The organism is Pseudomonas sp. PB103 (assembly GCF_009764635.1).
Lineage (GTDB): Bacteria > Pseudomonadota > Gammaproteobacteria > Pseudomonadales > Pseudomonadaceae > Aquipseudomonas.
The window spans coordinates 1-44,417 of the sequence record NZ_RWIL01000155.1 but is presented as its reverse complement, the minus strand read 5'-3'; the positions used below and the strand labels follow the sequence as shown (position 1 = coordinate 44,417).

At 60.4% G+C, this 44,417-nt stretch carries 45 protein-coding genes and 1 pseudogene; 24 read left to right on the top strand and 22 right to left on the bottom strand.

The annotated features are described in order from the left end of the window. Positions 1-877: 877 nt before the first annotated feature. The 4 genes from infA to trxB form a co-directional block, all read right to left on the bottom strand. Positions 878-1,096: a translation initiation factor IF-1 gene (infA, locus tag EJA70_RS27565; protein ID WP_002553999.1), complete on the bottom strand. Its 219-nt coding sequence runs from the start codon at positions 1,094-1,096 to the stop codon at positions 878-880. A 112-nt stretch (positions 1,097-1,208) separates the two neighbouring features. Beyond that, positions 1,209-1,916 (bottom strand): arginyltransferase, encoded by a 708-nt coding sequence (locus EJA70_RS27560; RefSeq protein WP_008087004.1) that lies wholly within the window; start codon positions 1,914-1,916, stop codon positions 1,209-1,211. 57 nt (positions 1,917-1,973) lie between these two features. Then, positions 1,974-2,654: a leucyl/phenylalanyl-tRNA--protein transferase gene (gene aat / locus EJA70_RS27555; protein WP_045123303.1), complete on the bottom strand. Its 681-nt coding sequence runs from the start codon at positions 2,652-2,654 to the stop codon at positions 1,974-1,976. A gap of 63 nt (positions 2,655-2,717) precedes the next feature. Beyond that, entirely contained in the window at positions 2,718-3,677 is a 960-nt protein-coding gene (gene trxB, locus EJA70_RS27550; RefSeq protein WP_158835228.1) for a thioredoxin-disulfide reductase, read from the bottom strand. A 297-nt stretch (positions 3,678-3,974) separates the two neighbouring features. Between trxB and EJA70_RS27545 the strand changes: the two genes are divergently transcribed. The 6 genes from EJA70_RS27545 (at position 3,975) to cysG (ending at position 11,653) form a co-directional block, all read left to right on the top strand. Beyond that, entirely contained in the window at positions 3,975-6,383 is a 2,409-nt protein-coding gene (locus EJA70_RS27545) for a DNA translocase FtsK (RefSeq protein ID WP_158835225.1), read from the top strand. Between the two features lie 66 nt (positions 6,384-6,449). After that, entirely contained in the window at positions 6,450-7,070 is a 621-nt protein-coding gene (lolA, locus tag EJA70_RS27540; protein WP_008087013.1) for an outer membrane lipoprotein chaperone LolA, read from the top strand. 195 nt (positions 7,071-7,265) lie between these two features. After that, the gene (locus EJA70_RS27535; RefSeq protein WP_158835222.1) at positions 7,266-8,588 is read left to right on the top strand and encodes a replication-associated recombination protein A; all 1,323 of its coding nucleotides are present in this window, start codon (positions 7,266-7,268) and stop codon (positions 8,586-8,588) included. Further along, a complete protein-coding gene (gene crcB / locus EJA70_RS27530; protein WP_008086563.1) occupies positions 8,588-8,962 on the top strand; it encodes a fluoride efflux transporter CrcB in 375 nt (124 codons plus the stop codon). The genes EJA70_RS27535 and crcB overlap by 1 nt, the downstream gene beginning before the upstream one ends. 15 nt (positions 8,963-8,977) lie before the next feature. After that, complete coding sequence (serS, locus tag EJA70_RS27525; protein WP_008086564.1) at positions 8,978-10,258, top strand: serine--tRNA ligase; 1,281 nt, start codon at positions 8,978-8,980, stop codon at positions 10,256-10,258. Beyond that, positions 10,259-11,653, top strand: coding sequence for a siroheme synthase CysG (gene cysG, locus EJA70_RS27520; protein WP_158835219.1), 1,395 nt, complete (start codon positions 10,259-10,261; stop codon positions 11,651-11,653). A gap of 132 nt (positions 11,654-11,785) precedes the next feature. On the opposite strand, the gene EJA70_RS27515 is transcribed toward cysG, so the two are convergent. The 8 genes from EJA70_RS27515 to EJA70_RS27480 form a co-directional block, all read right to left on the bottom strand. Beyond that, positions 11,786-12,787 (bottom strand): glutathione S-transferase family protein, encoded by a 1,002-nt coding sequence (locus tag EJA70_RS27515; protein WP_158835216.1) that lies wholly within the window; start codon positions 12,785-12,787, stop codon positions 11,786-11,788. A 91-nt stretch (positions 12,788-12,878) separates the two neighbouring features. After that, positions 12,879-13,880 (bottom strand): glycosyl transferase family protein, encoded by a 1,002-nt coding sequence (locus tag EJA70_RS27510; protein ID WP_158835213.1) that lies wholly within the window; start codon positions 13,878-13,880, stop codon positions 12,879-12,881. Further along, the gene (locus EJA70_RS27505; protein ID WP_158835210.1) at positions 13,877-14,212 is read right to left on the bottom strand and encodes a TusE/DsrC/DsvC family sulfur relay protein; all 336 of its coding nucleotides are present in this window, start codon (positions 14,210-14,212) and stop codon (positions 13,877-13,879) included. The genes EJA70_RS27510 and EJA70_RS27505 overlap by 4 nt, the downstream gene beginning before the upstream one ends. Beyond that, a complete protein-coding gene (tusB, locus tag EJA70_RS27500) occupies positions 14,209-14,502 on the bottom strand; it encodes a sulfurtransferase complex subunit TusB (protein WP_158835208.1) in 294 nt (97 codons plus the stop codon). The genes EJA70_RS27505 and tusB overlap by 4 nt, the downstream gene beginning before the upstream one ends. After that, entirely contained in the window at positions 14,502-14,858 is a 357-nt protein-coding gene (gene tusC, locus EJA70_RS27495; protein WP_158835205.1) for a sulfurtransferase complex subunit TusC, read from the bottom strand. The genes tusB and tusC overlap by 1 nt, the downstream gene beginning before the upstream one ends. Before the next feature lies 1 nt (position 14,859). Next, entirely contained in the window at positions 14,860-15,252 is a 393-nt protein-coding gene (tusD, locus tag EJA70_RS27490; RefSeq protein ID WP_008086579.1) for a sulfurtransferase complex subunit TusD, read from the bottom strand. A 348-nt stretch (positions 15,253-15,600) separates the two neighbouring features. Next, a complete protein-coding gene (locus EJA70_RS27485; RefSeq protein WP_158835202.1) occupies positions 15,601-16,305 on the bottom strand; it encodes a YoaK family protein in 705 nt (234 codons plus the stop codon). A 25-nt stretch (positions 16,306-16,330) separates the two neighbouring features. Beyond that, the gene (locus tag EJA70_RS27480; protein ID WP_158835199.1) at positions 16,331-16,660 is read right to left on the bottom strand and encodes a DUF6388 family protein; all 330 of its coding nucleotides are present in this window, start codon (positions 16,658-16,660) and stop codon (positions 16,331-16,333) included. 134 nt (positions 16,661-16,794) lie between these two features. On the opposite strand from EJA70_RS27480, the gene EJA70_RS27475 reads away from it, so the two are divergent. After that, the gene (locus EJA70_RS27475) at positions 16,795-17,145 is read left to right on the top strand and encodes a hypothetical protein (RefSeq protein ID WP_008086861.1); all 351 of its coding nucleotides are present in this window, start codon (positions 16,795-16,797) and stop codon (positions 17,143-17,145) included. 110 nt (positions 17,146-17,255) lie between these two features. Here EJA70_RS27475 and EJA70_RS27470 read toward each other — a convergent pair whose 3' ends face one another. After that, positions 17,256-17,681, bottom strand: coding sequence for an N-acetyltransferase (locus EJA70_RS27470; RefSeq protein WP_158835196.1), 426 nt, complete (start codon positions 17,679-17,681; stop codon positions 17,256-17,258). A 149-nt stretch (positions 17,682-17,830) separates the two neighbouring features. On the opposite strand from EJA70_RS27470, the gene EJA70_RS27465 reads away from it, so the two are divergent. The 4 genes and pseudogenes from EJA70_RS27465 to EJA70_RS27450 all read left to right on the top strand — a co-directional run bounded on the left by EJA70_RS27465 (position 17,831) and on the right by EJA70_RS27450 (position 20,913). Next, positions 17,831-18,268 carry a hemerythrin domain-containing protein gene (locus EJA70_RS27465; protein WP_008086859.1) on the top strand — a complete coding sequence of 146 codons (438 nt, stop codon included), beginning with the start codon at positions 17,831-17,833 and terminating at the stop codon, positions 18,266-18,268. A 223-nt stretch (positions 18,269-18,491) separates the two neighbouring features. Beyond that, positions 18,492-19,127 carry a lytic polysaccharide monooxygenase auxiliary activity family 9 protein gene (locus EJA70_RS27460; RefSeq protein ID WP_008086858.1) on the top strand — a complete coding sequence of 212 codons (636 nt, stop codon included), beginning with the start codon at positions 18,492-18,494 and terminating at the stop codon, positions 19,125-19,127. Between the two features lie 40 nt (positions 19,128-19,167). Further along, positions 19,168-20,169: pseudogene (locus tag EJA70_RS27455) on the top strand (chitinase); the annotation flags it as partial. Positions 20,170-20,322: 153 nt separating this feature from the next. Continuing rightward, entirely contained in the window at positions 20,323-20,913 is a 591-nt protein-coding gene (locus EJA70_RS27450; protein ID WP_008086856.1) for an NUDIX domain-containing protein, read from the top strand. A 62-nt stretch (positions 20,914-20,975) separates the two neighbouring features. On the opposite strand, the gene EJA70_RS27445 is transcribed toward EJA70_RS27450, so the two are convergent. Next, complete coding sequence (locus tag EJA70_RS27445; RefSeq protein WP_158835190.1) at positions 20,976-21,488, bottom strand: methylated-DNA--[protein]-cysteine S-methyltransferase; 513 nt, start codon at positions 21,486-21,488, stop codon at positions 20,976-20,978. Positions 21,489-21,639: 151 nt separating this feature from the next. Between EJA70_RS27445 and ggt the strand changes: the two genes are divergently transcribed. The 3 genes from ggt (at position 21,640) to EJA70_RS27430 (ending at position 25,138) form a co-directional block, all read left to right on the top strand. Beyond that, on the top strand, positions 21,640-23,367 hold the full coding sequence (gene ggt, locus EJA70_RS27440) for a gamma-glutamyltransferase (protein ID WP_008086853.1): 1,728 nt from the start codon (positions 21,640-21,642) through the stop codon (positions 23,365-23,367). Between the two features lie 66 nt (positions 23,368-23,433). After that, on the top strand, positions 23,434-23,967 hold the full coding sequence (locus EJA70_RS27435; RefSeq protein WP_158835187.1) for a cysteine hydrolase family protein: 534 nt from the start codon (positions 23,434-23,436) through the stop codon (positions 23,965-23,967). 160 nt (positions 23,968-24,127) lie between these two features. Beyond that, positions 24,128-25,138 (top strand): lysozyme inhibitor LprI family protein, encoded by a 1,011-nt coding sequence (locus tag EJA70_RS27430; RefSeq protein ID WP_158835184.1) that lies wholly within the window; start codon positions 24,128-24,130, stop codon positions 25,136-25,138. Positions 25,139-25,223: 85 nt separating this feature from the next. Here EJA70_RS27430 and EJA70_RS27425 read toward each other — a convergent pair whose 3' ends face one another. Beyond that, complete coding sequence (locus EJA70_RS27425) at positions 25,224-25,868, bottom strand: TetR/AcrR family transcriptional regulator (RefSeq protein WP_158835181.1); 645 nt, start codon at positions 25,866-25,868, stop codon at positions 25,224-25,226. 140 nt (positions 25,869-26,008) lie between these two features. Here EJA70_RS27425 and EJA70_RS27420 point away from each other — a divergent pair, with 140 nt between their 5' ends. Then, positions 26,009-26,467 (top strand): N-acetyltransferase, encoded by a 459-nt coding sequence (locus EJA70_RS27420; RefSeq protein ID WP_158835178.1) that lies wholly within the window; start codon positions 26,009-26,011, stop codon positions 26,465-26,467. On the opposite strand, the gene EJA70_RS27415 is transcribed toward EJA70_RS27420, so the two are convergent. Further along, positions 26,458-26,766 (bottom strand): hypothetical protein, encoded by a 309-nt coding sequence (locus EJA70_RS27415; RefSeq protein WP_158835175.1) that lies wholly within the window; start codon positions 26,764-26,766, stop codon positions 26,458-26,460. The two genes, EJA70_RS27420 and EJA70_RS27415, sit on opposite strands and share 10 nt — an antisense overlap. A 159-nt stretch (positions 26,767-26,925) precedes the next feature. Here EJA70_RS27415 and EJA70_RS27410 point away from each other — a divergent pair, with 159 nt between their 5' ends. Beyond that, entirely contained in the window at positions 26,926-28,371 is a 1,446-nt protein-coding gene (locus EJA70_RS27410) for a SulP family inorganic anion transporter (RefSeq protein ID WP_158835172.1), read from the top strand. A 12-nt stretch (positions 28,372-28,383) separates the two neighbouring features. On the opposite strand, the gene EJA70_RS27405 is transcribed toward EJA70_RS27410, so the two are convergent. After that, positions 28,384-30,567 carry a GAF domain-containing protein gene (locus tag EJA70_RS27405; protein WP_158835169.1) on the bottom strand — a complete coding sequence of 728 codons (2,184 nt, stop codon included), beginning with the start codon at positions 30,565-30,567 and terminating at the stop codon, positions 28,384-28,386. A gap of 976 nt (positions 30,568-31,543) precedes the next feature. Continuing rightward, complete coding sequence (locus EJA70_RS27400; RefSeq protein ID WP_158835166.1) at positions 31,544-32,062, bottom strand: carboxymuconolactone decarboxylase family protein; 519 nt, start codon at positions 32,060-32,062, stop codon at positions 31,544-31,546. Between the two features lie 132 nt (positions 32,063-32,194). Between EJA70_RS27400 and EJA70_RS27395 the strand changes: the two genes are divergently transcribed. Continuing rightward, the gene (locus tag EJA70_RS27395) at positions 32,195-33,010 is read left to right on the top strand and encodes an AraC family transcriptional regulator (RefSeq protein WP_158835163.1); all 816 of its coding nucleotides are present in this window, start codon (positions 32,195-32,197) and stop codon (positions 33,008-33,010) included. A gap of 3 nt (positions 33,011-33,013) precedes the next feature. Here the strand turns inward: EJA70_RS27395 and EJA70_RS27390 are convergent, their stop codons facing one another. Further along, a complete protein-coding gene (locus EJA70_RS27390) occupies positions 33,014-33,907 on the bottom strand; it encodes a DMT family transporter (RefSeq protein WP_158835160.1) in 894 nt (297 codons plus the stop codon). Between the two features lie 91 nt (positions 33,908-33,998). Here EJA70_RS27390 and EJA70_RS27385 point away from each other — a divergent pair, with 91 nt between their 5' ends. Next, the gene (locus tag EJA70_RS27385; protein ID WP_158835157.1) at positions 33,999-35,330 is read left to right on the top strand and encodes a PLP-dependent aminotransferase family protein; all 1,332 of its coding nucleotides are present in this window, start codon (positions 33,999-34,001) and stop codon (positions 35,328-35,330) included. An 87-nt stretch (positions 35,331-35,417) separates the two neighbouring features. Further along, positions 35,418-35,801, top strand: a complete 384-nt coding sequence (locus EJA70_RS27380) for a cytochrome c family protein (protein ID WP_008086835.1) — start codon at positions 35,418-35,420, stop codon at positions 35,799-35,801. A 109-nt stretch (positions 35,802-35,910) separates the two neighbouring features. Here the strand turns inward: EJA70_RS27380 and EJA70_RS27375 are convergent, their stop codons facing one another. After that, entirely contained in the window at positions 35,911-36,807 is an 897-nt protein-coding gene (locus tag EJA70_RS27375) for a LysR substrate-binding domain-containing protein (RefSeq protein ID WP_158835154.1), read from the bottom strand. A gap of 159 nt (positions 36,808-36,966) precedes the next feature. Here EJA70_RS27375 and EJA70_RS27370 point away from each other — a divergent pair, with 159 nt between their 5' ends. Then, on the top strand, positions 36,967-38,268 hold the full coding sequence (locus EJA70_RS27370; RefSeq protein WP_158835151.1) for an FAD-binding oxidoreductase: 1,302 nt from the start codon (positions 36,967-36,969) through the stop codon (positions 38,266-38,268). A 51-nt stretch (positions 38,269-38,319) separates the two neighbouring features. Next, positions 38,320-39,408, top strand: a complete 1,089-nt coding sequence (locus EJA70_RS27365; protein WP_158835148.1) for a polyamine ABC transporter substrate-binding protein — start codon at positions 38,320-38,322, stop codon at positions 39,406-39,408. A gap of 99 nt (positions 39,409-39,507) precedes the next feature. On the opposite strand, the gene EJA70_RS27360 is transcribed toward EJA70_RS27365, so the two are convergent. Further along, complete coding sequence (locus tag EJA70_RS27360; RefSeq protein ID WP_008078106.1) at positions 39,508-41,184, bottom strand: diguanylate cyclase; 1,677 nt, start codon at positions 41,182-41,184, stop codon at positions 39,508-39,510. 172 nt (positions 41,185-41,356) lie between these two features. Here EJA70_RS27360 and EJA70_RS27355 point away from each other — a divergent pair, with 172 nt between their 5' ends. After that, positions 41,357-41,692 carry a hypothetical protein gene (locus EJA70_RS27355; protein WP_008078105.1) on the top strand — a complete coding sequence of 112 codons (336 nt, stop codon included), beginning with the start codon at positions 41,357-41,359 and terminating at the stop codon, positions 41,690-41,692. A gap of 145 nt (positions 41,693-41,837) precedes the next feature. On the opposite strand, the gene EJA70_RS27350 is transcribed toward EJA70_RS27355, so the two are convergent. Then, complete coding sequence (locus tag EJA70_RS27350) at positions 41,838-42,404, bottom strand: chorismate mutase (RefSeq protein WP_158835145.1); 567 nt, start codon at positions 42,402-42,404, stop codon at positions 41,838-41,840. A gap of 194 nt (positions 42,405-42,598) precedes the next feature. Here EJA70_RS27350 and EJA70_RS27345 point away from each other — a divergent pair, with 194 nt between their 5' ends. Both EJA70_RS27345 and EJA70_RS27340 read left to right on the top strand, forming a co-directional pair. Next, positions 42,599-42,925 carry a low molecular weight protein tyrosine phosphatase family protein gene (locus EJA70_RS27345; RefSeq protein WP_158835142.1) on the top strand — a complete coding sequence of 109 codons (327 nt, stop codon included), beginning with the start codon at positions 42,599-42,601 and terminating at the stop codon, positions 42,923-42,925. A gap of 73 nt (positions 42,926-42,998) precedes the next feature. Then, positions 42,999-44,357, top strand: coding sequence for an MATE family efflux transporter (locus EJA70_RS27340; RefSeq protein WP_158835139.1), 1,359 nt, complete (start codon positions 42,999-43,001; stop codon positions 44,355-44,357). The last annotated feature ends 60 nt before the right edge of the window (positions 44,358-44,417 follow it).

The window sequence follows — 44,417 nt, the reverse complement described above, 5'->3', positions numbered from 1 at the left end:
GATCGATCCGGGCGCAGCGCCTACGGTTTGCTTCGCTGCACCTCCTCTCGCTGTGTTTGGCTGCGCCAAACGGTCGCTGCGCTCCCACCCCCGGATCAATCCCTCCACTCAGCCTTCCGACGTCGCCTTACAGATCAAAAGCGCAGCCGAGCTAACGCTCATCCTGTTGAGTGGTGAAAGGCAAAAGCGGTGCGCGTTTAGCTGTTGATTCGTAGGAGCAAAGCTTGCTCGCGAAGGCGGCCTGACAGCCGACCCACTTCTCCCAGCCATACCATCCCCCGCAGGCTGCGATCTTTTTAAGAGCAAGATCAAAAGATCGCAGCCTGCGGCAGCTCCTACAGAAGATTGCATCGAAAGATTGGTAGGTTGCCAGCCTGCTATCGCCAGCGAGTGCAGCCCCCACAAAAAGCACAGCCGATAAATCATGTAGGAGCTGCCGAAGGCTGCGATCTTTTGATCTGCTCTGGCTCTGGCTCTGGCTCTGGCTCTGGCTCTGGCTCTGGCTCTGGCTTTGGCTTTGGCTTTGGCTTTTGATTTTTTGCCCCATCGGCAGGCCGAGCGGAGGTGTTCATCCGGGGGTAGGCGCGCAGCGCCGTGCGGCGTAGCCGCATACATCGAGAGGAGGTGCAGCGAAGCAAGCCGTAGGCGATGCCCCCGGATGGACACCGTAGCGAGGGAACACTGAGCCTCAGCGAGGTGCCGTACGCCAGGGGCAAAGCCTTTTGGTTCCTTTTTGGCGTTTGAAAAAGGGACTCGCTGTAAGAGCGAAACCGCCAGTAGCAACCCCCGCAGCAACGGATATACACACCAGACCAAAACCCAAATTCCAGACAAACAAAAACGCCCGGCATAAACCGGGCGTTCTGTATTGACTTGATTAACGAGCGCGGTAAGTGATGCGCCCTTTGCTCAAGTCATAGGGCGTCAGCTCGACGCGCACTTTGTCACCGGTAAGAATACGAATGTAGTTCTTGCGCATCTTGCCGGAAATATGCGCGGTTACGACGTGCCCATTTTCCAACTCCACACGAAACATGGTGTTGGGCAGGGTGTCGACGACAGTGCCTTCCATTTCGAAGCTGTCTTCTTTCGACATGCAGTAAAGCCCTCGGTATCCAATGAATGGCCCGGTGCAACTGCGCCAGGCAAAAGCGGCGTGCATTGTGCCCGAAAAATGGGGTTTACGCCAAGGGGTTTAGGGCTCGGGTTTAGTTGAGGACGACCCAGCGCTGATTAATCAGCAATTCGATAGGGCGATATTGGGTCTTGTAGTTCATCTTTTTGCAATTCTTGATCCAGTAACCGAGGTACACCGCCTCAAGCCCCAGGCGCTGGCTTTCGCCGATCTGCCAGAGGATGGCAAAACGGCCAAGACTGCGGCGCTCTTCATCCGGTTCGTAAAAGGTGTACACCGCTGACAGGCCGTTAGGCAGCAAATCGGTCACCGCCACGGCCAGCAACCGTCCGTCGAGTCGGAACTCGTAGAAGCGCGAGAAGGGCAGATCACGTACCAGAAACGTCGAGAATTGATCACGGCTCGGCGGGTACATGTCGCCGTCGGCGTGGCGTTGTTCGATGTAGCGCTGGTAGAGATCGAAATATTCTTCGCTGAATTGCGGCTTGGCCGGGCGCACCTGCAAATCGGCGTTGCGCTTGAAAATGCGCTTCTGCTGACGATTGGGGGTGAACTGCGCCACTGGAATGCGCGCAGGCACGCACGCATTGCAGTTCTGGCAATGAGGTCGATACAGATGGTCGCCGCTGCGACGAAAACCCATTTCCGACAGGTCTGCGTAGACATGCACATCCATGGGCTGACTCGGATCGAGAAACAGGGTCGTGGCCTGCTCCTCCGGCAGATAGCTGCAAGAGTGAGGCTGAGTGGCATAGAACTTCAAACGCGCCAACTCGGTCATGATCAACCCTCGGGATAAGCTGGTGAATTAAGTGTAAGCCACGCGCGCAAAAGTCGCTCAGCAAACCCAAGTGGCACGATTGGGTTGATCCAGGTGTCGGGCCAGATAATCGGCGAATTGTTGGCGAGGGATTGCCCGGGCGCCGAGGCTGTGCAGATGATCGGTCGGCATCTGGCAGTCGATCAGTACGAACCCCGAGTCTTTCAGATGCCGCACCAGGGTGGCAAAGCCGAATTTCGAGGCGTTGTCGGCGCGGCTGAACATCGACTCGCCGAAAAACAGTTGGCCCATCGCCAGGCCATACAGGCCGCCGACCAGTTCGCCTTGATCCCAGACTTCCACTGAATGGGCGAAGCCACGACGATGCAGTTCGACGTAGGCGTCTTGCATGGCCTCGGTGATCCAGGTGCCGTCGGCGTAGTCGCGGGGCGCGGCGCAGGCGCGGATCACCGCGTCGAAGTCCTGATCGAAGGTCACTTGATAGCGCTGCTGGCGCAGCAGTTTGCCGAGGCTGCGTGAAACATGCAGTTCGTCGGGAAACAGCACGGTGCGTGGATCCGGCGACCACCAGAGAATTGGCTGGCCCTCGGAAAACCACGGAAAGCAGCCATGGCGATACGCCTGGACCAAACGATCGGCAGACAAATCGCCGCCAGCGGCAAGCAATCCGTTGGGCTCGCGCATGGCCTTTTCCAAAGGAGGAAAAGTCAGGGAATTACGTTGTAACCAAGTCAGCATGGCATCCAGGCTTGCAGAAGGGGAGGGCAGAGCTGGCCATTTGGCCCGCGATAAAGTGTGCCGTCAAATGACCGGAATGTCGTCCAGATACTTCTCGGCATCGAGTGCGGCCATGCAGCCGGCGCCGGCGGAGGTGACCGCTTGACGGTAAACATGGTCGGCAACGTCGCCGGCAGCAAACACCCCGGGGATCTCGGTGGACGTGGCGTCACCGTCGCTGCCACCCTTGACCCGCAAATAACCGTCATGCATCGACAACTGGCCCTGAAACAGGTCGGTATTGGGCTTGTGGCCGATCGCGATGAACACCCCGGCCAACGGTAGTTCGCGGGTTTCGCCGGTATGACTGTGACGCAGACGGGCGGCCGTGACGCCGCTGGCATCGCCCAACACCTCGTCGAGATTCTGGTTCCAATGCAAGCGCACATTGCCGTTGGCGGCTTTCTCGAAGAGCTTGTCCTGGAGGATTTTCTCCGAGCGCAGTTTGTCGCGACGGTGGATCAAGTGCACTTCCTTGGCGATGTTGGACAGGTACAGTGCTTCCTCGACGGCGGTGTTGCCACCGCCGACGACCGCGACCACCTGATTGCGGTAAAAGAAGCCATCACAGGTGGCGCAGGCGGAAACACCTTTGCCGGCAAAGGCTTCTTCCGAGGGCAGGCCCAGATACTGCGCCGAGGCGCCGGTGGCGATGATCAGAGCGTCGCAGGTGTAAGTGCCGTTGTCGCCGATGAGTTCGAACGGGCGCTGTTGCAACTTGGCGGTGTGGATGTGGTCGTAAACGATCTCTGTGGCAAAGCGTTCGGCGTGTTTCTGCATGCGTTCCATCAGCACCGGCCCGGTCAGGCCTTCGACGTCACCGGGCCAGTTGTCGACTTCGACGGTGGTGGTGAGTTGACCGCCGGCCTGCAGGCCGGTAATCACCACGGGTTTGAGGTTGGCACGGGCGGCATACACGGCTGCGCTGTAACCGGCCGGGCCGGAGCCAAGAATGATCAAGCGTGAATGCTTCGCTACGTTCATCAAATACACCTCATAAGCCTTTGTCACAAAAGGTAATGCATGCTCAAATTGGCCCACAGGTTTTGTGTGCTTGACTATGCTTTAGCCTCGGGTTTGAAGCATGGCATCGCACGTACAAACCCGTACAATGCCGGGCTGTTACAGAATGTTCGCGCTGTGCCGTGTTTTTAAAAGCCTCGGCGCAGTGTTAAAAGTAGTCTCAGTTGCGCTCGTTCACTTTGTTACCTGCCTGGATTGGGCAGTTTTTTATCGTCATTCAATAGATGGACGCGCCTCGGGCGCAGGAAAAGTAGCGTTTTGAAGAAATCCACCGCAGCACCTAAAACAGTCGTTCCGCTCTGGCGCCAACAGTTGCACTACCGGCTCAAGGAAGGTGCATTGATCGCCATTGGCGCCTTGTGCCTGTTCCTGATGATGGCTTTGTTGACCTACGGCAAGGACGATCCGGGCTGGAGCCACAACAGCAAGATCGACGATGTGCAGAATTTCGGCGGCCCGGCGGGCTCCTACAGCGCCGATATCCTGTTCATGGTGCTCGGTTACTTCGCCTATATCTTCCCGTTGCTGCTGGCGATCAAGGCGTATCAGATCTTCCGCCAGCGCCACGAGCCGTGGCAGTGGAGCGGCTGGCTGTTCTCCTGGCGCCTGATCGGTCTGGTGTTTCTGGTGCTGTCGGGCGCTGCGCTGGCGCATATCCATTTTCATGCCGCGACGGGCTTGCCGGCCGGTGCCGGTGGCGCTTTGGGCGAAAGTCTCGGCGACCTGGCGAAGAATGCGCTGAATATCCAGGGCAGCACGCTGCTGTTCATCGCGCTGTTCCTGTTCGGCCTGACCGTGTTCACCGACCTGTCGTGGTTCAAGGTGATGGACATCACCGGCAAGATCACCCTCGACCTGTTCGAGCTGTTCCAGGGCGCGCTCAATCGCTGGTGGTCGGCGCGTACCGAACGCAAACAATTGGTCGCGCAACTGCGTGAAGTCGATGTCCGTGTGCATGACGTGGTCGCGCCGACGGTCACCGACAAGCGCGAGCAGGCCAAGGTCAAGGAACGCCTGATCGAGCGTGAACAAGCCCTGAGCAAGCACATGTCCGACCGCGAGAAACAGGTGCCGCCGGTTATCGCCCCAGCCCCGGTCAAGGCGTCGGAGCCGAGCAAGCGTGTGCAGAAAGAGAAACAGGCGCCGTTGTTCGTCGACAGCGCCGTCGAAGGCACCTTGCCGCCGATCTCGATCCTCGACCCTGCGGAAAAGAAACAACTCAATTATTCGCCGGAATCCCTGGCAGCGGTCGGCCACTTGCTGGAGATCAAGCTCAAGGAGTTCGGTGTCGAGGTCACGGTGGACTCGATCCATCCGGGCCCGGTGATTACCCGTTACGAAATTCAGCCTGCCGCCGGCGTCAAAGTCAGCCGCATTGCCAACCTGGCGAAAGACCTCGCGCGTTCGCTGGCGGTGACCAGCGTGCGGGTGGTCGAGGTGATTCCGGGCAAGACCACGGTCGGTATCGAGATTCCCAACGAAGACCGGCAGATCGTGCGCTTCTCCGAAGTGCTGTCGACGCCTGAGTACGACAACTTCAAATCGCCGGTCACCCTGGCGCTCGGTCATGACATCGGCGGCAAACCGGTCATCACCGACCTGGCGAAGATGCCGCACTTGCTGGTGGCCGGTACCACCGGTTCCGGCAAGTCGGTGGGCGTGAACGCGATGATCCTGTCGATCCTGTTCAAGTCCGGCCCGGAAGACGCCAAACTGATCATGATCGACCCGAAGATGTTGGAACTGTCGATCTACGAAGGCATTCCGCACCTGCTGTGCCCGGTCGTCACCGACATGAAAGACGCCGCCAACGCCCTGCGCTGGAGCGTTGCCGAGATGGAGCGCCGCTACAAGCTGATGGCGAAAATGGGCGTGCGTAACCTGTCCGGCTTCAACGCCAAGGTCAAGGAAGCGCAGGACGCCGGCGAGCCGTTGAGCGATCCGCTGTACAAGCGCGAAAGCATTCACGACGAAGCGCCGCTGTTGCAGAAGCTGCCGACCATCGTGGTAGTCGTCGACGAATTCGCCGACATGATGATGATCGTCGGCAAGAAGGTTGAAGAGCTGATCGCCCGTATTGCGCAGAAGGCGCGTGCGGCGGGTATTCACTTGATCCTCGCCACTCAGCGACCCTCGGTGGACGTGATCACCGGTCTGATCAAAGCGAACATCCCGACGCGTATGGCGTTCCAGGTGTCGAGCAAGATCGACTCGCGGACCATCATCGATCAGGGCGGCGCCGAACAACTGCTTGGCCACGGTGACATGCTCTACATGCCGCCGGGCACCAGTCTGCCGATCCGGGTTCACGGCGCGTTCGTTTCCGACGAAGAGGTTCACCGTGTGGTTGAAGCGTGGAAACTGCGCGGCGCCCCCGAATACAACGACGACATCCTCAATGGTGTCGAAGAAGCCGGCAGCGGCTTTGAAGGCAGCAGCGGTGGCGGCGATGGCGATGATCCGGAAACGGATGCGCTGTACGACGAGGCCGTACAGTTCGTGTTGGAAAGCCGTCGTGCCTCGATTTCTGCCGTTCAGCGCAAGCTGAAAATCGGCTACAACCGCGCCGCACGGATGATCGAAGCCATGGAAATGGCCGGGGTCGTCACGTCGATGAACACCAACGGGTCACGTGAAGTGCTGGCCCCGGGCCCGGTACGCGACTGATCCAAAAGCAAGAGGCGGGACAATGATGTGCCGCCGCTCTCCCAACGAGTATTCAAGAGGACTCCCATGCGTCTTATCCGCATGCTGCTGCCAGTACTGGCTTTGACCACACTCACGGCCCACGCCGATGACAAGGACGTGGCTCGTTTGACCCAATTGCTGGAAACTTCCAAGACCCTGAGCGCGAACTTCTCGCAGCTGACCCTCGACGGCAGCGGTACGCAGTTGCAGGAAACCACCGGCGACATGACCCTGCAGCGTCCGGGCCTGTTCTACTGGCACACCAACGCGCCGGCCGAGCAGACCATGGTGTCTGATGGCAAGAAGGTCACCCTGTGGGACCCGGATCTGGAACAGGCGACCATCAAGAAGCTCGACGAGCGTCTAACCCAGACCCCAGCGTTGCTGCTGTCCGGTGATGTGTCGAAGATCAGCCAGAGCTTTGATATTTCCGCGAAAGAGGCGGGCGGTGTGATCGACTTCACCCTCAAGCCGAAAACCAAGGACACCCTGTTCGACAACCTGCGTCTGTCGTTCCGCAATGGTCTGCTCAATGACATGCAACTGATCGACAGCGTCGGCCAGCGCACCAACATCCTGTTCACCGGGGTCAAGGCTAACGAGCCGGTGCCAGCCTCGAAATTCAAGTTCGACATCCCCAAGGGTGCGGACGTGATCCAGGAATAAACCCAGGCCCCTTGTGTCAGGGCCTTTGTGGTGAGGGCCTGCTATTGAGGGGCTATTGTGGCGAGGGGATTTATCCCCGTTCGGCTGCGCAGCAGTCGTCGCTTTTGGGGCAGCTTCGCAGCCCAACGGGGATAAATCCCCTCGCCACACGGTTTCACACAGTATTCGAAAAATTCGAGGTTTCAACGCTACGTGATGGATCTGTTTCGCAGTGCACCGATTGCCCAGCCACTGGCCGCGCGTTTGCGTGCGACCAATCTGGATGAGTACGTCGGCCAGGAGCACGTGCTCGCTCGCGGCAAGCCTCTGCGTGAGGCGCTGGAGCAGGGTGCCCTGCATTCGATGATTTTCTGGGGCCCGCCGGGCGTGGGTAAAACCACCCTGGCGCGGTTGCTCGCGGAAGTCTCGGACGCGCACTTCGAAACGGTCTCGGCGGTGCTCGCCGGGGTCAAGGAGATCCGTCAGGCGGTTGAAATCGCCAAGCAACAGGCCGGCCAGTACGGCAAGCGCACGATTCTGTTCGTCGATGAAGTGCACCGTTTCAACAAGTCGCAGCAGGACGCGTTCCTGCCGTACGTGGAAGACGGCACGCTGATCTTCATCGGCGCCACCACCGAAAACCCCTCATTCGAACTCAACAACGCCTTGTTGTCGCGCGCCCGTGTCTACGTGCTGAAAAGCCTCGACGAAGCGGCGCTACGCAAACTGGTGCACCGCGCGCTCACCGAAGAGCGCGGCCTGGGCAAGCGCAATCTGACCCTCAGCGATGAGGGCTTTCAGATGCTGCTCTCGGCCGCCGATGGCGATGGCCGACGGTTGCTCAATCTGCTGGAAAACGCTTCCGATCTGGCCGACGACAACAGCGAGATGGGCATCGATCTGTTGCAGAGCCTGCTCGGCGACACACGTCGGCGTTTCGACAAGGGCGGCGAAGCGTTCTACGACCAGATCTCGGCACTGCACAAATCAGTGCGTGGCTCCAACCCCGACGGCGCGTTGTACTGGTTCGCGCGGATGATCGACGGCGGTTGCGATCCGCTGTACCTCGCCCGGCGCGTGGTGCGCATGGCCAGCGAAGACATCGGTAACGCCGACCCGCGCGCGCTGAGCCTGTGCCTCGCGGCGTGGGAAGTACAAGAGCGCCTCGGCAGCCCGGAAGGCGAGTTGGCCGTGGCGCAAGCCATTACCTATCTGGCCTGCGCGCCGAAAAGCAACGCGGTGTACATGGGCTTCAAAACCGCCCTGCGTGCCGCCGCCGAGCACGGTTCGCTGGAAGTGCCGCTGCACTTGCGCAACGCTCCAACCAAACTGATGAAACAATTGGGTTATGGCGACGAATACCGCTACGCCCATGATGAACCGGACGCTTACGCCGCTGGCGAAGACTATTTTCCGGAAGAACTCGAGCCGATCCCGTTCTACCAACCGGTGCCGCGCGGCCTGGAGTTGAAGATCGGCGAGAAGCTCAACCACCTCGCTCAACTCGACCGTTTAAGCCCTCGGCAGCGGAGAAAATAGTGCTTCCATTGATCATCGCGGTGTCTGCCGGCGGCGTTGCTGGCACTTTGTTGCGCTTCGCTACTGGCAATTGGATCACTGCCAATTGGCCGCGGCACTTCTATACCGCGACGCTGGCCGTTAATATCGTGGGCTGCCTGCTGATTGGCGTGTTGTACGGCCTGTTTTTGATACGCCCGGAAGTGCCGATCGAGGTGCGTGCCGGGTTGATGGTCGGCTTCCTCGGGGGGCTGACGACTTTTTCATCCTTTTCACTGGATACGGTGCGCCTGCTGGAAAGCGGGCAAGTGCCGCTGGCCCTGGGCTATGCGGCACTCAGCGTATTCGGCGGGCTGCTCGCGACGTGGGCCGGCCTGTCTTTGACCAAACTTTGATAACGAGAAACCGACATGCTCGATTCCAAACTGTTACGTAGCAACCTCCAGGACGTAGCGGACCGCCTGGCTTCCCGTGGCTTTGCCCTGGATACCGCGCGCATCGAAGCGCTGGAAGAACAGCGCAAGACCGTCCAGACCCGCACCGAAGCACTGCAGGCTGAGCGTAATGCGCGTTCCAAATCCATCGGTCAGGCCAAACAGCGCGGCGAAGACATCGCGCCGTTGATGGCGGACGTCGAGCGCATGGCGGGCGAATTGAGTGCCGGTAAAGTCGAGCTGGACGCGATCCAGACCGAGCTGGACTCGATCGTGCTGGGCATTCCTAACCTGCCGCATGAATCCGTGCCGGTCGGCAAAGACGAAGACGACAACGTTGAAGTGCGCCGCTGGGGCACCCCGGCTGCGTTCGATTTCGAAGTGAAGGACCACGTCGCGCTGGGTGAGAAGTTCGGCTGGCTGGACTTTGAAACCGCCGCCAAGCTGTCCGGCGCACGTTTTGCTCTGTTGCGTGGCCCGATCGCGCGTCTGCACCGCGCACTGGCGCAGTTCATGATCAACCTGCACGTCAACGAGCACGGCTACGAAGAGGCTTACACGCCTTATCTGGTCCAGGCGCCGGCACTGCAAGGCACCGGTCAACTGCCGAAGTTCGAAGAAGACCTGTTCAAGATCGCCCGCGAAGGCGAAGCCGATCTGTACCTGATCCCGACTGCCGAAGTGTCGCTGACCAACATCGTTGCCGGCGAAATCGTCGACTCGAAACTGCTGCCGATCAAGTTCGTCGCCCACACCCCGTGCTTCCGCAGTGAAGCCGGTGCGTCGGGTCGCGACACGCGCGGCATGATCCGTCAGCACCAGTTCGACAAAGTTGAAATGGTCCAGATCGTTGAGCCGTCGACTTCGATGGAAGCGCTGGAAGGTCTGACCGCCAACGCTGAAAAAGTCCTGCAACTGCTGGGTCTGCCTTACCGCACCCTGGCGCTGTGCACTGGCGACATGGGTTTCAGCGCGGTCAAGACTTACGACCTCGAAGTGTGGATCCCGAGCCAGGACAAGTACCGCGAGATTTCGTCGTGCTCGAACTGCGGCGACTTCCAGGCCCGTCGTATGCAAGCGCGTTTCCGCAACCCGGAAACCGGCAAACCTGAGCTGGTGCACACCTTGAACGGTTCCGGTCTGGCTGTAGGTCGTACCCTGGTTGCGGTGCTGGAAAACTACCAGCAGGCCGACGGTTCGATCCGTGTGCCGGACGTGCTGAAGCCGTACATGGGTGGCCTTGAGGTCATCGGCTAAATGAAATATCTGCCGCTGTTTCACAACCTGCGCGGCAGTCGTGTGTTGGTCGTCGGTGGGGGGGAAATTGCCTTGCGCAAATCCCGCCTGCTGGCCGATGCCGGTGCGCTGCTGCGGGTGGTCGCACCTGAAATCGAAACGCAACTGCGTGAACTGGTCGTCGCCTCTGGCGGCGAATGCCTGTTGCGCGGTTACGTCGAAGCGGATCTGGACGGTTGCGGGCTGATCATCGCCGCCACCGACGACGAAACGCTGAACGCACAAGTTTCCACCGATGCTCACAAGCGTTGTGTGCCGGTCAACGTAGTCGATGCGCCTGCCTTGTGCAGCGTGATCTTCCCGGCGATCGTCGACCGTTCGCCACTGATCATTGCGGTGTCCAGCGGTGGCGATGCACCGGTGCTGGCGCGCTTGATTCGCGCCAAGATCGAAACCTGGATTCCCTCGACTTACGGCCAACTGGCCGGGCTCGCCGCACGTTTCCGTAATCAGGTGAAAAGCCTGTTTCCGGATGTGCAGCAGCGTCGTGGTTTCTGGGAAGACGTATTTCAGGGGACGATTGCCGATCGGCAACTGGCCGGGCAGGGCGCCGAGGCCGAACGTCTGTTGCAAGCCAAGATCGATGGCGAAGCGATGGTCACCACCGGCGAGGTGTATCTGGTCGGCGCTGGCCCGGGCGATCCTGACCTGCTGACCTTCAAGGCTCTGCGTCTGATGCAGCAAGCCGACGTGGTGCTGTATGACCGCTTGGTGGCGCCAGCGATTCTTGAGCTGTGCCGTCGCGATGCCGAACGTGTGTATGTCGGCAAGCGTCGTGCCGATCACGCCGTGCCGCAGGATCAGATCAACCAGCAACTGGTCGATCTGGCCAAGGCCGGCAAGCGTGTGGTGCGGTTGAAGGGTGGTGATCCGTTCATCTTCGGCCGTGGCGGCGAAGAGATCGAAGAACTGGCCGCCCACGGTATTCCGTTCCAGGTGGTGCCAGGTATCACGGCAGCCAGTGGTTGTGCGGCGTATGCCGGGATTCCGCTGACCCATCGTGATTACGCGCAGTCGGTGCGCTTCGTCACCGGGCATTTGAAGGACGGCTCCACCGATCTGCCATGGGTAGACCTTGTCGCCCCGGCGCAGACGCTGGTGTTCTACATGGGCCTGGTGGGGTTGCCGGTGATCTGCGAACAACTGATCAAGCACGGTCGTTCAGCGGATACCCCGGCGGCGTTGATTCAGCAGGGCACGACGGTCAATCAGCGAGTCTTTACCGGCACACTGGCAGATCTGCCGCGATTGGTGGCAGAGCATGAAGTGCATGCGCCAACCTTGGTGATCGTTGGGGAAGTGGTGCAACTGCGCGAGAAACTGGCGTGGTTTGAAGGCGCTCAGGCGCAGGTCTGAGAACCGAGTTGACCCCATCGCTGGCAAGCCAGCTCCCACAGGCTTTGTGTTGAAGCTGCAATCTTCAGCATCACCAAAATCCCTGTGGGAGCTGGCTTGCCAGCGATGGGGCCCTCAAAAACAATACAAATCTCAACCCCGGCGCCAAACCCCTTTCCCAGCCAACCGCGCCCGATCATGGGCCACTGTGAAATCCTGCTCCGGCCCCTTCGGCACAACCCCCGTCGGGTTGATGGTCTTGTGGCTGCCGTAGTAGTGGTTCTTGATGTGCTGAAAATCCACCGTCTCGCCAATCCCCTGCATCTGATAGAGCTCACGCAACCAGTTCGACAGATTCGGGTAATCGGCAATCCGCCGCAGATTGCACTTGAAGTGCCCGTGGTACACCGCGTCAAAACGAATCACCGTGGTGAACAGACGCACGTCCGCTTCCGTCAGGTATTCCCCGGTCAGATAGCGGTTGGCGCCTAACACGCGCTCCAGGTGATCGAGTTCGGCAAACACCTCATCAAATGCTTCTTCATAAGCGTGTTGCGACGTGGCGAACCCTGCGCGATACACGCCATTGTTCACCGCCGGATAAATCCGCTCGTTCAGCGCATCGATTTCACCGCGCAGCGGCGCCGGGTAGAAGTCCAGATCGTTGCCTGTCAAACCATCGAACGCGCTGTTGAACATGCGGATGATCTCCGCCGATTCATTGCTGACGATGCGCTTGAGTTTCTTGTCCCACAGCACCGGCACAGTGACGCGCCCGGTGTAGTCGGCGGTGTCAGCGGTGTAGCGCTGGTGCATGAATGCAAAATCATCAAGCTTGTCGCCGGTCGAGCCCAGCGCTTTGTCGAACGTCCAGCCGTTTTCCAGCATCAGCCAGCTTACGACGGAGACGTCGATCAGACTTTCCAGACCTTTGAGCTTGCGCAGGATCAGTGTGCGATGCGCCCATGGACAGGCGAGGGAAACGTAGAGGTGATAGCGTCCTGCCTCGGCGGCAAAACCACCTTCACCGCTGGGGCCGGGCTCGCCGTTGGCGGTGACCCAATTGCGGCGCTTGGCCTGTTCGCGCTGGAACGCGCCGTCCTTGCTGCTTTCATACCACTTGTCCTGCCAGTGGCCATCGACGAGTAAACCCATGATCAAGACTCCATAAACCGATAATCGTTGGAGTCGAGTCTATTCCGATGAGTTCGAACAAAAAGCGCAAAGATCGGGCGCGAATGATCGGTTAAATCGATTTGTTCCGTGCGGCCCAGTATTGCTCGGCAGTTTCGAAGGCCTGTTCACGGTTTTGTCCGAGGCCGCGCAAGGCCAGGGCCATGGTCGCAATCAGGGCCATTTGCGGATAGCTGTCGACCACGTCGCCGCGCCACACGGCCTTCAGGTGCTCGACATCCAGTGACGATGGTTTGACGTGACGTTGCGCCGACAGTTGCGGCCATTCCTCGTCCCAGCTCTCGCCGCCAGTGGTGCCGTAGAGGTGGCTGTTTGCATCCGGGTTGATCTCGATTTCGCCGCCGTCGCCCTTGACCACAATCGCTGTATCGCCGAGCAATCCGCTGGCATCGCGATGCACGGCCTGATAGCCGGGGTGGAAAATGCTTTGTAGCCCGCAGCGTGCGCCCAGCGGATTGAGAATCCGCGCCAGCGAATGGATCGGTGAACGCAGGCCCAGGGTGTTGCGCAGGTCGATCATGTTCTGCAACTGCGGCGCCCAGTCCACCAGCGGCATGAACGCCAGGCCACCATTGTCCAGCGCTGCACCGACCTGTTGCCAGTCGCGGCACAGCGCGATGTTCAATTCGCCGAGCAGTTGTTCGCTGTAGAGGCGCCCGGCGGTGTGCGCGCCGCCGCCGTGCATGAAGATGCGCAGGCCGTTCTGTGCCAGGCATTTGGCCGCCAGCAAATACCACGGCAGATGGCGTTTTTTGCCCGCATAGGTCGGCCAGTCCAGATCGACATTCAGCGCTGGCGCCTGCAAGCGTGCGCGCAGAGCCTCGGTGAATCCGGCCATTTCCTCTGCGCTTTCTTCCTTGTGTCGCAGCAACATCAGGAAGGCACCGAGTTGGGTGTCTTCGACCTTGTCGTCGAGCACCATGCCCATGGCTTCCCGGGCTTCTTCGCGAGTGAGATCGCGCGCGCCGCGTTTGCCTTTGCCTAGAATCCGCACGAACTGGGCGAAGGGATGCTCGGCGGGCGTTTCGAGGGTCAGCGCTGGAAAGTCGGTCATAAGCAATTCGTCGGTTTGGGCAGGCCCGCCAGTTTCGCGGCGAGTTTGGCGGGGGTGCCTTTGAACAGTCGGTTCAGGTGCAGGCTGTTGCCTTTTTCCGCGCCGAGTTTCAACGCGGTGTACTTGATCAACGGGCGTGTGGCCGGAGACAGCTGGAATTCGGCGTAGAAGCTGCGCAGCAATTCGAGGATTTCCCAGTGTTCGGGAGTCAACTCGATCTCTTCGGCAGCGGCGAGAGCGCTGGCGACATCGTGCGACCAATCGCTGAGATCGACGAGAAAGCCGTCCTTGTCCAGTTCGATGGCGCGGGCGCCGACGGTCATGGAATTCATAGCCAGCTGTTGACCTTGTCGTAGTGAATCGACAGTTCGACGAAGGCCGGGTAATCGATGGCTTCGGCCCAGTCCGGGACCTGCACGGCGCGCGCCTGTGCGTCTTCGCTGAGGACGAACAGTTTGATCTGGCGGCTTTGCAGCGCAGTGCACGGTGCGGTGCCCGCTTGCAACGCGTAGACCGCGTCGCCGGACAACAGCAGCGCATCTGCACTGCCGATGATACGCAGGCAACTGTTCAGGCGATCGTCGCCGAACGGGGAATGAGACAACACATGCAAAGTCGACATCAGAGGGTGATCACCTGGTCGTAACGGTCAATAAGGGCGGTGATTTGCTCGGCGGCGAGCGGTTGCGCTTCGTCTAGCGATAGCTGTTCGAGGCCACGAGCGTTGGCGCTGTCGGCGCAGTAAAACAATTCTTCTACACCAAACATCGGCAGCGCTTGCAGGTTGGCGCTGAGGTCTTTTTGTTGCAGGGCTTTGGCGTTTTGCCCTGCGGCCAGTTGCAACACGCCGTCATCGAGAAACAGCAAACCGATCGGCAGATCGAAGGCGCCACCGGCCAGCACGATGTCCAGCGCTTCGCGGGCGCCGGGGCCGGACCATGGCGATTGGCGGCTGATGATCAACAGGGATTTGGCCATCTCACGCACCTCCGAAACAGATCAGGCGATCAGCGTCTTGCACGGCGTCATGCAATTGCCCAAGACCGGACAATTCCCATGGCTCACTGACGGAGACGGCGTCACGCTGATAGCGCTGGGCTTCTTCCGCGTTTAGCGCGCCACGGCGCAGGGCGGCGGCAATGCACACTACGCCGTCGAGCTTTTGCTCGGTGATGAAGCTGCGCCATTGCTTGGGCAAGTCCAGTTCATCCTGCGGGGTCACCACCGCGTCAGAGGCGTTATAGACGCCATCCTGATAGAAAAACAGCCGGACAATCTCATGCCCACCGGCCAGTGCAGCCTGCGCAAACAGCAGGGCACGGCGCGAGGAGGGCGCATGGGCGGCGGAAAACAGCGCGATGGCGAACTTCATGACGGACTCGATCAGCAAAACTGTGGCCATGATAAAGCATTGCGCACAGCACCAGCGCCTGCTTTTCACGTAGGAGCTGCGGCACGCTGCGATCTTTTGACCTTGATTTTGCGAGGGAGAATCAAAAGATCGCAGCCTCGTTTTACTCGTCAGCTCCTACAGGGACACACGATCTGCGGCACGCTGCGATCTTTTGACGTTGATTTTGCGGGGCAGAATCAAAAGATCGCAGCCTCGTTTCACTCGTCAGCTCCTACAGGGACACACGATCCCCTGTAGGAGCTGCGGCACGCTGCGATCTTTTGATGTTGATTTTGCGGGGCAGGATCAAGAGATCGCAGCCTCGTGTTAGCGGGGCATGTAGCCGAGTTGCCAGCGTCGCGGAATTTTGAGGGAGAGCAGCCCGATCAGCGCGGCCAGCAGACCGCTGACAAACATCGCCTTGAGTCCCAAGTGGTGTTCCAGCACCGCGCCCAGAATCGCGCCGATAAACATCCCGCTCCATGGCACCAGTTGCACCCGCCAGCCGCCGCGCCGTTCGCCCAGCAGCCATCGGCCGAGGCCTCGGCCAAATCGCGACAAGGCGCCAGTGACATAGGTCAGCCCGACCGGTAAACCGTTCACTTCCTCAACCGACGCGTTGAGCATGCCCATGGCGACAATCGCCGCAAGCAACGCCGGCAGTTGCGTGTCGTACGGCCAGGCCGCCGCCGCGCAGAGCAGGGTGGCGATGCACAGCAGCAGCGGCAAAGCGCGTCGTCCGCCAAAGCGCGCAACGACAACGCCCAAGGCATTACCTAGCACAAAAGTGGCGACAAGAATCACCAGGCGCAAGGTCAGCCCGAGATCGCCATCACTGATCGCCACCGCCAGTCGGGTGGTGTTGCCGCTCATGAACGAGACGAAGTCGCCGCTGGCCATAAAACCGATCGCATCGGTCATGCCGGCCAGTACCGAAAGGCTGGCAACCAGCGCCAGACCCACACGCCCGCGCCATTTTTGCGTGTGCAGATGGCCGGGGCTGGCGCGGTGAGTCGAGGCGGAGGGCAGCATCGGTGACGGTATCCTTGCGCGGCGGTTAAGGTTCTATCCCATACAGGTCGCAATATTCCAGCCAGTCCATCCCGGCCATCTCTGCGACCTCGCGGTGCACCTCCCGGCGCTGCGCCTGATACTCCGCAGGCGTCTCGGCGGTCAGTTGCAGAGTCAGCTCCCAGGCAAATAACCCGAGGTTTTCCGCCTCGGCCTCGAAGGCTTCATGCAGTCGCTCTTCGCGATATTGCGCCTGAGTTTCGCCTTTGGCCTGGGCCAGCAAGGGATTGAGATGGTCGAGGCTTTCGCGCAGCTCGGGGCGTGCATCGAGAAACACTTTCAGGGCGTGTTCATGTCGCTGATCGGTAGGCGCCATGGGTTTTCCTTGTGAGGCTGATGACCTTAGGTTGCCGCAGCGGTGCGCGCGTGTCGCGCTATAAATTCAGTAAAGCAGAACGATTCTGGCCGCTGCGGTGATACAGTCCGCTTTTTTCTGAATGAGCGAATGCAATGCGAATGCTGATGGTAGCGCTGGCGGCAACGCTGCTGGCCGGTTGCGCGGGTTCGGTGATGAACGATGCTCGCACGCAAGCCCCTTACAAGGTTTTGACTTCGGACAAACCGGAGAAAGTCGTCGCGCAGTGCGTGCAGTTTGGCTGGCAGGACGAGGCAGTGTTCGGTGTTGACGCCGCAGCCTATCTGGAGCCACGCAAGCCGGCTGGCACCACGGTGTATACGCGTTCGGCCGAGTCGTTTGTCGACGTCATCACCGAGGCTTCCGGCACGACGCTGAATTACTACGCGCAGAAGGATGATTTTGTGGCCAAGCGGCGCTTGGCGGCGTTGGCCACCTGCCTCTGATCAGGCGTTAAAGCGGCTGTCGCCTTCGCGGGCAAGCCTTGCTCCTACAAGAATGGGTGAACGGCACATCCTTGTAGGAGCAAAGCTTGCTCGCGAAGGGGCCCTGACATTCAACCAATAAGTCGCTTCTGGAAAAAATGCCGCTTATGCCCCAGCGGAAAATCGATAATCTCGCCGCATTCGCTATACCCCACCTTCTTGTAAAACTCCGGCGCCTGAAATGAGAAGGTGTCGAGCCAGATCCCCACGCAATCGTTCTTGCGCGCAAAGTCCTCGGCCATTTGCATCAGCTGCGAACCGATACCCTGACCGCGCCCCTCTTCCGGCACCGCCAGCAACTCAATGAACAACCAGCGATAAAACGTGTGGCCATACAGGCCGCCGAGAACCGCGTCGTGCTCATCGCGCACCAACAGCGCCAGTGGCTCCATCTTCGACGGCCCGGCATTGGCGATGTTGTGGGCGCGCAGCGGCGCGAGGATGGCGTTGCGTTGTTCTTCGTTGGGGTTTGTCGACAACTCGATGCGCAGGTTCATGCAGGACTTCCTTGTGGTCTGAGTCGCCAGACTATCCTGCCCGGCGCTCGTGTTCCAAGCCCCTAAGAAAAACCGGTGGAACCGCCGTTCGCGCGCTGCGGTCTAGGCTTTACAGCGTCATTCCAGCACGCGGTTGATGAGGACATCCCTTGAATATTTTCGAAGCCCTTCGCGAAAGCCATGACCGCCAGCGCAGCTACGCCAAAGCCCTGATCAAGACCAGTGGCGATACGCCGGAACGCGTGGAGGCCTACAAACAACTGAAGGCTGAACTGCAAGCCCACGAAACTGCGGAAGAACGACATTTCTATATCCCGTTGATGGAGTTCGACAACGGTGTCGACCTCAGCCGCCACGCGATTTCCGAGCACCATGAAATGGATGAAATGATGGAAGAACTCGACGAGACCGAGATGTCCAGCCCGGCATGGCTCGCGACCGCGAAGAAGCTCTCGGACAAAGTCCATCACCACCTCAAGGAAGAAGAGCAGAAGTTCTTCCAGATGGCTGGCAAATTGCTCAACGAGAAGCAGAAAGAACAGCTCGCCGGGCAATACGAAAAAGAGTTCCAGGCACAATTGTCGTAAACCGCTGACTGCAGGTTTTCGTCGTCTCGACGTGTACGCCTTTGGCTACGCGTCGAGTACGATGCGTCACAATGTACTGTTTATATATCCAGTGTTTTCGGGTTATTGCCAACGGTGTCCGCTCTGGCTGCGACAAAAGCGCCGATGGACAAAAAAACCACCTCCGCTAGGTTGAAGGCCTCTCCTCGGAAGGGAGAGTTCTTAAATCAACGGAGTGAAAAACATGAATCAAGTACAAGCACAAACCCAACTGAAACACGGTCGAGTGACCTCCCCTGCGAGCCGCGGTGCGGTCGCCATCGAGCAAGGATTGCTCGGTGCCTGGCAGGTCAACGAAATGGAAGGTGGCAAGAACTTCCCGGCGCTGGTGGCCGGTCCGTTTCCTGCGCCATATCAGACCGACTCGGCCAGCGTTGCACCACCGGCTGACGGCTACATCCTCAGCGGCGGCAAGGCGGATGCCCGCGATTGCGTGAACTTCACCGACGAGGAAATGAGCAAGAAGCTCGGTCGCCCGTTCACTTGGCCGCTGCTCAATGTCACCCCGGGGCAGGCCCTGGAGATCAAATGGGAATACACCGCGCCGCATACCACGCGCGGCTATCGTTGGTTGATCACCAAGGATGGCTGGGACCCGAAACAACGCATCACCCGTGCGCAACTGGAAGCCCAACCGTTCTTCGAGGATTTCTACACCCAGGTGCCGTATTACAGCTATCCCAACGAGCTGAAGGCCAAGGTCAATCACGCGGTGAAACTGCCGGACGACAAAAAGGGCCGTCACGTCATCGTGCTGATGTGGATCGTTGCCAACACTGGCAATGCCTTCTATCAGGCCTTCGACGTCGACTTCAAATAAGTCGGCGACACCCCATTCACACGTTCTGAAGGATTAGAACATGTCAAAAATCGACTTCTCTTTGATGCAGAATCCGACGAGCGATGCAGCCTCGTTGATGCCGAGCATTGCCGGCAAAAAGATTCTGATGGGCTTCTGGCACAACTGGCCGGCGGGGCTGAGTGACGGCTACCGTCAGGGCCGCTTCGCGAGCCTCTCGCTGGAAGAGGTGCCCAAGGAATACAACGTGGTTGCGGTGGCGTTCATGAAGGGCAGCGGCATTCCAACCTTCAAGCCATTCAACGTGTCCGACGCCGAGTTCCGCCGGCAGGTCGCTGTCCTCAACAGTCAGGGGCGGGCGGTGCTGATCTCCCTGGGGGGCGCCGATGCCCACATCGAACTGCGCGCCGGTCAGGAACAACCGCTGGCCAATGAAATCATCCGTCTGGTGGAAACTTACGGCTTCGACGGGCTGGACATCGATCTTGAACAGAGCGCGATTGACTTCGCTGCCAACAAGACCGTCCTGCCAGCGGCACTGAAACTGGTCAAGGATCACTACGCCGGTCAGGGCAAGCACTTCATCATCAGCATGGCCCCGGAGTTTCCGTACCTGACCAGCGCCGGCAAATACGTCGGTTACTTGCAGGCGCTGGAGGGCTACTACGATTTCATCGCCCCGCAGTTTTATAACCAGGGCGGTGACGGGGTCTGGGTGCCGGAGGCCAACAACGGCGCAGGCGCGTGGATCGCGCAGAACAATGATGCGCTGAAGGAGGATTTCCTCTATTACCTGACTGAAAGTCTGGTGACCGGAACGCGGGGTTTCATCAGGATCCCGCCGGACAAGTTTGTCATCGGTCTGCCGGCCAACGTCGATGCGGCGGCCACCGGTTACGTCATCGACAAAACCGTGGTGGGCAACGTGCTCAAACGTCTGGCCATCAAGGGTTATCCGATCAAGGGCCTGATGACCTGGTCGGTGAACTGGGATAACGGCGCGAGCAAGGATCATGTGCCTTACAACTGGGAATTCAGCCGGCGTTACGGGCCGCTGATTCACGGCGCTCGTTCACTCGGGCAGGACCACGATCAAACGCTGGCGAACACCGCGCGTTAGCTGCAAGTGAAAAAGCCCGGTAGCGCTGCCGGGCTTTTTTTGTGCGCGCGATTATTCGACTATGGCGGCCTATTGATGAAAAAAGGATCAGGCGTCATGTCCAAAACCGCTGAGCGGGTCAACATTGTCGACACTCAGGTGCTGTCCCACGACTGGTATCTGCTGAAGAAAATCACCTTTGACTATCAACGCAACAACGGCGATTGGCAGCGCCAGACCCGGGAAGTCTACGACCGCGGCAATGGTGCGGCGATTCTGCTGTTCAATCGCGAGAAGCGCAGCGTGGTGCTGACCCGGCAATTCCGCCTACCGGTGTTCGTCAACGGCCATGATGGTTTGTTGATCGAAGTGGCGGCGGGCTTGCTTGAAGGTGAGGCGCCGGAACAACGGATTCGTGGTGAGGCGGAAGAAGAAACCGGCTATCGCGTCAGCGACGTGAAAAAGGTGTTCGAGGCTTACATGAGCCCAGGCTCGGTGACCGAGAAACTGCACTTTTTCATTGCCGAGTACGACGCAGCGTCGAAAGTCAGTGAGGGTGGCGGCCTGGAAGAAGAAACTGAAGAGCTGGAGGTGCTGGAATGGTCTTTCGATGAGGCGCTGGCAGCGTTCCAGCGTGGCGAAATCTGCGACGCCAAGACCATCATGCTGTTGCAGTACGCGGCGATGAATAACCTGTTTTCCCGATAAAAAAGATCGCAGCCTGCACTAATTCCCCTGTAGGAGCTGCCGCAGGCTGCGATCTTTTGATCTTAAAACCCTTCAAAACGCCCAGTCCCTGGCCATTGCCAACCCTCCAGCGTCAGCAACCGTTCTTTCGCCTCCAGCCCCCCGGCAAACCCGGTCAGCTTCCCCGACGCACCAATCACCCGATGGCACGGCGCCACAATGGAGATCGGATTGCGTCCGTTCGCGGCGCCCACTGCCCGCACGGCCGTGGGATTGCCAATCTGCTCGGCGATCTGGCCATAGGTGCGCGTTTCACCAAACGGGATGGTCAGTAACGCCGCCCAGACCTGTTGCTGAAACGCTGTGCCGGCAAAGTCCAGTTCAAGTTCGAAGCGATCCCGCGTGCCGGCAAAATATTCTTCAAGTTGCCGAGCGGTTTTGATCAGGATCGGGTTGTCCGGTGCTTCGCTCATCGGGCCGAGGCGCACCCGGTTCGGTTTGTCGTTTTCCCAGAGGATGGCCGCCAGTCGTGATCCGTTCGCGACCAGCTTCAGTTCGCCGACCGGCGAGGGCAGGGTAATGAACGTGTAAGACATGGCAAGGGGCTCCGGATCAGTACGGCAACAGCGCTCAGCATACTGCCTGTTCGGGGAGGCGCAAACCGCAAAGCCGACCATACTGCTTGTTGCCCTTGAAGCGTTCCCCTCTGTTTTGCACAGACCCTAAAACAAAAAAAGAGATCGACTCATGAAGTACGAACCTTTGGCCAAATCGCTGATAGCGACCTCACTGGCACTCAGCTGTCTGATGGCTCACGCCGCCTCCGTCGCACCGGTCGCCGCCGAAAACGGCATGGTGGTCACCGCACAACATCTGGCCACTCATGTCGGTGTCGACGTATTGAAAAACGGCGGTAACGCGGTGGATGCAGCGGTCGCCGTCGGTTATGCGCTGGCGGTGGTTTATCCCGCAGCCGGCAACCTTGGTGGCGGCGGTTTCATGACCATCCAGCTGGCGGATGGGCGCAAGACCTTCCTCGATTTCCGCGAAAAAGCCCCGTTGGCGGCGACGGCCAACATGTACCTCGACAAAGAAGGCAACGTCGTTCCCGACCTCAGCACCCGTGGCCATCTGGCCGTTGGCGTGCCGGGTACAGTGTCCGGTATGGAACTGGCGCTGAGCAAGTACGGCACCAAACCGCGCAAGGACATGATTGCCCCGGCGATCAAGCTGGCTGAAGACGGCTTCGAACTGGAGCAGGGCGACGTCGAGTTGCTGGAGTACGCCACCGACGTATTCAAGAAGGACATGCGCGATTCCGGCTCGATCTTCCTGCACAACGGCGAGCCGATGCAGGTCGGGCAAAAACTGGTGCAGAAGGACCTCGGCAAGACCCTGCGGACCATTTCCGAAAAAGGTGCCGACGGCTTCTATAAAGGCTGGGTCGCCGACGCTATCGTCACCTCCAGCCAGGCCAACAAAGGCATCATCACCCAGGCCGACCTCGACAAATACAAGACCCGTGAACTGGCCCCGGTGGAGTGTGATTACCGTGGTTACCACGTGGTCTCGGCGCCACCGCCAAGCTCCGGCGGTGTGGTGATCTGCCAGATCATGAATATCCTCGAGGGATATCCGATGAAGGACCTGGGCTTCCATTCGGCCCAGGGCATGCACTACCAGATCGAAGCGATGCGCCACGCGTATGTCGATCGCAACAGCTACCTCGGCGATCCGGACTTCGTGAAAAACCCGATCGAGCACCTGCTCGACAAGAACTACGCGACCAAGCTGCGCGACGCGATTCAGCCGCAAAAGGCTGGCGTCTCGGCGGAACTGAAACCCGGCACCGCACCCCATGAAGGCAGCAATACCACGCACTATTCGATCGTCGACAAGTGGGGCAACGCGGTTTCGGTCACCTACACCCTCAATGACTGGTTCGGCGCGGGCGTGATGGCGAGCAAGACCGGGGTGATTCTCAACGACGAAATGGACGACTTCACCTCCAAGGTCGGCGTGCCGAACATGTACGGCCTGGTGCAGGGCGAAGCCAACGCCATCGCGCCGGGCAAGGCACCGCTGTCGTCGATGAGCCCGACCATCGTTACCAAGGACGGCAAAGTGGTGATGGTGGTGGGTACACCGGGCGGTAGCCGGATCATCACTGCGACTTTGCTGACCATGCTCAACGTCATCGACTACGGCATGGGCCTGCAGGAAGCGGTCGATGCGCCGCGTTTCCACCAGCAGTGGATGCCGGAGGAAACCAACCTCGAAGACTTCGCCGCCAGCCCCGACACGAAGAAAATCCTCGAGAGCTGGGGGCACAAGTTCGCCGGACCGCAGGATGCCAACCACATCGCTGCGATTCTGGTCGGGGCGCCGTCGCTGGGCGGTAAACCGGTCGGCAAAAACCGCTTCTACGGCGCCAACGATCCACGGCGCAATACCGGGTTGTCACTGGGTTACTGAGGGCGTAAAAAAAGGCGCGGGCTCAGGCCCGCACCTGTCTCAAGGATTGATCAAGGAAGGCTCATCATGACCACCGCATTACTGATCATCGACGTTCAACGCGCACTCTGTGCGGGCGAATACCAGTGCCATGACATCCATCGTGTGATCGATACCATCAACCCGCTCAGCCGCCGCGCGCGCGAGGCGGGCGTGCCTGTCGTGTTGATCCAGCACGAAGAAGCCGACAGTCCGTTGGCCCATGGCGCAGAAGGCTGGCAACTGGCTGAAGCGTTGCAAACTGCCAGCCAAGACCTGCGCGTGCGCAAGACCACGCCGGATGCGTTTTACCAGACGGATTTACGCAAGCTGCTGCCAAGCGAGGATTTCGAGCGACTGGTGATTTGCGGCCTGCAAACCGATTACTGCGTCAACGCCACCGTGCGCCAGGCGCATCAGCTCGGTTACGACGTGGTGCTGGTCGCCGACGCGCATTCCACCGTCGACAACGGCAACATGCGCGCTGAAGACATCATCGCCGAACACAACAAAGACCTCGCCCACCTGACCGGTTCCGTCGCCCGCATCGACGTCAAACCCGCCGCTACCATCACCTTCTGACCACAATCCCCGTAGGAGCAAAGCTTGCTCGCGAAAGCGCCCGCCCAGCCACCCAAAAGGCCGGCAGTGCCACCGCCTTCGCGAGCAAGCTTTGCTCCTGCGAGGATTTTCGGTGGCCGCGCTGGCATACTGCGCGCCGTCCGAAGAATGGAATCTATCGATGTTCGCCTTGACCCTTCGTCATGCCCTGGCGCTGACAGCCCTCGCGTTTGCCTCCAGTGTCCACGCCGCCAGTTTCGATTGCGCCAGCGCGACCAGCAAAGCGGAAAAAGCCATTTGTGCCGATGCCGATCTTTCGCGGCTCGATGAGCAGCTCGCAGAACGTTGGCGCACGACGCTCGCCAACGTCCCCGACCCCAAGGCGCTCAAGACCGATCAGCGGCAATGGCTGAAAAATCGCAACGGCTGTGGTGACCTGACGGCCTGCTTGCGCCGCCAGTATCTGATGCGTCTGGCCGAACTCGAACATGCCACGCAACCCTTCAGTTGGGACGCGACCTGGCAACTCATTCCACCCAGCACGACAACGTCGGCGACCGCGACCACCCAGCGGCGTGACGCCACGCACGTTTTCATCAGCATAGAGGCGGGTGAGGGTGGTAACTCCGGCGATATTGAAGGCGTCGCCACGCTCAAGGATGGCGTAGCGATTTACGCGGAAGACGAATGCACCCTGGTGTTCACGCCGATCAACGGCGTGCTGGACATTTCGCACACGGACGCCGGCGGCTATTGCAGCGCCGGGATGGGCGTGTATTACACCGGCCGCTTTATCGCCTCGGAGCAGCCGTTGACCCTGGATTACGACATGCTCAGCCTGGGCCTGGCGCGCACGCCCGCCGAAAACCAGGCCTTGCACGCGCTGCTTGAAGACGATTACCAACGGGCGGTGGGCACGTCGGGGTCATTGATGACCGCGCAACCTTCATCAGACGTGCCGGACAGTCAGGTCACCGAAATGTGGATGCGCGGTCTGGGCGGGACCGGCGTCATCATGCGTGCCAGCGGCGCGCGCTTCTGGGTGCTGCTGGTGACATACGAGGGTGGCAATTCACGCCTGCGCTATTACACCAACGTGCCGAAATGGAAAACCCGGTTGCCTGTAGCTTTGCAGGCCTGGCATGAACGCATGAAAAACAACCTCGATCTGCCTATCGAATTCATGCCCTGACGTAACCCTCTGTGGCTGCACAACCCCTGTGGTGAGGGGATTCATCCCCGACGGCTGCACAGCAGCCCTCAACCCCCCACACAACTCAAGTCGCAAACAACACCCCGCGAATCTCCCCAACCCGTGGCGCGACCACCACACCCTCCAGCACCATCCGCGTAATCGTTTCCGCCGCCGTCTGATAATCCTCATCCTGCGGTTCGGCGCGCCCGGTGATGCAGCCCATCTGCCAGCCAATATTGGTGTACGTGCGCGTCGCCGACCAGATGAACAGCATCAAATGCTCCGGGTCCACCGGCGCCAACAGACCACGCTCGATCCAGCTGCGCAGGCACTCGACATTGCGCCGCGCTTCAGCGTGCAGCAGGTCGCGACACTCGTCGGGCAACTGCCGGCCACCCAGCAGCAACTCGCTACTGAACACCTTGGCAATCGCCGGATGCTCACGGGCAATCCGGATTCGCGCCGCGACGTAGGCGCGCAGCCCGATCAGCGGATCGTCACTTTCGCGCAGCACCGCCGAGGCTTCCAGCAACGGTTCGACGAACCCCAGCAGCACTTTGCTGTAGAGGTTTTCCTTGGTCTGGAAGTAGTAATACAGATTCGCCTTGGGCACCCCGGCGCGGGCGGCGATGTCGCGGGTCTGGGTGGCGTTGAAGCCATTGGCGGCGAATTCTTCGCTGGCAGCGGCAAGGATCAACTGCTCGTTGCGGACTCTTATGGCGCTCATGGAAATACGGAATAAATGGACGGCATGGCAAGGTTCTGGCGATTTCGGTTTCGCAATATACAAAACTATATAGCGGTGAAGCCAGCAGACTCGACGCACAGCGCTATGCTGGATCGATGATTGGAGATCGAGGAAGGGCCATGACAATTCAGGTAGTGCGCGCCAACACGCCACAGCTGGACGCGGTTGCGCAGTTGTTCGACGCTTATCGGGGCTTTTACCAGCAGCCCTCCAACCTCGGGCAATCGCGTGCATTCATCGCCGAGCGCATGGCGGGCAACGAGTCGGCGATTTTTCTGGCTGAGGACGAAGAGGCAGAGGCGCTGGGTTTCGTGCAGCTTTATCCGACGTTTTCATCCATCGACGCTCACCGCACCTGGCTGCTCAGCGACTTGTTCACGGCGCCGACTGCCCGTGGTCGCGGCGTCGGCCGATTGCTGATGAACACGGCGCGCGACTTTGCCTTGCAGACCGGCGCCAAAGGCCTGGTGCTGGAAACCGCCATCGACAACTTCACTGCACAGCGTTTGTACGAGTCACTCGGATATGTGCGCGACACGGGTTACTACACTTATCTTCTGGACTTGCGTCAGGGCTGACAGGCATCCGCCAACAACCGTTCGATCTGCGCCAGTTCCCAAGTACTGAGCAAACTCACCGGATCGGTGCCGTAACGCTGCCAGGTATCGAGCGTGCCCTCCTGTCCGTCGCCGCTGCGGGCCTGTTCACAGTGATGCAGTCGCCCACCCTCAAAATCCAGCAGCAGGCGCCAACCCTCGATTTCGACCGCGACCAACCCGCTCGCGGCAGGTGGCTCGCGGACCTTGAACGGCAATACGCCCAGTGCCGCGTCGCGCAGGCGCTGGCACACTTCGCGCGCGCTTAGAAAAGATGACATGGTCGAACTCAACGCATACACAGGTGCGCCAGCATAAAGCCCGAGTCGACAAGTGTCAGCGATCACTGGCCCGATCCCGGACAATTCCGTAACATCCGCAACCCTCTTTTCCCCCGAACACCGGCGGCCGAGCTCCACGGCCGCTCAGTCAGGTATGCCATGAAACCGATTCGTCTGCGCGCCGATGTCCTGGCCGGACTCACCACCTCGTTTGCCCTGTTGCCCGAATGCATTGCGTTCGCGTTGGTGGCGCACCTCAATCCGCTAATGGGCCTGTATGGCGCGTTCATCATTTGTACGCTGACCGCGCTGTTCGGCGGCCGGCCGGGCATGGTCTCCGGTGCGGCCGGTTCGATGGCTGTGGTGATTGTTGCGCTGGTGGTGCAGCAGGGCGTGCAGTATCTGCTGGCGACGGTGTTGCTCGGCGGTCTGATCATGATGGCGTTCGGACTGTTGCGCCTGGGCAAACTGGTGCGCATGGTGCCGCACTCGGTGATGCTCGGCTTCGTCAACGGCCTGGCGATCATTATTGCGCTGGCGCAGTTGGAGCATTTCAAAAGCGCTGAAGAGTGGCTCAGCGGCACACCGTTGTACCTGATGGCAGGCCTGGTGGCGCTGACCATGGCCATCGTCTACATCCTGCCGCGCCTGACCAAAGCTGTGCCTCCAGCGCTGGTGGCGATTCTTGGCGTTGGCCTGCTGGTCTACCTGTTCGGTTTGCCGACCCGCACCCTCGGCGACATGGCGCACATTGCCGGCGGCCTGCCGACGTTCGCACTGCCCGATATCCCGTGGAACCTGGAGACCCTGCGGATCATCGCCCCGTACGCGATCCTGATGGCGCTGGTCGGTCTGCTGGAAACGCTGCTGACGCTGAACCTCACCGATGAAATCACCGAAACCCGTGGCTACCCGGACCGCGAATGTGTGGCGCTTGGCGCAGCCAACATGGTCTCCGGCGCTTTCGGCGGCATGGGCGGTTGCGCGATGATCGGCCAGACCGTGATCAACCTCAGCTCCGGTGGGCGCGGGCGCTTGTCCGGCGTGGTCGCGGGCGTGCTGGTTCTGTTGTTCATCCTGTTCCTGTCGCCGCTGATCGAGCGGATTCCACTGGCGGCGCTGGTCGGCGTGATGTTTGTGGTGTCGCAGCAGACCTTCGCCTGGGCGTCGTTGCGGGTGATCAACAAAGTGCCGCTCAACGATGTGCTGGTGATCATCGCCGTGACCACCATCACCGTGTTCACCGATCTGGCCACCGCTGTGCTGTGCGGCATCATCATTGCGGCGCTGAACTTCGCCTGGCAGCAGGCGCGCGAGCTGTACGCCGATGAGCATGTCGAAGCCGACGGCAGCAAACTCTATCGCCTGCACGGCACTCTGTTCTTCGCCTCGACCACGCCGTTTCTCAATCAGTTCGACCCGGCCAATGACCCGGCCCATGTGACTCTCGATTGCCGGCACCTGAGCTTTGTCGATTACTCGGCGATCGCCGCACTGAAAACCCTGCGTGAGCGCTACGCCAAGGCTGGCAAGCACTTGCAGGTGTTTCATCTCTCGGAACGCTGCAAGAAACTGCTCAAGCGTGCCGGCGTCGCCCACGACTGAAGCCTGCGTCGATCAGCCCCAGGTCCTGGCGAGAATGCGCGAGACCTGCTCGGCCGAATACGGTTTGGCGAGAAATTCGAAACCGTCGTAACCGCTGCGCGCCAGCTCCTCGCTGTAACCCGACGTGAGGATCACCGGCAGATCCGCGCGTCGGCGGCGCAGCTCCCGGGCCAGCGCAATGCCGCTGATGCCCGGCATGACCACATCGGAAAACACCGCGTCGAACGCCATCGCGTCCGTTCCGGCCAGTTGCAGGGCTTGCTCGGCGTTGGTCGCCCAGGCGGTTTCGTAACCCAGATCCTGAAGGATCTGATTGGCAAAGCGGCCGACGTCCAGATTGTCCTCGACCACCAGCACCCGGCGTTTGGCATACACCGGTGGCGCTTCGCCCGGGTCTGCCAGTTCGGTCGATGCCCGCGCCGCCGTGCTTTCCACTTGCGGCAGGTACAAGGCGAAGACCGTGCCTTGGCCCGGCACGCTGGACACATCGACGTTGCCGCCCGACTGCTTGGCAAATCCGAACACCTGCGAGAGCCCCAGGCCGGTGCCTTTGCCGACAGCTTTGGTGGTGAAGAACGGCTCGAAAATATGCTCGAGGGTTTTCGCGTCGATCCCCGAGCCGTTGTCGGTCAGCGTGATTGCCACAAACGCACTCTGCGACCCCGCATGGCCGCGAATCGGCGGCAATGGCAGATCACCTCGCAGACGCAGTTTGAGTAAACCCTGGCCCTCCATCGCATCACGGGCATTCAACGCGATGTTGATCAGCGCCGTTTCGAACTGGCTCAGGTCGACGTGGATGTAGCAGGGTTGATCGGGCAGTTCGACGCTGACATGGATCTGCGCCCCGGTGACGGACTCGAGCATCTCGCCGATGTTCGCCAGACGCTCACCGGCATCGATAATTTGTGGGTTCAACGGCTGGCGCCGGGCGAAGGCGAGCAATTGACTGGTGAGTTTGGCGGCACGCTCGACCGTGTCCGACATCGCGCGCATGTAGCGTTGGCGACGTTCTTCCGACAGGTTGGGCAGGCGTAAAAAGTCCACCGATGAGCGAATGATGGTCAGCAGGTTGTTGAAGTCGTGGGCGACGCCGCCAGTGAGCTGGCCGATGGCTTCGAGCTTTTGCGACTGGCGCAATGCCGACTCGGCGTGAGCGAGGCGCACGCTGCGCTCCTCGACACGTTGTTCCAGCGTGGCATTCAATTCCGCCAATGCCGTCAGGCCGGCGCGCACATCGGCGTCGGCGCGCACGCGTTCGATGTGCGCCCAGCAGCGCTCGGTCACTTCGCTCAACAACGCCTGTTCAAAGGGCGACCAGGCCCGCGCGACCTTGTCGTGAATGGCCATCAAAGCGGTCAGCCGACCTTGTTTGATCAACGGCACACAAATGGTCGCGGTAATGCCGATGTCCTGAAAAGTCGCCGATTCTTGCGGTGGCAATTCGGCGCGGTTGTCGTGGATGATCAGCGGTTTGCCGGCCCGCAGCAGAGTCAGTGCCTTCTCGCCGAAGTCGCGCAACTGGTAATGGCCGACGATGCTCGGTGAGCCCGGCGCGGCCCAGTCGCCGCGAATGGTGAAGCCGTCTTCATCGGCATCCATGTCGGCGTACGCGCAGTTGGACAGGTGCAATTGCTCGACCATCAACCGCGTGCTCGCGGCGAGAATCGCTGGTGCTTCAGTAGCATTGGCGACGGCGTTGCCGAGGGCGTCGAGCACCGCCAGGCGCTGGTTGAGAAACACCGTCTGGGTGGTTTCGGTGACGGTGTCGAGCAGGCCGACGATCGTGCCCTGCGGGTCGCGAATCGGGCTGTAGCAGAAGGTGAAATAGGCCTGTTCCGGACCATTGCCGCGCTCGACGACCAGCGGAAAATTTTCGATGTAAGTCGCCTGGCCGGCGTATGCCGCCGTGGCGATGGGACTGATTTCGCGCCAGGCTTCTTGCCAGATATGACTGAACGGCCGCCCCAACGCGAGCGGCTTGTCGCCGAGGATCGGCATGAAAGCGTCGTTGAACAGGGTGGTCAGCTCAGGCCCCCAGACGATGGCCTGAGGGAAGTGCGAGCCGAGACTGAGCGAGACGGTGGTCTTGAGCACATCGGGCCATTGCTCCAACGGGCCGAGCGGGGTATTCGCCCAGTCGTGCCGTCGAATCAGCTCGGCCATCTCGCCGTTGTTTTGCAACCAGTCTGTCATGGGATTTGTGGCTTTCCTGACGTCAGTCTCTGATGAAAGACCCTGGTGCGCGCTGTCGGGTTCAGCGCACCTGCCTGTTGGCGAAACAGGGCCTTGTACATCATTGCACGATGCGTCGGACAAAACATTTTGTGGTGAGGGGATTTGCCGGTGACGGGGTGTTCAGGGGGGGACTTGTTCTGGCTTTGAAAGCAGGGGACTGCTGCGCAGTCCATCGGGGATGAATCCCCTCGCCACAGGGGGGCTTCAGGGGGGCAGGCACGATGCGTCGGACAAAACATTTTGTGGTGAGGGGATTTGCCGGTGACGGGGTGTTCAGGGGGGGACTTGTTCTGGCTTTGAAGGCAGGGGACTGCTGCGCAGTCCATCGGGGATGAATCCCCTCGCCACAGGGGTTTCTTCAGGCAGGCACGATGCGTCAGGCAGCGCATTTCTGGAGAGGGGATTTGCCGGTGACGGGGTGTTCAGGGGGGGGCTTGTTCTGGCTTTGAAGGCAGGGGACTGCTGCGCAGTCCATCGGGGATAAATCCCCTCGCCACAGGGGTTTCTTTAGGCAGGCACGATGCGTCAGGCAGCGCATTTGTGGTGAGGGGATTTGCCGGTGACGGGGTGTTCAGGGGGGGCTTGTTCTGGCTTTGAAAGCAGGGGACTGGTGCAGTCCATCGGGGATAAATCCCCTCGCCACAGGGGTTTCTTTAGACAGGCACGATGCGTCAGGCAGCGCATTTGTGGTGAGGGGATTTGCCGGTGACGGGGTGTTCAGGGGGGGGCTTGTTCTGGCTTTGAAAGCAGGGGACTGTTGCGCAGTCCATCGGGGATAAATCCCCTTGCCACAGGGGGTTCTTCAGGCAGGTACGATGCGTCAGACAGCACATTTGTGGCGAGGGGATTTATCCCCGTTGGGTTGCGCAGCGACCCTGGCTTTTCATCTCAAAAAACCAAGTCCGCTACACAGCCCAGCAGGAGCAAATGCTGATCAGGCGTCGATTGCCGGGAAATCGATATCGGTGAGTGCCACGTTGTTCAGGTAGTTGGTCAGGGTCTGCACCGCTACCACGGCAATCACTTCGATGATCTTGCGGTCATTGATGCCGGCGGCGCGGGCGGCGGCGATTTGTTCATCGTTCAAGTGCCCGCGGCTTTCCGTCAGTTGATAGGCGAGGGTGGCGTAGGCATTCAGTTCGCCCTGTCGTGCCGCAAGAATGTCCTGCGGCGACAGCCCGGCCTTGGCGCCGAACAGGGTGTGTGCGGCCAGGCAATAGTCGCAGCCGTTGACTTGCGAAGTGGCGAGGTACACCGCTTCTTTTTCCTGGGCGCTCAGCGAGCTTTTGCCGAGGATGGCCGAGGCTTGTACGTAAGTGTCGAGGGCGACCGGCGCGTTGGCCAGCGTCGCAAACAGGTTCGGCAAAAAGCCGATCTTTTTCTTCACGCCGTCGAGCACAGTGCGGGTGGCGTCGTTGGCGGTGTCGAGGCTGATGGTGTTGATGCGGCTCATGCTGATGCTCCAGGTGTCCGGTGCGATGTGCGCCGGGAATGGAAGCCATGTTAGGGAGCATAGCTGGTGCATTGGCTGCAAATCGTCGAGGATATGCAACAGATCGTCCAGAGTTGTCCTGCGGAGTCGTCCATGGATCGCCTTTCAACCTTGCTCAGCCATTTCGGTGTGAATGCCGGCACCTTTCACAGCGGCACGTTCTGTGGCGTCAGTGTTCATGACGGTGAGCCGACCGGGCATGTGCATTTATTGCAGGCCGGGGCGTTGTTGCTCAAACCGGGCAATGAACGCGAAGTTCGTCTTGATGAGCCGTCATTGATTTTCTTCCCCCGACCTTTTGCCCATCGAATGTCTGCCGACGAAGCCATGGCCACGCAAGTGGTCTGCGCAACGCTGACGTTCGACGGCGGTGCGGGTAATGCGCTGGCGGCGGCGCTGCCGGATTACCTGGTGCTCAAACTCACTGATATTCCCCAGCTCGGCAGCACCGTGGAGTGGCTGTTCCAGGAGGCGTTCGACAGTCACTGCGGGCGTTTCGCCGTGATGGATCGGCTGTTCGAGTTGCTGGTGATTCTGCTCCTGCGTCACCTGATCAGCAGCCGCGAACAACAACCGGGAATGATCGCCGGGCTCGCTGATCCGCGTTTGTCCCGTGCCTTGACGCTGATGCATGAACAACCGCAAAAACCGTGGAGCGTCGCCGAGCTGGCAATGGCCGCCAATCTTTCCCGCGCCAGTTTTGCCGAGCAGTTTCGCCGTGTGGTCGGGCAGACGCCGGCCGATTATCTGCTGAGCTGGCGGGTCAGCCTCGCGCAAAAGCGCTTGCGCGAGGGCCGGTCAATTGCGCTGATTGCCGCCGAGGTCGGCTATGAAAGCCCGTCGGCGCTGGCCCGTGCTTTTCGCCGCAAGACCGGGCTCAGTCCGCGCGAGTGGAAGGCTGGCGCCTGAACGTTATCTGGCGAATTTCTTCGCCCCTGCCACACACAGAATCACCCCCAGGGTCACCGCCAGCATGCCGACGCTGACGTGTTCGTGCAGCAGCGTCGCCGCCAGCGCCAAACCGAAAAACGGTTGCAGCAATTGCAACTGGCCGACGGCGGCGATGCCACCTTGCGCCAGGCCGCGATACCAGAACACAAAGCCGATCAGCATGCTGAACAGCGAGACATACGCCAGGCACAGCCACGCCGACAGGCTGATCTGGCTGAACGAGGCGGGCGCCAGCCACAGACTCAGCAACGCCATCAGCGGCAACGACAGCACCAGCGCCCAGCAGATCACCTGCCAGCCACCGAGGGTTCGCGACAGTTTGGCGCCTTCGGCGTAACCGAGGCCGCAGGCGACGATGGCAGCGAGCATCAGCAGATCGCCGGTGGGTGAAGCGGTCAACCCTTGTGACAGCGCAAAACCCACGACCAGCGCACTGCCCAGAATCGAGAAAATCCAGAACACCGGGCGCGGCCGCTCACCGCCGCGCAACACTCCGAAAATCGCCGTGGCCAGTGGCAGCAATCCGACAAACACAATCGAATGCGCCGAGGTCACGTGTTGCAGTGCCAATGCGGTCAGCAACGGAAAACCGAGCACCACGCCCATCGCCACAATGAACAGTGACAGCCACTGATTGCGCGCCGGCCGTCGTTCACGAAACAGCCACAGCAAGGCCAGTGCCAACACCCCGGCAATGGCGGCGCGTACAACGGTGAGAAACACCGGGTCGAACTCCAGCACTGCCAGCCGTGTGGCGGGCAGTGAACCGCTGAAAATCACTACGCCGATAAAGCCGTTGATCCAGCCGCTGGTTTTTTCCAAGGCCGGGTTGCTCAGGTTCGAGGTTCGTTCCATGTCGGGTCGCGCTCAAAAGTGGGGTTGCCTTAGGTGAATCCTATGATCGAGAATCAGCACAATCAAAAAATTGTAATGGATACATCCCGGCATGCCGCGCTCTCGCTACAAGACCATCGTTGATACGTATGCGGCGGACATCCGTTCCGGGCGCCTGGCCCCCGGCACGCGGCTGCTGACGCATCGGCAACTGGCGTTGCAAGAAGGCCTCGCATTGGTCACGGCGTCCCGCGTCTACGCGGAGCTTGAGGCGATGGGGCTGGTCAGCGGCGAAACCGGGCGCGGCACATTTGTGCGCGAAACGTCGTTGTCACCAGGGCAGGGCATTGACCAGAAAGACGTGGCCGTCGGCATGATCGACCTCAATTTCAACTATCCGTCGCTGCCCGGTCAGGCTGATCTGCTGCGCACGGCCTTGCGCCAATTAGCCTTGTCCGGGGATCTCGAAGCCTTGTTGCGTTATCAGCCCCACGCCGGGCGCAGCCACGAGCGCGCTTCGGTGGCGCGGCATCTGTCGGCACGCGGTGTAAACGTCGAGCCCGAGCAAGTGCTGATCGTCAACGGTGCCCAGCAAGGCCTGGCCGTGACGCTGATGGCGCTGCTCAAACCGGGCGATGTGATTGCGGCGGACGCGCTGACCTATTCCGGCTTCAAAGTGTTGGCCGAAGCGCTGCATCTGGAAGTGGTGGCGATCCCGGTCAGTGAGCACGGGCCAGATCTCGCCGCCCTCGACAAGCTCTGCCGCAGCCGTTCGGTGCGCGCCGTGTACAGCATGCCGACGCTGCACAATCCGCTGGGCTGGGTGATGCCGCTGGAGCAGCGCGAGCAGTTGGTGGCGATTGCCCGTCGGCATGACCTGACGATCATCGAAGACGCGGCCTACGCGTTTCTGGTGCAAAACCCACCTCGTCCGCTGGTGGAGATGGCGCCGGAGCGCACGGTGTACGTTTGCGGCCTGTCGAAAAACATCGCCACCGGTTTGCGTGTCGGGTTCATCGCGGCGCCGGCGCACACGGTGCCGGCGCTGGAGCGCATCATCCGCGCCACGACCTGGAACACTCCCGGGATCATGACCGCGATTGCGTGTGGCTGGCTCGATGACGGCACGGTCGCCGTGCTTGAGCAACAAAAGCGCAGTGATGCACAGGCGCGGCAAGCCTTGGCGGCCGAGGTGTTGAAAGGGCTGCCGTACATAGGCCATCCGGCTTCGTATTTCCTCTGGTTGCCGCTGCCGGAGGACGTACGCGCCGATCAGATTGTCGTGGAGTTGATGCACGAACAGATTTCCGTCACCACCGCCGAACCGTTCTCGGTGTCGACGCATGTGCCGCACGCGATTCGTCTGGCATTGGGTTCGGTGAGCCTGGAGGTTTTGCGCGAGGCGTTGATCACGGTCAGAAAGGTCATCGGCGCCTACCTGTAAAACCCGATCGTTGGGGGAGGGCGCAAGCCTCCTCGCCACAAAGTGCTACCCTTGCGCCGCCCGAATTATGCCGATCCGGAAATCCAGATGAAAAACCGCGCTTCATTGATCCTCGCCCTGATCCTCGGTGCAGGTCTGTTCACCACCACTGCCCAGGCCGCAGGCGACCCCGAGGCCGGGGCAAAAATCTTCCCGCGTCTGTGCGGTGGCTGCCATCAGGTGGGCGAGTCGGCGCGTCCGGGCTTCGGTCCGCAACTCAACGGCATTGTCGGCCGACCTGCCGGGACATCGGCCAACTACGTCTATTCCGATGCGATGAAAAACTCGGGCGTGACCTGGGATGATGAAACGCTAAGGGCGTACCTGAAAGACCCGAAAGGTGTGGTGCCAGGCACCCGGATGATCTTCTGGGGCCTGAGCGACGAAGAGAAACTCGACAACCTGCTGGCCTACCTGCAAACCTTCAAGTAATCCCTGTAGGCGCTGCCGCAGGCTGCGATCTGTTGATCTCGCTTTTAAAAAACAAGATCAACAGATCGCAGCCTTCGGCAGCTCCTACAGGGGTGTGTTCTTGGTGGGGTTATGGCGTGGTTGGGGCAGGCGGGTGTGTCTGGTCGGCAAACCATGCCATGACCACAGCGCAGGCAGGGTGCGATGCCGCCGCCGGTTGCAGGCTCAGTGAATACACCCCGCCCGTGCGTAGCGGCTCGCCAAACGGCACCACCAATACCCCGCGCTCGATCGACTCCGCCGCCAGCGTCATGTCCGTCACCGCCACGCCCAATCCTCGCGCCGCCGCATCCAGTGCCAGCTCATCGAGGTTGAACGGGATGTGCCGGTAATCCTCCAGCGGTTTGCCCTCATTGGCCGCCAGCCATTCGATCCATGCCTGGCGATCGGCCGAGCGGTGCAGCAACGCAAAGCGCTGCAACTCGTCGATCGAGCGCGGTGCGTGCGCGAGGTTGGGTGAACACACCGGCACCAGCGTTTCCTCGAACAGCGTCAGGCAATCGGCAGCGCTGCTCGGCTGCGGCAGATAAACAACGTAGGCATCGCTGTCGCTCGCCGGCTCAACCACTTCAGTGGCAACGGTTTCAATCGCCAGCGACACCTCGGGGTGGCGCAGGTAAAAGTCGCTGAGCCTGGGCAGCAGCCAGCGCACCGCCAGCGACACGTGCAGGCGGATGCGGAAGGGGCGCTTTTGTGGGGCGAGACGTTCTTCGAGGGTTTGCAACTGTTCGAGGATGCTGCGGGCGCTGGCCAACACCTGCTCGCCCTCCGGCGTCAGGCGCAAGCTGCGGCTGGTGCGGATGAACAGCGCGACCTTGAAGTGGCTTTCCAGTTGCTGGATCTGTCGGCTTATCGCGCTTTGGGTCAGACACAGCTTTTGCGCAGCCGAGGTGAAGCTGCCACAGCGGGCAACTTCGACCAGCGCTTGCAGGGCTTGCAAGGAAGGGGCGTGACGAATTTTATCCATGCGTTTTCAGAATGGCTCGATGATTTTATAGCGTTGGTCGGTCAGGCCAAGACCTAATAGATTCTAGCTCTGGCGACGATCTTCTCAAGTGGTGCATGCGATTCACGCATGCTCGACGGGCAGAAGCAAGGCGCAGAACGACAGTCGATGAGGTGAAGCATGGAAAACGTATGTGGCTGGATCGCGCAGGCCGGGAGTTCGCCGGAACGCGGTCGCCTGAGTGGTGCGCAAAAGGCCGACTGGCTGGTGATCGGTGGCGGGATTACCGGGCTTAGCGCCGCGCATACGCTCGCCGAGCTGCATCCGCAGGCCCGCATTGTCGTGGTCGATCGCCAGCGCGCGGCGCAAGGCGCCTCGGCACGCAACTCGGGATTTGTCGTGGCCCATGAGCATCCGGCGCACAGCGAATTGATCGGCACGCCGGGCTTTGCCGGCTTTGAAGTCGACACGATGATTTCGCGCACGGCCAGCGAAGAAGTGCGCCAGCGCATTGCCCGGCATGCCATCGACTGCGACTTTCGCGACAGCGGTTACTACTTCGCCGTGAGCGACCGGGCCAAACTCGATCAGGTCGACGCCAAACTGGCGACACTGCGCGCGCTCGGTGCGCGAGCGGAGTTTGTGCAAGGCGCGGCACTGGCGCAGCAGTTGGGCACCCGGCACTACCAGGCCGCGATCAACTGCGGCAACGGCAACGCCTTGCTGCAACCGGCGAAGTACGTCAAAGGCTTGCTCAACGCTTTGCCGGGCAATATCACCGTTTACGAAAACACCGACATCAGCGGTCTCGAGCGCCTGAGTCAGAGCCGGCTGCGCGCCCACGGCGTGGCGGGCAGCATCGAGGCCCGGCAGGTGCTGGTCTGCCTTAATGCATTCATTCCTCGGGTCGGAATCGCCGACAGCTCGACTTTCCCCATGGAACTCAGCGCCAGCCTCACCCGACCGCTTACCGATCAAGAGTTTCAGGCCATCGGCGCCGTCGAGCCGTGGGGCGTGCTGTCGACCCGGCCACTGGGGGCGACGGTGCGGCTGACACCGGATCGGCGCGTGATGATCCGCAACACCGCCGAATACCGTACGCGCGACCTTTGCCACAGCGAACTGGCGATCCGTCGCGCGCATCACGTTCGGGGTTTGCAACGGCGCTTTCCGTTCCTCGGCGAGCAGGACATTCAGTACACCTGGACCGGCCACCTGAGTGCGACGCGCAGTGGCCAGGCGTTTTTTGACCGGGTCGAGGAGGGCGTTTTCGCCGTTGCTGGCTGCAACGGTTCCGGCGTTGCGCGCGGAACCTTGTGGGGGCGGCTGCTCGCCGAACTGGCCTCGGGCGTTGACTCGCCGCTGTTGCAATCGGTGATGCAGCGGGCCGAACCCGGCTGGCTGCCACCGCGCCCCTTTTTTGATATCGGTGCCATGCTTCGCATGCGCGTGGAGGCGGTCAGGGCCAGAACAGAAATCTGAAATTTCGCATTCCGCACAAGAACAAAAGCCACTCAACTCAGGTGACAGAACATGCGCATCCATCCACTTTCCCTGGCGCTCGTGCTCGCGGCCGGCTCGGCGTCGGTTTACGCCGACGAAACCGTGAACATCTCCAACTGGAACAGCTACATCGCCCCGGACACCCTGGCCAATTTCACTCAGGCGACCGGCATCAAGACCACCTACGACATCCACGACAGCAATGAAGTGCTGGAGTCGAAGTTGATGACCGGCAACACCGGTTATGACGTGGTCAGCCCGTCGAACCACTTTCTGTCGCGGCTGATCAAGGCTGGCGCGATTCAGAAGCTCGACAAGTCACAGCTGCCGAACTGGAAGAATCTCGATCCGGTATTGCTGCACAAACTTGAGGTCAATGACCCGGGCAATCAGTACGGCTACCCGTACATGTGGGGCACTGCGGGCATTGGTTATAACGTCGAGAAGATCAAGGCGATTTTCGGCAACACCGACGTCACCCGCTCGTGGAAAATGTTCTTCGACGAAGACACTATCAAGAAGCTCAGCCAGTGCGGCGTCGCCATCATCGACAACCCGACGCAGGTGCTGCCGATCACCCTCAACTACCTGGGCCTGCCGCCGCACAGCCATGAGCCGGCGGATTATAAAAAGGCCGAGCAGGCGCTGTTGAAGATCCGCCCGTATATCCAGTATTTCCACGCCTCGAAATACATCAGTGATCTGGCCAACGGTAACGTCTGCGCGGTGATCGGTTTCAACGGCGACATCGTCCAGGCCGCTGCGAGCGCCAAGGAAGCGAAGAATGGCATCGACATCGCTTACTCGATCCCGGACGAGGGCACGACACTGTGGTTCGACATGATGGTCATGCCGAAAAGCGCGCCGCACGAGAAGAACGCCTACGCCTACATGAATTACCTGCTTGAGCCGAAGGTGATCGCCAACATCAGCAACAGCATTCACTACGCCAACCCGAACGCTGCGGCGGATGAGTTCCTCAACCCGGACGTGCAGCAGGATGCGGCGATTTATCCGCCGAAAAGCGTGATGGAAAAACTGTTCACCGTGGAAGAACTGCCGGCGGCGATTGCCCGACTGTCGACACGCTTGTGGACCAAGCTGAAAACCAACACCTGACCTTTGCTACACGTCCCCCTGTAGGAGCTGCCGCAGGCTGCGATCTTTTGCTCTGGTTTTTTACCATCAAGATCAAAAGATCGCAGCCTGCGGCAGCTCCTACAGGGGGGTGGTGGTTTTGGGGGTGTCGTGGCAGGCGACTTGGTTGCGCCCGGCCGCTTTTGCCTGATACAGCTGTTGATCGGCGCGTTTGATCAGGGCGGTGGGGCTGTTGTCTGCCGGATCGGCCAGGCCTACGCCGATGCTCACCGTGACCTGGCCGACGCTGGCAAACTCTGCGTCAGCGACGGCTGCGCGGATCTTCTCGGCGACCACTTCAGGGGTGTCGGGCTGGGCGATTTCCGGGAGCAGCACGGCGAACTCTTCACCGCCGTAACGCGCGACAAAATCGGTGGTGCGCAGGCTGGTCTGAATCAACTGCGCCAGTTGTTTGAGCACCTCATCGCCGACCGCATGGCCGTGTGTGTCATTGATGCGCTTGAAGTAATCGGCATCGATCAGCAGCAGCGCGAACGGGCGCCCGGTGCGTCGCGACAGCAGGCTGTATTCGGTGATCTTTTCGTCGAAGCGGCGACGGTTGTAAACGCCGGTCAGCGCATCGTGAGTGGCCAGGCTGAGCAGCTCGGCATTGGCTTGCATCAGGTCGGCGGTGCGTTGCGCCACGGTCGCTTCCAGCGAGGCATTGGCTTCCTGCAGTTCGCGTTCTTTGCCGAGCAGCGATTGCGTCATCGCATCGATTGATTGCCCCAACTGTGCGATTTCGCGCACCGGATGCTGGAGCGGGAAGTGCGCGCCGGGCTGGTTGTCCTGCACCTGTTTGGCCGAGCGTGCGAGCTGTTCGATGGGACGGCTCAAGTACAGCGCCAGGTAATACGCCACCAACCCGAACAGCACTGCGGCGAACACCCCTAGCATGAGCAATTTGTACAGCAGCAGACGCGCCGGTTGCAGGGCGGTTTCCAGTGGCTGGCGAACCGCAATCGACCAGGTCAGCGCGGTGCTGGATGGCGTCGGCACGGTCACCATGCTCGTCAGGTAACCGTCACCCACCGACCAGCCTGGCGACTTTGCATCATTCGTCGCCAGTTGCTGGCCCATCAGCGCTTCGGGATACAACACCTTGCCGTCGTGATCGATGATCAGTGCTTCGATATCCGGCGCCGAATTTTTGTGCGAAAACGCCGCCGACTCGACGATGCGCGTGACCCAGCTCCAGTGCGCGTGCGCGCCCAGCACACCAATCACCTGACCGTCGGCGTTGTGGATCGGCGCAGCAAAATCGATGAACCGCAGCGGCTCGCCATTCGGCGTGCTTGGCAGCAACTTCGCCAGCAGCACGGCTTCATGCGGATCACCGGTATATTCACCGCGCAACCCGGCCTGAAACCACGGGCGCTGCTGCACCGATTGACCGACCAGCAAACCGTTGACCGCTTGGTGGACGGTGCCTTCGGCATCGGTCACGCCCATCCAGGCGTATTCGTTGCGGGCCTGAGTGCGCAGTTGCATTGATTTCAATATCGCCGGATTGTCCAGGTCGCCACGCTCCAGATGCGGCGCGCGGCTGAGCAGATAGACCTCCAACTGCCGTTCGCGCAGTTGTTCCCCCAGCAAAGAGGCAGCCGACCGCGCAGTGTTCAACAACGCATTGCCGCTGGCCTGCTTCATCTGTTCGGTGGCGATATGGCCGACGTAGAAACCCACGCTGAGCAGCGTCAGCAAGGACAAACCGGCAAACCACAGGGTGAGATGGCTTCGCAGACTGGCTTTGAGCATGGGCGATGGCTGTCCTTATTGGCGTGGCGCCATGGTAGGCGACATCGTCAATCGCTGGCCAGTAAAGCGCTTGATGAAACTTGTCGAGGTTGATACCAATGAGCCAGCTGCTTGGGTAAAGTGTGCGCCGCCCGAGAGATGGATCCCGGGCGTTTCCCCATGGAGTTTTGCAGTGAAATACCTCAGCAAAGTAGTCGCCGCCGCACTGTTCGGTGTGGTTCTGGCAGGTTGCACCGGCACCCCGATGAACACCCAACAATACGACAGCAGCCAATACACCGTGCTTGGCCACAGCGAAGCCACCGCCACCGGCCTGCTGCTGTTCGGCGTCATCCCGATCCAGCAGAACAGCCGCTTCGTCCGCGCCCAGACCGCCGCGATCAAAGCCAAGGGCGGCGACGCCATGATCAACACCCAAGTCCAGGAAAACTGGTTCTGGGCATGGGTCCTGACCGGCTACACCACCAAGATCTCCGGTGACGTGGTCAAGCTGAAAACCGCGCAATAAGCGCCGGCAACCAGCAAAAAGCCCGGCTGATCAGGCCGGGCTTTTTATTGGGAAACGCTGGCAATCATGTGCTTCCCAAACCGTGGCCACACCGACCCCCGGTAGGAGCTGCCGCAGGCTGCGATCTTTTGATCTTGCCCCAGCCTCAACGCGCCGCCCGAACACACAACTCCCCCGTAGCCCGCACCAACGCCAGCTCATGCAACCGATCCACCGCCAGCCCACTGCGCGCCGTCGCCAGCCAGACCGGACAATCCGCATCCCGTCGATGCGCTGCGAACGCCGCGTACTGTTGCAACAGTCGGCTCTGCAACTCATCCAACCGTGGCCGAATCTGCTGGCCCAGGTCCGGACGCGGCGTGTCCGGCGCCGCCCCCGTCACCTGCCATTGCGCAAGCAACCCGTACTGCACCAGTTTATTGGCCTCCATTTGCGCGGCGATCAACTGCGCCACCTCTTCCGGGTCCAGCGTGTACTGCGTCGCCAGCGTGCGGGCATTGGCGATGACTTGCGCCTCCCGAGGGCTGTCCTGAATCGGCTTGCCACTGTCCCATTTGGTCAACGCAACGAGGTCGCCGATGTTCAGGCGTTCGTTCAGGGTTTCCAGCAATGGTTTCAGTGATTGCGGTGGCACAGCCGATGGGGCGGCTAGCACAGTGCTCGCCATGAGCGAGAAGAGCGCGCCAGTCAGAAAACGGTGTGAATGGAGCATGGGCAGGGCCTCATAGGGCTGAAAGGTTGTTTGTCGGTTGGTCTCGGTTTGAAGGGCAACTCGTCAGCGGGCCCCATTTTGTTACTATCGGCGGCTATGAATTCCTTGCCAAGAGTCCACATTATTGACGCAACCCAAGCGTCAGCCGCGCACGGTGCACTGGCAGGACTTTAAGGACAACAGGGAGTGAGTCAATGTTAAAGGTTCTGTTTGTGTGTAGCCAAAACCGCCTGCGCAGTCCCACAGCTGAACAACGGTTCGCTGATTGGCCCGGCGTGGCAACCGCTTCGGCGGGTACCGACAGTGACGCGAGTGTTCCCGTGGGACCGGACTTGTTGCAGTGGGCTGATCTGATTTGCGTCATGGAGCCGATTCATCGCAAAAAGCTGTCAGCAAAATTCCGTCCGCAGTTGGCCAGCAAAAATATTGTTTGTCTGCATATCCCCGATGAGTATGAGTTTATGGACCCGGTCCTTATCGAGTTGCTGGAACAGAGCGTTATCCGGTATCTCCCGGCTTGAGGTGAGCCACCTCCCGTAAACTATCTAGCGTAATATCGCTCGAACACTCCACCCCGAGATGGACCTCCAGTCAATGCAAACCCCCAGCACCACCAAACCCCTCTGGCATACCTACCTGCTGTTCCTGGCCCCTATGGTGCTGTCCAACTTCCTGCAATCGATGTCGGGCACGGTGAACAGCATTTACATTGGTCAGATGCTCGGCACTCAGGCGTTGGCGGCGGTGTCGGGGATGTTCCCCATCGTGTTCTTTTTCATTGCCCTGGTGATCGGCCTCGGGGCGGGGGCCGGGGTGTTGATTGGTCAGGCGTGGGGCGCGCGTGAACCGCACGTGGTCAAGGCGATTGCCGGGGCGACGTTGTTGTTGGGGGTGTTGATCGGGCTGGTGGCGGCCGTGCTCGGCAGTGTGTTTGCGCGTCAGGCATTGACCGGCCTGGGGACGCCGGCGGATGTGCTGGAAGATGCCGTGGCGTATGCGCACGTGATGATGTGGATCCTGCCGGCGATGCTGGTGTTTGTGCTGTTCACCCAGTTGTTGCGCGGAGTCAGCGATACGTTGTCGCCGTTGCTCGCACTGGTGGTGTCGACGTGTGTCGGGCTGGCGCTGACGCCAGCGTTGATTCGCGGCTGGTCCGGTTTGCCGCAGATGGGCATTCAGAGCGCAGCGTATGCCGGGCTGGCGGGCACGCTGTCGGCGATGGCGTGGCTGTCATGGCGTTTGATTCGCAAGGGCCATCCGTTGGCGCCGGATCGCGAGTTTTTCGCGGCCCTGAAACTGGACGGGGCGATTCTCGGCAAGGTGCTGCGCATCGGCTTGCCAACCGGGGTGCAGATGATTGTGCTGTCGCTGTCGGAGCTGGTGATTCTGGCGCTGGTCAACCAGCATGGCTCACAAGCGACAGCGGCCTACGGCGCAGTGACGCAGATCGTCAACTACGTGCAGTTTCCGGCGCTGTCGATTGCGATCACCGCGTCGATCCTTGGCGCGCAGGCGATCGGGGCAGGGCGGCTGGAGCGCATGGGGCCGATTCTGCGCACCGGGCTGTGGATCAACGTCTGTCTGACCGGCGGGTTGATCGTGCTCGGTTACCTGTTGTCGCACTGGCTGCTGGGGTTATTCCTGACCGAGGATTCGACCCGGGCGATGGCGGAACATCTGCTGCACATCATGTTGTGGAGCCTGTTGGTGTTCGGCTTCCAGGCAATTATTGGCGGGATCATGCGCGCCAGCGGCACGGTGTTGGTGCCGGTGGTCATCGCGATTATTTGCGTGGTGGGCGTGCAGTTGCCGGCGGCGTATTGGCTGGACAGCCAGTATGGCTTGCAGGGTGTGTGGATGGCGTTTCCCGTTGCGTATCTGGCGATGCTGGTGCTGCAGACGCTGTATTACAAACTCGTCTGGCAACACCAGAAAATCGAACGCCTGGTCTGATCCCTGTAGGAGCTGCCGCAGGCTGCGATCTTTTGATGTTGCTTTTGAAAAACAAGATCA

Coding starts and splice junctions, on each gene's coding strand:
- EJA70_RS27510 (WP_158835213.1), bottom strand. CDS start 13,880: ATGACCGACTTTCCAGCGCTGACCCTCGAAACGCCCGCCGAGCATCCC.
- trxB (WP_158835228.1), bottom strand. CDS start 3,677: ATGAACGTAGCGAAGCATTCACGCTTGATCATTCTTGGCTCCGGCCCG.
- EJA70_RS27400 (WP_158835166.1), bottom strand. CDS start 32,062: ATGAGCCGCATCAACACCATCAGCCTCGACACCGCCAACGACGCCACC.
- EJA70_RS27515 (WP_158835216.1), bottom strand. CDS start 12,787: ATGGGTTTACTCGTCGATGGCCACTGGCAGGACAAGTGGTATGAAAGC.
- EJA70_RS27405 (WP_158835169.1), bottom strand. CDS start 30,567: ATGACAGACTGGTTGCAAAACAACGGCGAGATGGCCGAGCTGATTCGA.
- EJA70_RS27485 (WP_158835202.1), bottom strand. CDS start 16,305: ATGCTGCCCTCCGCCTCGACTCACCGCGCCAGCCCCGGCCATCTGCAC.
- EJA70_RS27360 (WP_008078106.1), bottom strand. CDS start 41,184: ATGCTCAAAGCCAGTCTGCGAAGCCATCTCACCCTGTGGTTTGCCGGT.
- EJA70_RS27420 (WP_158835178.1), top strand. CDS start 26,009: ATGACAATTCAGGTAGTGCGCGCCAACACGCCACAGCTGGACGCGGTT.
- EJA70_RS27375 (WP_158835154.1), bottom strand. CDS start 36,807: ATGGATAAAATTCGTCACGCCCCTTCCTTGCAAGCCCTGCAAGCGCTG.
- EJA70_RS27450 (WP_008086856.1), top strand. CDS start 20,323: ATGTCCAAAACCGCTGAGCGGGTCAACATTGTCGACACTCAGGTGCTG.
- EJA70_RS27535 (WP_158835222.1), top strand. CDS start 7,266: ATGGATCTGTTTCGCAGTGCACCGATTGCCCAGCCACTGGCCGCGCGT.
- EJA70_RS27435 (WP_158835187.1), top strand. CDS start 23,434: ATGACCACCGCATTACTGATCATCGACGTTCAACGCGCACTCTGTGCG.
- EJA70_RS27370 (WP_158835151.1), top strand. CDS start 36,967: ATGGAAAACGTATGTGGCTGGATCGCGCAGGCCGGGAGTTCGCCGGAA.
- EJA70_RS27365 (WP_158835148.1), top strand. CDS start 38,320: ATGCGCATCCATCCACTTTCCCTGGCGCTCGTGCTCGCGGCCGGCTCG.
- EJA70_RS27475 (WP_008086861.1), top strand. CDS start 16,795: ATGCGAATGCTGATGGTAGCGCTGGCGGCAACGCTGCTGGCCGGTTGC.
- EJA70_RS27430 (WP_158835184.1), top strand. CDS start 24,128: ATGTTCGCCTTGACCCTTCGTCATGCCCTGGCGCTGACAGCCCTCGCG.
- infA (WP_002553999.1), bottom strand. CDS start 1,096: ATGTCGAAAGAAGACAGCTTCGAAATGGAAGGCACTGTCGTCGACACC.
- lolA (WP_008087013.1), top strand. CDS start 6,450: ATGCGTCTTATCCGCATGCTGCTGCCAGTACTGGCTTTGACCACACTC.
- EJA70_RS27560 (WP_008087004.1), bottom strand. CDS start 1,916: ATGACCGAGTTGGCGCGTTTGAAGTTCTATGCCACTCAGCCTCACTCT.
- cysG (WP_158835219.1), top strand. CDS start 10,259: ATGAAATATCTGCCGCTGTTTCACAACCTGCGCGGCAGTCGTGTGTTG.
- EJA70_RS27380 (WP_008086835.1), top strand. CDS start 35,418: ATGAAAAACCGCGCTTCATTGATCCTCGCCCTGATCCTCGGTGCAGGT.
- tusC (WP_158835205.1), bottom strand. CDS start 14,858: ATGGCCAAATCCCTGTTGATCATCAGCCGCCAATCGCCATGGTCCGGC.
- EJA70_RS27415 (WP_158835175.1), bottom strand. CDS start 26,766: ATGTCATCTTTTCTAAGCGCGCGCGAAGTGTGCCAGCGCCTGCGCGAC.
- tusB (WP_158835208.1), bottom strand. CDS start 14,502: ATGTCGACTTTGCATGTGTTGTCTCATTCCCCGTTCGGCGACGATCGC.
- EJA70_RS27390 (WP_158835160.1), bottom strand. CDS start 33,907: ATGGAACGAACCTCGAACCTGAGCAACCCGGCCTTGGAAAAAACCAGC.
- EJA70_RS27340 (WP_158835139.1), top strand. CDS start 42,999: ATGCAAACCCCCAGCACCACCAAACCCCTCTGGCATACCTACCTGCTG.
- tusD (WP_008086579.1), bottom strand. CDS start 15,252: ATGAAGTTCGCCATCGCGCTGTTTTCCGCCGCCCATGCGCCCTCCTCG.
- EJA70_RS27505 (WP_158835210.1), bottom strand. CDS start 14,212: ATGAATTCCATGACCGTCGGCGCCCGCGCCATCGAACTGGACAAGGAC.
- EJA70_RS27410 (WP_158835172.1), top strand. CDS start 26,926: ATGAAACCGATTCGTCTGCGCGCCGATGTCCTGGCCGGACTCACCACC.
- EJA70_RS27445 (WP_158835190.1), bottom strand. CDS start 21,488: ATGTCTTACACGTTCATTACCCTGCCCTCGCCGGTCGGCGAACTGAAG.
- EJA70_RS27470 (WP_158835196.1), bottom strand. CDS start 17,681: ATGAACCTGCGCATCGAGTTGTCGACAAACCCCAACGAAGAACAACGC.
- serS (WP_008086564.1), top strand. CDS start 8,978: ATGCTCGATTCCAAACTGTTACGTAGCAACCTCCAGGACGTAGCGGAC.
- EJA70_RS27395 (WP_158835163.1), top strand. CDS start 32,195: ATGGATCGCCTTTCAACCTTGCTCAGCCATTTCGGTGTGAATGCCGGC.
- ggt (WP_008086853.1), top strand. CDS start 21,640: ATGAAGTACGAACCTTTGGCCAAATCGCTGATAGCGACCTCACTGGCA.
- EJA70_RS27425 (WP_158835181.1), bottom strand. CDS start 25,868: ATGAGCGCCATAAGAGTCCGCAACGAGCAGTTGATCCTTGCCGCTGCC.
- EJA70_RS27385 (WP_158835157.1), top strand. CDS start 33,999: ATGCCGCGCTCTCGCTACAAGACCATCGTTGATACGTATGCGGCGGAC.
- EJA70_RS27460 (WP_008086858.1), top strand. CDS start 18,492: ATGAATCAAGTACAAGCACAAACCCAACTGAAACACGGTCGAGTGACC.
- aat (WP_045123303.1), bottom strand. CDS start 2,654: ATGCTGACTTGGTTACAACGTAATTCCCTGACTTTTCCTCCTTTGGAA.
- EJA70_RS27345 (WP_158835142.1), top strand. CDS start 42,599: ATGTTAAAGGTTCTGTTTGTGTGTAGCCAAAACCGCCTGCGCAGTCCC.
- EJA70_RS27480 (WP_158835199.1), bottom strand. CDS start 16,660: ATGGCGCCTACCGATCAGCGACATGAACACGCCCTGAAAGTGTTTCTC.
- EJA70_RS27350 (WP_158835145.1), bottom strand. CDS start 42,404: ATGCTCCATTCACACCGTTTTCTGACTGGCGCGCTCTTCTCGCTCATG.